At 56.4% G+C, this 56147-nt stretch carries 52 protein-coding genes, 2 pseudogenes and 1 riboswitch (1 of these 55 running past the window's edge); of the genes and pseudogenes, 32 read left to right on the top strand and 22 right to left on the bottom strand.

What is annotated here, in order from left to right; translation table 11 throughout:
• The 7 genes from trmD to tsaB all read right to left on the bottom strand — a co-directional run.
• Positions 1 to 60, bottom strand: the start of a protein-coding gene (gene trmD / locus NQ012_RS04575) for a tRNA (guanosine(37)-N1)-methyltransferase TrmD (protein ID WP_257066448.1). Its footprint begins 690 nt before the window's first position; only the first 60 of its 750 coding nucleotides appear in the window; it begins with the start codon at positions 58 to 60; its stop codon lies off the left edge, out of view.
• Entirely contained in the window at positions 60 to 569 is a 510-nt protein-coding gene (gene rimM / locus NQ012_RS04570; RefSeq protein WP_257066446.1) for a ribosome maturation factor RimM, read from the bottom strand. Before rimM ends, trmD begins: the two co-directional genes overlap by 1 nt.
• A 17-nt stretch (positions 570 to 586) precedes the next feature.
• Positions 587 to 835 carry a 30S ribosomal protein S16 gene (gene rpsP / locus NQ012_RS04565; protein ID WP_085366840.1) on the bottom strand — a complete coding sequence of 83 codons (249 nt, stop codon included), beginning with the start codon at positions 833 to 835 and terminating at the stop codon, positions 587 to 589.
• 57 nt (positions 836 to 892) lie between these two features.
• Entirely contained in the window at positions 893 to 3154 is a 2262-nt protein-coding gene (locus NQ012_RS04560) for a bifunctional acetate--CoA ligase family protein/GNAT family N-acetyltransferase (protein ID WP_257066441.1), read from the bottom strand.
• 359 nt (positions 3155 to 3513) lie between these two features.
• Complete coding sequence (locus tag NQ012_RS04555; RefSeq protein WP_257066438.1) at positions 3514 to 4323, bottom strand: uracil-DNA glycosylase family protein; 810 nt, start codon at positions 4321 to 4323, stop codon at positions 3514 to 3516.
• Positions 4317 to 4763: a ribosomal protein S18-alanine N-acetyltransferase gene (rimI, locus tag NQ012_RS04550; RefSeq protein WP_257066436.1), complete on the bottom strand. Its 447-nt coding sequence runs from the start codon at positions 4761 to 4763 to the stop codon at positions 4317 to 4319. The genes NQ012_RS04555 and rimI overlap by 7 nt, the downstream gene beginning before the upstream one ends.
• On the bottom strand, positions 4760 to 5434 hold the full coding sequence (gene tsaB / locus NQ012_RS04545) for a tRNA (adenosine(37)-N6)-threonylcarbamoyltransferase complex dimerization subunit type 1 TsaB (RefSeq protein ID WP_257066434.1): 675 nt from the start codon (positions 5432 to 5434) through the stop codon (positions 4760 to 4762). Before tsaB ends, rimI begins: the two co-directional genes overlap by 4 nt.
• 290 nt (positions 5435 to 5724) lie before the next feature.
• Here tsaB and NQ012_RS04540 point away from each other — a divergent pair, with 290 nt between their 5' ends.
• From NQ012_RS04540 to NQ012_RS04530, 3 genes are all read left to right on the top strand, one after another.
• The gene (locus NQ012_RS04540; RefSeq protein WP_257066432.1) at positions 5725 to 6636 is read left to right on the top strand and encodes an AAA family ATPase; all 912 of its coding nucleotides are present in this window, start codon (positions 5725 to 5727) and stop codon (positions 6634 to 6636) included.
• Positions 6620 to 7567 carry a DUF58 domain-containing protein gene (locus NQ012_RS04535; RefSeq protein ID WP_257066430.1) on the top strand — a complete coding sequence of 316 codons (948 nt, stop codon included), beginning with the start codon at positions 6620 to 6622 and terminating at the stop codon, positions 7565 to 7567. The genes NQ012_RS04540 and NQ012_RS04535 overlap by 17 nt, the downstream gene beginning before the upstream one ends.
• 228 nt (positions 7568 to 7795) lie before the next feature.
• A complete protein-coding gene (locus NQ012_RS04530) occupies positions 7796 to 9823 on the top strand; it encodes a transglutaminase family protein (protein ID WP_257066428.1) in 2028 nt (675 codons plus the stop codon).
• A 79-nt stretch (positions 9824 to 9902) separates the two neighbouring features.
• Here the strand turns inward: NQ012_RS04530 and acuI are convergent, their stop codons facing one another.
• Positions 9903 to 10886 carry an acrylyl-CoA reductase (NADPH) gene (acuI, locus tag NQ012_RS04525; RefSeq protein ID WP_257066427.1) on the bottom strand — a complete coding sequence of 328 codons (984 nt, stop codon included), beginning with the start codon at positions 10884 to 10886 and terminating at the stop codon, positions 9903 to 9905.
• 188 nt (positions 10887 to 11074) lie between these two features.
• The gene (locus NQ012_RS04520) at positions 11075 to 12868 is read right to left on the bottom strand and encodes a bifunctional chorismate-binding protein/class IV aminotransferase (protein WP_257066426.1); all 1794 of its coding nucleotides are present in this window, start codon (positions 12866 to 12868) and stop codon (positions 11075 to 11077) included.
• Between the two features lie 151 nt (positions 12869 to 13019).
• Here NQ012_RS04520 and ppk2 point away from each other — a divergent pair, with 151 nt between their 5' ends.
• Positions 13020 to 13949: a polyphosphate kinase 2 gene (ppk2, locus tag NQ012_RS04515; protein ID WP_257066425.1), complete on the top strand. Its 930-nt coding sequence runs from the start codon at positions 13020 to 13022 to the stop codon at positions 13947 to 13949.
• 138 nt (positions 13950 to 14087) lie between these two features.
• Positions 14088 to 14438, top strand: a complete 351-nt coding sequence (locus NQ012_RS04510; protein ID WP_257066424.1) for a hypothetical protein — start codon at positions 14088 to 14090, stop codon at positions 14436 to 14438.
• A gap of 160 nt (positions 14439 to 14598) precedes the next feature.
• On the opposite strand, the gene trhP is transcribed toward NQ012_RS04510, so the two are convergent.
• Positions 14599 to 15954: a prephenate-dependent tRNA uridine(34) hydroxylase TrhP gene (gene trhP, locus NQ012_RS04505; protein WP_257066422.1), complete on the bottom strand. Its 1356-nt coding sequence runs from the start codon at positions 15952 to 15954 to the stop codon at positions 14599 to 14601.
• Between the two features lie 363 nt (positions 15955 to 16317).
• Here trhP and NQ012_RS04500 point away from each other — a divergent pair, with 363 nt between their 5' ends.
• Together NQ012_RS04500 and dtd are read left to right on the top strand one after the other, a co-directional pair.
• Entirely contained in the window at positions 16318 to 17067 is a 750-nt protein-coding gene (locus NQ012_RS04500; RefSeq protein WP_085365618.1) for an amino acid ABC transporter permease, read from the top strand.
• A gap of 77 nt (positions 17068 to 17144) precedes the next feature.
• On the top strand, positions 17145 to 17606 hold the full coding sequence (dtd, locus tag NQ012_RS04495) for a D-aminoacyl-tRNA deacylase (protein WP_257066421.1): 462 nt from the start codon (positions 17145 to 17147) through the stop codon (positions 17604 to 17606).
• A 74-nt stretch (positions 17607 to 17680) separates the two neighbouring features.
• Here the strand turns inward: dtd and luxS are convergent, their stop codons facing one another.
• Entirely contained in the window at positions 17681 to 18187 is a 507-nt protein-coding gene (gene luxS / locus NQ012_RS04490; RefSeq protein WP_257066420.1) for an S-ribosylhomocysteine lyase, read from the bottom strand.
• Between the two features lie 481 nt (positions 18188 to 18668).
• On the opposite strand from luxS, the gene NQ012_RS04485 reads away from it, so the two are divergent.
• From NQ012_RS04485 to metE, 11 genes are all read left to right on the top strand, one after another.
• On the top strand, positions 18669 to 19145 hold the full coding sequence (locus NQ012_RS04485; RefSeq protein ID WP_373566633.1) for a TonB-dependent receptor plug domain-containing protein: 477 nt from the start codon (positions 18669 to 18671) through the stop codon (positions 19143 to 19145).
• Positions 19136 to 19471, top strand: a complete 336-nt coding sequence (locus NQ012_RS04480; protein WP_306440815.1) for a TonB-dependent receptor domain-containing protein — start codon at positions 19136 to 19138, stop codon at positions 19469 to 19471. The genes NQ012_RS04485 and NQ012_RS04480 overlap by 10 nt, the downstream gene beginning before the upstream one ends.
• A 78-nt stretch (positions 19472 to 19549) precedes the next feature.
• The gene (locus NQ012_RS04475; protein WP_257066419.1) at positions 19550 to 20470 is read left to right on the top strand and encodes an alpha/beta hydrolase; all 921 of its coding nucleotides are present in this window, start codon (positions 19550 to 19552) and stop codon (positions 20468 to 20470) included.
• Positions 20467 to 21321, top strand: a complete 855-nt coding sequence (locus NQ012_RS04470) for a siderophore-interacting protein (RefSeq protein WP_257066418.1) — start codon at positions 20467 to 20469, stop codon at positions 21319 to 21321. Before NQ012_RS04475 ends, NQ012_RS04470 begins: the two co-directional genes overlap by 4 nt.
• Positions 21322 to 21352: 31 nt before the next feature.
• The gene (locus NQ012_RS04465; protein ID WP_257066417.1) at positions 21353 to 22351 is read left to right on the top strand and encodes a siderophore ABC transporter substrate-binding protein; all 999 of its coding nucleotides are present in this window, start codon (positions 21353 to 21355) and stop codon (positions 22349 to 22351) included.
• Between the two features lie 289 nt (positions 22352 to 22640).
• Positions 22641 to 23435 (top strand): cation transporter, encoded by a 795-nt coding sequence (locus tag NQ012_RS04460; protein WP_257066416.1) that lies wholly within the window; start codon positions 22641 to 22643, stop codon positions 23433 to 23435.
• 188 nt (positions 23436 to 23623) lie between these two features.
• Positions 23624 to 24592, top strand: coding sequence for an ABC transporter permease (locus NQ012_RS04455; protein WP_257066414.1), 969 nt, complete (start codon positions 23624 to 23626; stop codon positions 24590 to 24592).
• On the top strand, positions 24582 to 25535 hold the full coding sequence (locus NQ012_RS04450; RefSeq protein ID WP_257066411.1) for an iron chelate uptake ABC transporter family permease subunit: 954 nt from the start codon (positions 24582 to 24584) through the stop codon (positions 25533 to 25535). Before NQ012_RS04455 ends, NQ012_RS04450 begins: the two co-directional genes overlap by 11 nt.
• Positions 25536 to 25689: 154 nt before the next feature.
• Positions 25690 to 26448 carry an iron ABC transporter ATP-binding protein gene (locus tag NQ012_RS04445; protein WP_257066410.1) on the top strand — a complete coding sequence of 253 codons (759 nt, stop codon included), beginning with the start codon at positions 25690 to 25692 and terminating at the stop codon, positions 26446 to 26448.
• Between the two features lie 159 nt (positions 26449 to 26607).
• Positions 26608 to 28005 (top strand): PepSY-associated TM helix domain-containing protein, encoded by a 1398-nt coding sequence (locus tag NQ012_RS04440; RefSeq protein ID WP_257066409.1) that lies wholly within the window; start codon positions 26608 to 26610, stop codon positions 28003 to 28005.
• A gap of 202 nt (positions 28006 to 28207) precedes the next feature.
• Positions 28208 to 30487, top strand: coding sequence for a 5-methyltetrahydropteroyltriglutamate--homocysteine S-methyltransferase (gene metE, locus NQ012_RS04435; RefSeq protein ID WP_257066408.1), 2280 nt, complete (start codon positions 28208 to 28210; stop codon positions 30485 to 30487).
• Positions 30488 to 30600: 113 nt separating this feature from the next.
• On the opposite strand, the gene aceK is transcribed toward metE, so the two are convergent.
• Entirely contained in the window at positions 30601 to 32379 is a 1779-nt protein-coding gene (gene aceK / locus NQ012_RS04430; protein ID WP_257066406.1) for a bifunctional isocitrate dehydrogenase kinase/phosphatase, read from the bottom strand.
• Between the two features lie 46 nt (positions 32380 to 32425).
• On the opposite strand from aceK, the pseudogene NQ012_RS04425 reads away from it, so the two are divergent.
• Positions 32426 to 32599: pseudogene (locus NQ012_RS04425) on the top strand (lipoprotein signal peptidase).
• Positions 32600 to 32693: 94 nt separating this feature from the next.
• On the opposite strand, the gene coaD reads toward NQ012_RS04425, so the two are convergent.
• Positions 32694 to 33203, bottom strand: a complete 510-nt coding sequence (gene coaD, locus NQ012_RS04420) for a pantetheine-phosphate adenylyltransferase (protein WP_257066405.1) — start codon at positions 33201 to 33203, stop codon at positions 32694 to 32696.
• 92 nt (positions 33204 to 33295) lie between these two features.
• On the opposite strand from coaD, the pseudogene NQ012_RS04415 reads away from it, so the two are divergent.
• A pseudogene (locus NQ012_RS04415) lies at positions 33296 to 33460 on the top strand (lipoprotein signal peptidase).
• A gap of 42 nt (positions 33461 to 33502) precedes the next feature.
• On the opposite strand, the gene NQ012_RS04410 reads toward NQ012_RS04415, so the two are convergent.
• The 3 genes from NQ012_RS04410 to NQ012_RS04400 form a co-directional block, all read right to left on the bottom strand.
• A complete protein-coding gene (locus NQ012_RS04410) occupies positions 33503 to 34192 on the bottom strand; it encodes a Bax inhibitor-1 family protein (RefSeq protein ID WP_257066403.1) in 690 nt (229 codons plus the stop codon).
• Positions 34193 to 34320: 128 nt separating this feature from the next.
• Positions 34321 to 35229 carry a 1,4-dihydroxy-2-naphthoate octaprenyltransferase gene (gene menA, locus NQ012_RS04405; RefSeq protein WP_257066402.1) on the bottom strand — a complete coding sequence of 303 codons (909 nt, stop codon included), beginning with the start codon at positions 35227 to 35229 and terminating at the stop codon, positions 34321 to 34323.
• A 270-nt stretch (positions 35230 to 35499) separates the two neighbouring features.
• Positions 35500 to 35769: an oxidative damage protection protein gene (locus NQ012_RS04400; RefSeq protein WP_085365597.1), complete on the bottom strand. Its 270-nt coding sequence runs from the start codon at positions 35767 to 35769 to the stop codon at positions 35500 to 35502.
• Positions 35770 to 35993: 224 nt separating this feature from the next.
• On the opposite strand from NQ012_RS04400, the gene NQ012_RS04395 reads away from it, so the two are divergent.
• The 6 genes from NQ012_RS04395 to dnaK all read left to right on the top strand — a co-directional run bounded on the left by NQ012_RS04395 (position 35994) and on the right by dnaK (position 42595).
• Entirely contained in the window at positions 35994 to 36743 is a 750-nt protein-coding gene (locus tag NQ012_RS04395; RefSeq protein WP_257066401.1) for a Nif3-like dinuclear metal center hexameric protein, read from the top strand.
• A 124-nt stretch (positions 36744 to 36867) separates the two neighbouring features.
• Positions 36868 to 37452 carry a ubiquinol-cytochrome c reductase iron-sulfur subunit gene (gene petA, locus NQ012_RS04390; protein WP_085365595.1) on the top strand — a complete coding sequence of 195 codons (585 nt, stop codon included), beginning with the start codon at positions 36868 to 36870 and terminating at the stop codon, positions 37450 to 37452.
• Positions 37453 to 37463: 11 nt separating this feature from the next.
• Positions 37464 to 38813 (top strand): cytochrome b, encoded by a 1350-nt coding sequence (locus NQ012_RS04385; protein ID WP_257066400.1) that lies wholly within the window; start codon positions 37464 to 37466, stop codon positions 38811 to 38813.
• A gap of 14 nt (positions 38814 to 38827) precedes the next feature.
• Complete coding sequence (locus NQ012_RS04380) at positions 38828 to 39613, top strand: cytochrome c1 (protein WP_174222531.1); 786 nt, start codon at positions 38828 to 38830, stop codon at positions 39611 to 39613.
• A gap of 230 nt (positions 39614 to 39843) precedes the next feature.
• The gene (gene grpE / locus NQ012_RS04375; RefSeq protein ID WP_257066399.1) at positions 39844 to 40407 is read left to right on the top strand and encodes a nucleotide exchange factor GrpE; all 564 of its coding nucleotides are present in this window, start codon (positions 39844 to 39846) and stop codon (positions 40405 to 40407) included.
• A gap of 256 nt (positions 40408 to 40663) precedes the next feature.
• A complete protein-coding gene (gene dnaK, locus NQ012_RS04370) occupies positions 40664 to 42595 on the top strand; it encodes a molecular chaperone DnaK (protein ID WP_257066398.1) in 1932 nt (643 codons plus the stop codon).
• 574 nt (positions 42596 to 43169) lie between these two features.
• Here the strand turns inward: dnaK and rsmG are convergent.
• Complete coding sequence (rsmG, locus tag NQ012_RS04365; protein WP_257066397.1) at positions 43170 to 43796, bottom strand: 16S rRNA (guanine(527)-N(7))-methyltransferase RsmG; 627 nt, start codon at positions 43794 to 43796, stop codon at positions 43170 to 43172.
• Positions 43797 to 44293: 497 nt separating this feature from the next.
• Here rsmG and NQ012_RS04360 point away from each other — a divergent pair, with 497 nt between their 5' ends.
• Both NQ012_RS04360 and NQ012_RS04355 read left to right on the top strand, forming a co-directional pair.
• Positions 44294 to 44512: a hypothetical protein gene (locus tag NQ012_RS04360; protein WP_257066396.1), complete on the top strand. Its 219-nt coding sequence runs from the start codon at positions 44294 to 44296 to the stop codon at positions 44510 to 44512.
• A 285-nt stretch (positions 44513 to 44797) separates the two neighbouring features.
• Positions 44798 to 45055, top strand: a complete 258-nt coding sequence (locus tag NQ012_RS04355) for a late embryogeneis abundant protein (protein WP_257066395.1) — start codon at positions 44798 to 44800, stop codon at positions 45053 to 45055.
• Positions 45056 to 45123: 68 nt separating this feature from the next.
• Here NQ012_RS04355 and NQ012_RS04350 read toward each other — a convergent pair whose 3' ends face one another.
• The 4 genes from NQ012_RS04350 to NQ012_RS04335 form a co-directional block, all read right to left on the bottom strand.
• Positions 45124 to 45495 carry a PH domain-containing protein gene (locus NQ012_RS04350; RefSeq protein WP_257066394.1) on the bottom strand — a complete coding sequence of 124 codons (372 nt, stop codon included), beginning with the start codon at positions 45493 to 45495 and terminating at the stop codon, positions 45124 to 45126.
• A 351-nt stretch (positions 45496 to 45846) separates the two neighbouring features.
• Complete coding sequence (locus NQ012_RS04345) at positions 45847 to 46209, bottom strand: YbaN family protein (protein ID WP_257066393.1); 363 nt, start codon at positions 46207 to 46209, stop codon at positions 45847 to 45849.
• Between the two features lie 140 nt (positions 46210 to 46349).
• On the bottom strand, positions 46350 to 46925 hold the full coding sequence (locus NQ012_RS04340; RefSeq protein ID WP_257066392.1) for a DUF1415 domain-containing protein: 576 nt from the start codon (positions 46923 to 46925) through the stop codon (positions 46350 to 46352).
• Between the two features lie 150 nt (positions 46926 to 47075).
• Positions 47076 to 47558 carry an Lrp/AsnC family transcriptional regulator gene (locus NQ012_RS04335; protein WP_085365584.1) on the bottom strand — a complete coding sequence of 161 codons (483 nt, stop codon included), beginning with the start codon at positions 47556 to 47558 and terminating at the stop codon, positions 47076 to 47078.
• Positions 47559 to 47913: 355 nt separating this feature from the next.
• A riboswitch (glycine riboswitch) is annotated at positions 47914 to 48010 on the top strand.
• Between the two features lie 220 nt (positions 48011 to 48230).
• Between NQ012_RS04335 and gcvT the strand changes: the two genes are divergently transcribed.
• The 4 genes from gcvT (at position 48231) to NQ012_RS04310 (ending at position 51935) form a co-directional block, all read left to right on the top strand.
• Positions 48231 to 49331 carry a glycine cleavage system aminomethyltransferase GcvT gene (gene gcvT / locus NQ012_RS04325; protein WP_257066390.1) on the top strand — a complete coding sequence of 367 codons (1101 nt, stop codon included), beginning with the start codon at positions 48231 to 48233 and terminating at the stop codon, positions 49329 to 49331.
• A 262-nt stretch (positions 49332 to 49593) separates the two neighbouring features.
• Positions 49594 to 49992 carry a glycine cleavage system protein GcvH gene (gene gcvH, locus NQ012_RS04320; RefSeq protein ID WP_257066389.1) on the top strand — a complete coding sequence of 133 codons (399 nt, stop codon included), beginning with the start codon at positions 49594 to 49596 and terminating at the stop codon, positions 49990 to 49992.
• Between the two features lie 152 nt (positions 49993 to 50144).
• On the top strand, positions 50145 to 50705 hold the full coding sequence (locus tag NQ012_RS04315) for a DNA-3-methyladenine glycosylase I (protein ID WP_257066388.1): 561 nt from the start codon (positions 50145 to 50147) through the stop codon (positions 50703 to 50705).
• 54 nt (positions 50706 to 50759) lie between these two features.
• Positions 50760 to 51935 (top strand): MFS transporter, encoded by a 1176-nt coding sequence (locus tag NQ012_RS04310; RefSeq protein WP_257066387.1) that lies wholly within the window; start codon positions 50760 to 50762, stop codon positions 51933 to 51935.
• A 304-nt stretch (positions 51936 to 52239) separates the two neighbouring features.
• On the opposite strand, the gene dnaE is transcribed toward NQ012_RS04310, so the two are convergent.
• Positions 52240 to 55674, bottom strand: a complete 3435-nt coding sequence (gene dnaE / locus NQ012_RS04305) for a DNA polymerase III subunit alpha (RefSeq protein WP_257066386.1) — start codon at positions 55672 to 55674, stop codon at positions 52240 to 52242.
• Between the last annotated feature and the right edge of the window lie 473 nt (positions 55675 to 56147).

Genomic DNA, 56147 nt, shown 5'->3' with positions numbered 1-56147 from the left:
GCCGTAGCCGGTAATGCTTTGGAACATTTCGGGAAACAGGGTGATGGCCTGAATCAGCATCAGTAGTCCAAGCCCCAGTCGGCGGTGATGGTTTTGTTTTCGGTGTTGACGGTCAGGATGTATTGGGAAACGAAGGGAATCAGTTTCTGGCCGTATCCGCCTTCCACCACCAATACGTCGTGCGCGCCGGTTTCCATCAGGTTTTTAACCGTGCCCAAGGTGATGCCTTCGGTGTTGGTTACGGTCATGCCCACCAAGTCTGCCCAGTAGTATTCGCCTTCTTCGGCGGGGGCAAAGGCTTCGCGGGGGATTTCTATGGTATAGCCGCGCAGGGCGAATGCTTCGTCGCGGTCGTCTATGCCTTCGAGTTTTACCAGCAGCTCGCCGTTGGCGGTTTTTCCTGCTTCGGGAATAACGCTGCGGTGTTGGCCGTTTTTGCTGAGCCGCCACTCGGGGTAGTCCAACAGGCTGTCGGCGTATTCGGTGCCGGCGGCGATTTTGAGCCAGCCTTTAACGCCGAATACGCCTTTGATGTAGCCCATGGCTACCCATTGCTGAGTGTCGGTCATGGCAGTCGGTGCGGGGGTTAGGCGGCGGCTTTTTGCTCTTTAACCAGCTTGGCTACGGCTTCGCTGACTTGTGCGCCTTGGGCGATCCAGTGGTTCAGGCGCTCGGCGTTCAGGCGCACGCGCTCTTGTTTTTCGTTGGCAACGGGGTTGTAGAAGCCTACGCGCTCGATGAAGCGGCCGTCGCGGCGGTTGCGCGAGTCGGTTACGATTACGTTGAAAAACGGGCGGTGTTTCGAGCCGCCGCGTGCTAAACGGATAACTACCATGAAGAAATTCCTTTTGTAAAAATCGGATGTATAGAAAACCGCTGATTTTAAGATAAATTAGGATTTTAGTGCAAGTATTTGTTGTTTTAAATTGCGCTTGATGTTGTTTACGGGGGTGTTTTTCGGTTCGGCCAGGTTTAAAACGGCTTCGGCGAGGGCGCTGTCGTGCGGCGAGGGGGTGAGGGCAAAGCCGAGTTTCCCGGCCAGTTTCTGCATGGCGGGGTTGCTTTGCAGGATTTCGGCGCTCATTTCGCGGTAGCCTTGCTGTTTGGCCGTCTGAATGATTTGTTCCATCAGATGCACGGCCAGCCCTTGGCCTTGTGCGGCGGGGGCGACGCTGATACCGAATTCGCAGCGCCCTGCCGTATCGGCGGGGCCGAAGCGGGCCACGCCCAGCCAGGTGCCGCTTTCGGCTTCGGCTACAACGGCGCCTTCGCAGGCGTAGTCGAGGTTGCAGGCGCGGGCGAGCATGGCGGGGCTGAGTTCGGCAAGGTGCATCATGTAGCGGGTGTAGCGTTGCTCTTCGGGCAGGCTGCGCACGAAATTCTGTTTGGCTTCGGCATCTTCGGGCAGCAGCGGCCTGATGCGGACGGTTTGGCCGTTTTTCAGGGTGAAGGTGTGTGCGGGTTTGGCGGGATAGGGGGCGAGCACGTTTTCGACGTTTTCGGCCTGCGGGTCGGTTTTGATGTCGGAAGCGGTGCCCGTGCTGCCGGCGGAAACGGTGATTTCGGTGATAAAAGGTACGGAGGCGGCGGTATTCAGGCTGTGCAGCAGTTGGTGTACGGTTTTTTGGTGGCGTTTCAAATCGGCTTGGCGGATCAGGTATTCGGCGTCAAGCGTGGTAAAGGGCGGCAGCACGGCCAGCGTGTGTGCGGGGGTGCGGGCGTAGAGTACGGCGCCGTAACGGGCGTGGCGTTTGAACGAGAGTACGAACTGCGGGTTGGCTTCGGGTGTTTTGTATTCGGGCAGGCAGAGGGCTTTGGCCAGCTGCGGCAGGTCGGCCGGGGTTTTCTGTATTTCGCGCACCGAAGGTGTTTTCAGATGGCCCGGCAGGGGTTTGGCGGTTTGGTTCTGCTGCTGCTTCAGGCCGGTGTAAACGTTTTGGCAGCGGAACGCCTGCAAGGCTTGCGCGGGGCGGGTAAATTGCAGCAGGCCGTCTGAAAACGGGCTGCTGATGAAGAGGGGTTTGTTGGTTTGGCGTTGCAGGTTGGCCATCAGCCGGGTGATGTTTTCGGCGGTGTTGTCGGCGGTAGGTGCGACGACGGCCAGCAGGGCTTCGGTTTGGCTGTGTTGCAGGCAGCTTTCCGCCAATGCGCGGTAGCGTGCGGGGGCGGGGTGGCAGCCGATGTGGCCGTAGGGGTTTTCAGACGGCCTGCCGTCGTCGGGTAGCGGGTGTAGTGTGATGCCGAGTTCGTCGGCCTGGGTTTGCAGGCTGCCGCAGGGTTCGTTGGCGATAATGTGCAGTTTGCGGGCGGATTTGTCGGCGGCGGAAAGGGCGTGGAGGGCGGCGGCGGTTTCGTCGGGCGTGAATGCCGGCACGCAGCCGCAGCGGCGCGAGAGTGCCTGCAACACGGCGCGTTCTTCTTCGTCGGCATAATGGCAGACCGACAACAGAACGGGTTTGCGGCGGGCGGCGCGGCGTATGGCGCTGAAGAGCCGGCGCTGGTTTTCGTGCGGGTTGTGTGACACGGCAATCAGCCGGGTGGCCGGGTCGGCGGCGAGCATATCGATAAAGTCGGCCGAAACGGTGGGGCTGAGCGGGTAATGCAGGCCGATATGGCAGGAAACGCCCAAAGCGGCCTGCGCCATTTGGGCCGACAGGCGCGCGCTTTCCGAGGGGTGGCCGCTGATGATGCCCACGCCGCCTGCGGGCAGGTCGGGATAGATGCCGGTGTTCAAGCCCGAAGCGGGCATCTGCAAGGCGGCGGGATGGCATACGGTGATGCGCACGTTGGATTTGCGCATTTTCCGCAACGCCTCCTGCGCCTGCTCCAACGCCTCGGGGGCGAGTCCGTCCCAATCCTGCACCAAAACGGCATGGGGGATATTCTGTTTGTGGCAGGCTTTCAGCACGGCTTCGTAACCGGCGGGCGGAACGAGCACCAGCGCCATGTCGGCTGCGTCGGGTACGCGGTTCAGGTTGGCGTAGGCTTTCATGCCGCCCACGGTTTTGTGGCGCAGGTTAACCGGCGTTATCTGCCCGCCGAAAGGGGTGCGCAACAGCGCGGTCAGCACGCGCTCGCCCAAGCTGTGCGGGCGTTCGCTGGCGCCGATAACAATCAGATGGCGGGGGGTTAAGGAAACGGGCTGGCTGTGCATGGCGTGGCCTCCTTGCGGGTGGGGTGGCGGCGGGGCGGCTGTGTGTTGTTTGGTTTGACTGAAGATATTATGCCGAAATTGTTTTTTTAAACAGCCTGCCGTAACAGGCCGTCTGAAAACGGTTGTATTTTTCAGACGGCCTGTAGGGAGTGTAGTCGACCGCGTTGCGGCGGTGTTTTTGGTCAAAATCCGCATCTGCGGCGTTAGGTAGCGTAGCGGACTTGCGAAGCTAAAATGCTCGCAAGATGTCCAATCTTGCTGCGCTTTTTGCCTGGCATCTGCGGATTTTTCCTCAAAAAACCGCTTCGCAAGCATTCTGACTACACTCCCTATGGCTTGTGTTGCAGAATTGTGGTTTTTTACGGCTGCGTGCTTGTGCCGGTGCGGGGCGGCAGGGTGTCGCGCAGTTTTTTCAGCTCTTCCCACGCCTGTTTTTTCAGTTGCGGCTGCCGCAGCAGGCGGGCGGGGTGGGGAACGGTGAACGCAGGTGTGCCGCCGCACAGCTGCGCGATGATTTCTGCGTAGTGCGGCTGCGCGAATACCTGCCCCAAAAACAGCACCACCTGCGCCTGCGACGCGGCCAGTTCGGCCTGCATCTGCGGCAGAGCGGCGGCCACTTGTTCGGGCGGCGGCTCGGGGGTAAACGCGGCGGAGGCTTTCACCCAGCTGGTTTTGTGGGCGTCGGCCGCTTGCAGGCTGATGGCGGCGAGCATATTGTCGAGCAGCACGCCCGCGCTGCCGCTAAACAGTTTGCCGGTTGCGCTGTCTTCGGGTGCGGGGCAGATGCTCACCACCATCACGGCGGCGGGCTGTATGGCGGCCAGCAAGGCGGGGTCGGCAGCCGTTTGGGCGTCGGCGTTTCCGTTTTCAGACGGCCTTTCGGCGGGTGCGGGCGGAATTTTTTCAGACGGCCTGTTGTGCACGGAGGGGCCGTCTGAAACTTTGGCGGCGGGTTGGACGGCAGCCATCGCCGCCAAGCGCGCGGCTGCGGCGGGCTGCGTGCGGGCTACGGTTTGCGGCGCGGCAGTAGTCTGCGGCGGTGCTTGGGGCGCGGGTTGCGGGGCGTATGCGGCGGCGGTTTCGGCGGGCAGCACTTTCGCGCCCCGGTTCAGCCACATCGGCCCCAAACCCAGCGCTTCGTGTAAATGCAGATAACGGCTGCTTAACATGATTTCTCCATTAAAACAGCATCTTCCCTGCTGCCGTCGGGCAGCGGATAATAGGCTTTGCGGCGGCCGCACTCGGTGAAACCGTGTTTGCGGTAGAGCGCCTGCGCGGCCAGGTTGGCAGCGCGTACTTCCAAAAACAGGCGTTCGGCGCGTTGTGCCGAGGCCGTCTGAAACCATGCCGCCATCAGTTGCGAAGCCAAACCGGCGCGGCGGCGGGCGGGGGCGGTGGCAATCAGGTGCAGCTCCGATTCGCCGCACAGGGTCTGCCACACGGCAAAGCCGCCGATGGTGCCGTCGGCTTCGGCCAGCACCGTTACGCTGTCGAAACGGTTGTTTAAGGCCGTCTGAAACTGTGCGGCCGACCACGGCGACGGGTTGCATTGCGCATCAAGCGCGGCCAGCGCGGGGCAGTCGGCGGGCAGGGCGGGGCGGATTATCACGGCGCGCCCTTCCGTTCGGCCTGCTCTTTGGCGGTGAGCGCGATTTTATTGCGCACATACAGCAAACCCGCATGGGCGGCATCGGTGGCGGGGTAACGCCCGCCGGCGGCCAAATCCAGATAGTTTGTTGCGGTGGGCATCTGCACCGTGCCGTTAAACGGCGGTTTGTCGCCGAGCGCAAACGCATTGCCTATGCCCTGCGGTTCGGCACAGCCTGCGGGCGGCACGATATCCGCTGCTTTGCCTACTTGGTAATCGCTCAGGCGGCGGTGGTTTTCGGTGTCGAACCAGGCGTAAAACACCTCGCCCATGCGCGCATCGGTGGCCGCCAGCACGCACGGCGCGCTGATCTGGTAAGCCACCGCGTCCAAACACGGCACGCCGACGAGCGGCAGGTCAAACGGTGCCGCCAAGCCCTGCGCCACGCCCGCACCGATGCGCAGGCCGGTAAACGCGCCGGGGCCTTGTGCGTACACAATCCCGCCCAAACCGGCTGCGGTAACGCCCGCTTCGGCCAAAAGCGCACCGATTTGCGGCAGAATCAGGGCGGATTGGCGGTTGCCCGCGTCTTCATGCCAAACAAACGTTTGCCCGCACGCACGCAGGGCCAGCGACAGAAACGACGTGCTGGTGTCGATGGCTAAAACGGGGCGGGAAAAATCGGCTTGCATGGCGGAAAAATCGGGGTTGGTCGGAAGGGCATTATACCTGAGGAGGGCGAAACTTATCGCGGCCTTTTAGCAGCCTTTGCAAAAGGTCTCAGGCCGTCTGAAACGCGTTGCGGCAGGAATATGTAATTTTGATACACAACAATATTCGAGTTGATTGTTTTTTGAGTGGTAATGTAAGAGTTTTGTTTAATTATGTTAAAATGCCGCAACATAAAACAAGCGCACAGGCCGTCTGAAAAACGCTTTCAGACGGCCTGAATTTACCCGCAACCCGTTTGGCAAACATCATAATGAATACCGACATACAACACGCATTGCAACAGCTCAACACGCTGATTTTGGGAAAAGAAAACGTTTTGCAGCAACTGTTTACCGCCGCGCTCGCCGGCGGCCACGTTTTGCTCGAAGACGTGCCGGGCGTGGGCAAAACCACGCTGGCGCACGGCGTGGCGGCGGTGTTGGGGCTGGATTACCGCCGCGTGCAGTTCACCAACGATATGCTGCCTTCCGATCTGTTGGGCATCAACGTTTACCGCCCCAACGAAGGCCGGTTCGAGTTCCACCCCGGCCCCGTGTTCCACGCCTTCTTATTGGCCGACGAAATCAATCGCGCCTCGCCCAAACTGCAATCCGCGCTGCTCGAAGCGATGGAGGAGCGGCAGGTGTCGGTGGACGGGCAAACCTACGCCCTGCCCGAGCCGTTTATCGTGATGGCCACCCAAAACCCCGCCGAGCAGCTCGGCACCTTCCCCCTTCCCGAATCGCAACTCGACCGCTTTATGATGCGCCTGAGTATGGGCTACCCCGCCGCCGATGCCGAAAAACGGCTGTATGCAGAAGGCGGCGGCCGCCGCAACCTGCCCGCTTTGCAGGCCGTTTGCGACGCCGCAACGCTCGCGCAATGGCAGCGGCAGGCTGCGCAGGTGAAATTTTCGCAGGCCGCCGCCGATTATGTTTACCGGCTCGTGCAGGCCACGCGCCAGCCCGGCCGTTTCGTGCTCGGCTTAAGCCCGCGCGCGGGTTTGGCGGTAGTGGCCGCGGCCAAAGCGCGGGCATTTATGCTGGGCAGGCCGCACGTGCTGCCCGAAGACGTGAAAGCCGTGTGGGTGCCGGTGGCCAACCACCGACTGCAACCCGTGCAGCAGGGCTTGACCAGCACGCAGATTCTGGCGGATATGCTCGACCATGTTGCCGTTGCGTAAACGCCGTCTGAATGCCGCACAGGGCGAAACCGCTTCTGTGGCCGCCCTGCATTGCCGCCCCACCCGTTTGGGCGTGGGGCTGGCGGTAACGGTGGTGCTGCTGTGGCTGGTGGGGCTGAACTATCAGGTGAATCTGGCTTATGCCGCCGCTTTCTGGCTGGCGGGCTTTTTGCTGGTGTCGGTGCTGCTCAACCTGCGCCAGCTCTCGGCTTTGCAGATAACGGCGGATATGCCAGCAGAAGTGTTTGCCGGCGGCCATGCCGTGCTGGAGCTGGCCGCCGCCGGCGACACCCGCCGCCGCTGGCTGTGGCTGTGCAGCGAAAACGATTTTGCCAACCCGCGCACGCCGCCGGCGAAATTGTGGCGGGCGTGGCACATCGGTTCGGACGGCCTGCCTGTTTTCCAATGGCACATCCCCGCCGTGATGCGCGGTTATCTGCGCATACCGCCGTTGCGCGTCGCTTCGGTGGCGCCGTTCGGCGTGAGCATGGTGCAGTGCGTGTGGCGCTGGCCGGGCGAAGCAGTGGTGTTTCCCGCGCCCCTTCCCCACGATTTGCCCGATATGCCCGCCCGCAGCGGCGAAACCGACCGGCAACGCCCGCCCGCGCAGGGCGGCGATGATTTGGCTTATTTGCAGGCGCACCGGCAGGGCGCGTCGTTGCAGCACGTTGCCTGGAAAACCTATGCCAAAACCGGCGAAATGCTCGACAAACGCTTTGAAGAGCCGCAGCAAGCCGCCCGCAACACCGTTATTTCTTATGCAGACTACCCCGCCGGCACCGATAAAGACCGTTTGGCGGGCTTGTTGTGTTTCCGCGTGCTCGAAGCCGAACGCCGCGGCCTGCCGTATTCGCTGGAGCTGCCGCAGCGGCTGATTGCACCGCAGCACGGCCAGCGGGAAATCTGTCTGACGGCGCTGGCATTGTGGTAGCGGCAAGCGGTATGAAGCCCTTGCAAAACTCATTGAGGCTGAGACCTTTGCAAAGCTGCCTTCAGGCCGTCTGAAATGTTTGATTTCGTCATTCCCGCGCAGGCGAAAATCCAGATAGAAAATTTTAAGTATTGATTAAACAAACACTTGGATGCCAAGTGTCTGGATTCCCGCCTGCGCGGGGTAGCGCAGCGGACTTGCGAAGCTAATGACGGCAAATAAACTTTTTTGGGTCTTGCAAAGGTTTCAGGCCGTCTGAAAAAACTATTCATCCATAACATTATGCTGATTCCCAATCCTTCTTTCCTGCAACAGCCGCCGCCGCGCACGGTGGCGTTTGCCGTGCTGCTGGCTTTGCTGTGGACGGCGCTGCCGTTGGCCGCATCGCTGCCCGCCTCGGTTATTGCGGTGTTCGGCGGCCTGTGGCTGCTGCGGCTGGCCCTGCTGAAAGCCGACATCGGCCGCGTGCCGAAAGCCGCGCTGCTGTTGCTGGCGGCGGTGGCGGGGCTGCTGGTGTGGCAGCAGCTCGGCACGGTGTTCGGGCGCGAGGGCGGGGTGGCGTTTCTGCTGTTGCTGGTAATGCTCAAAGCGTTCGAAGGCAACAGCCAGCGCGATTGGCAGGTGCTGCTGCTGGCCATGCTGTTTTTAATCGGGTCGTCGGTGCTGCTCAACCAGAGCCTGTTTATCGGCGTGTGGCTGCTGCTGGCGCTGGCGGCCGTCAGCATATGTTTCGCCGTATTGTGCGGATTGGGCGGCAGGGAAGCCTTCAAACGCAGCGCGCAGGCGCTGCTGCTCACCCTGCCGCTGACGGTGGTGCTGTTCGTGGCGGTGCCGCGCCTGAACGAACCCTTGTGGCGGATTCCGCAGCAGACGCAGCAGGCCAAGACAGGCTTGTCAGACACCATGGAGCCGGGCAGCATCAGCAATCTGGTGCAGAGCGACGAATGGGTGGCCAACATCACTTTTTCAGACGGCCTCAAGCCGCAGCGCAGCGATTTATACTGGCGCGCCATCATCATGGGCGAATTCGACGGCACGCGCTGGCAGGCGCTTAACGGCAACTATATCGACGAAGCCCGCACCGCCGCCGCCGAACGCACCGTTGCCTACCAGATGATTATCCGCGACCAAAACGGCGTTCTGCCCGCATTGGACTACCCCACGGCAGAGCTGCCGGCGGGCGTGGAAAAAAGATTGGGGCAGACCATACGCGCCAGCCGCAGCCGCGAAGGCTTGCGCCGCCTCAGCCTGCAAGCATCGCTGAGCGACACCCTGCCGCACGCCCTTGATGCCGGCGGGCAAAACTTCTACACCCGCCTGCCAAGCGGCAACCCGCAAACCCGCAGCCTGGCCGAAACGCTGGCGCAGCAGTCGGCCACCCCGCGCCAGTTTATCGGCAAAGTGCTCGAACACTACCGCCGCCAAAACTTCGCCTACACCCTGCAACCGCCGCGCACGGCCGGGCGCGACGGTATCGACGAATTTATGTTCCGCACCCGCCGCGGCTTCTGCGAACATTACGCCCAAAGTTTTGTGGTGATGATGCGCGCCGCCGGCCTGCCCGCGCGGGTGGTAACCGGCTATCTGGGCGCCGACTATAACGAACAGGCGGGCTTTTGGCAGATTCGCGCCAAAGACGCCCACGCATGGGCCGAAGTGTGGCTGCCGCAGGAGCAGGTTTGGCTGCGCGTCGATCCCACCGCCGCCGTGTCGGCCGTACGCGCAGCAAGCGGCATCAGCCAAGCCCTCGCCGCCGACGAGCGCGACATGGTGGCCGACAGCGGCAGCCTGTTTGCCCGCTGGCGCGATACGGGGCAGTTTTACTGGCAGCAATGGGTGGTGAACTACGACCAAACCAAGCAGAACAGCCTGTTTGCCCGAGTCGGCCTCGGCGGTTTCAACTGGCAAACCCTGCTGCTGGTGCTGCCCGCCGCCCTCGCCACCGCCCTGCTGCCGCTGGCGCGCTGGTGGTTCGGCGGCCGCAACCGCGAGCGCGATTTTCTCAACGAAGGTTTTGCGCTGGTTAAAAGCGCGGTTTTGGGTAAAGACGATGAAACCGCCGCCGCCGTCAGCGCGGGCGAACTCAACCGTATGCTGCACGAAAACGGCATCGCCGACCCGGCCTTGTCGCACCTGCTGCAACAATACGAACACTGGCTGTATGCCGCCGAAAGGCCGTCGTTGCGCACGCAGAAACGCTGGTTTGCCGCCGCACGCAAAACGGCGAAACGCTACGGCGCCGGCCGGCGGGGGTGATGCTGCGGGTTGAAGCAAAGGCCGTCTGAAAATATTTTTCAGACGGCCTTTGCTTTATCTGTTTTGCGTTTGCAACAGGTTAAACCGCCACCACCACGCGCCCGCGGATTTCGCCGTTAATCAGGCGTTCGGCGGTTTGGGGCACTTCTTCCAAACCGATTTCATGGCAGCCTATCGCTTGCAGCAGGCTCGAGCCGCCGAGCAGGGCAGCCAGTTCGCTCCAAGCGGCCAGGCGGTCGGCGGCGGGGCGCATCACGCTGTCGATACCGGCAAGCGTGATGCCGCGCAGGATAAACGGGGCGACAGTGCCGTCGAAATCCATGCCCTGCGCCAAGCCGCAGGCCGTCACGGTGCCGCCGTAGCGGGTGGCGGCGCAGATGTTGGCCAGGGTGTGGCTGCCCAGCGTATCGACGGCGCCTGCCCAGCGTTCTTTGGCCAGCGGTTTGCCTTTGGCGCGGTATTCGCTGCCGTCCATCACGGCGGCGGCGCCTAAAACATCGGTTAAATAGGCGGATTCGTGGGTGCGGCGGGTCAGCGCAGTAACGGTGTAGCCGAGTTTGGCGAGCAGGGCGGTGGCGAAACTGCCCACGCCGCCGTTGGCTCCGCTCACCACGATGTCGCCTTTATCGGGGGTAACGCCGTTTTTCGCCAGCGCCTGCACGCACAGCATGGCGGTGTAGCCCGCGGTGCCGAGAGCCATGCAGTCTTTCAGGCTGAGTCCGTCGGGCTTGGGGGTGAGGTATTGCGCGGGCACGCGGGCGAGTTCGGCCAGCCCGCCCCAGTGGTTTTCGCCTACGCCCCAACCGTTGAGGATCACTTCGTCGCCCGCCCGGTAGGCGCTGCTTTGGCTTTCGACCACTTCGCCGGCGAAGTCGATGCCGGGCACCATGGGGAAGTTGCGGATAATCAGCCCCTTGCCGGTGATGGCGAGGGCGTCTTTGTAGTTGAGGGTGGAATATTTCACGCGCACGGTTACATCGCCTGCGGGCAGATCGCCTTCGGAAATGTTGTCGCTGAACACGGTGCGGTAGTCGGGGTCTTTCAGAATCAGAATGCCTTTCATGGCTGGCTCCTTTCGAGGTAGGTTCCGGCACATTGTAGGCAGGTGGGTGAGGGCGGGCAATGGTTGGTTGGAGGGAAGTTGTGCAAAATCATGTTCAGGCCGTCTGAAACCGGTTGCGGTTTTCAGACGGCCTGAAATTTTTCCAAACGTTTAAACGGATACGGTTGCCGGACTGAAAACAAAGCGGCCTATTCCGCCCAATCCACGGCAAACACGCCGCGCAGGGCGTTGCTCAGGCGGATTTCTTCGGCACGGCGCAGCATGGCGCGGGTGATGCGGCTTTCGTGCACGGTTGCCGTGCCCAAATAGTGTTCGGGGTCGGCCAGCACGGCTTGGCGCATCACGCCGTTGAGTATGTCCAAACCGAGGGCGGGGGTGTGCCATTCGTTGCCGGTTTTCACAAACACGTTGCTGCGGCCGCCTTCGAGCAGGAAGCCGTCGCGGTTGAAAAACAGGCTGTCGAACGCGCCTTGCCGTTCGGCTTCCCGCCAACCCGTATCATAAATTTCGCGGCGGGTGGTTTTGAAACGGCGCAGATAGTCGTGCACGGGCAAAACCGTTTCGGCCGGGCACACCTTCGGCAACGGCGGTCCGCCGCCCAACGGCGCGTGGCTGAAGGTGAGGCCGCTTGAAGCGGTTAATTCGGCTTTCACGCGGAAAATGCCGTTGTCGGGCAGGGTGTTCAGGTAGGCGCGGATATGTGCTTCGGGGTTGTCGGGGCAGGGCAGGTTGAGGTCGGCGGCAGACTGTTTCAGACGGCCTGCATGAAGGTGCAGCAGGGCGCATTGTTTGTGTTGCGCGCGCAGGGTTTCAAAAATGCCGAACTCGGGTTGGAGGCGGGTGAGGAAACGGGCTTTCCATTGGCACTCGGTGTATTCGGCCTGCGCTTCGCTGTCGGCCACGATGCCTGAGCCTACGCCGTAAACGCCGCGGTAGAGGCCGTCTGAAAGAGGGGAGAGTTCCAGTGTGCGGATCACCACGTTGAGCGTGCCGCGAAAGCCCAGGCCGCCTTCGCAAGGTTCGAGAAAGCCGATGCTGCCGGTGTAAAGCCCGCGCGGCGCGGTTTCGGTTTGGCCGATAATCTGCATGCTCATGCGTTTGGGCGCACCGGTAATCGAGCCGCAGGGGAAGGCGGCGCGGAAAATATCGGCGGCGCGGGTTTGCGGCTTGGCTTCGGCTTCTATCAGGCTGGTCATCTGCCACACGCTGCCGAAGCGGCTCACTTTAAACGGCTCGGGCACACGCACACGGCCGGTTCGGGCGATTTTGCCCAAATCGTTGCGCAATAAATCCACAATCATCACGTTTTCGGCGCGGTTTTTCGGGTCGGCCTGCAAGGTACGGGCGCGTTGCTCGTCGAGGCCGTCGTTCAGAATCGGCGCCGTGCCCTTCATCGGCTCGGTGCGGATGAGGCCGTCTGAAGAAATATCGAGAAACAGCTCGGGCGAAAAACACAATATCCAGCGCGGCTTGCCGTGCACGTCGGGCAGGCAGGCGCAGGCGCCGTAGGGAACGGGCTGGCGCAGGCGGCGGTAGAGTTCGGCGGGGTGGCCGTAGGCCGTGAGGTGCAGGCGCGTGGTGTAGTTGATCTGATAGGTGTCGCCGCGTGCAATCGCCGCCTGTATGTCGTGCACGGCCTGTATATAGGCGGTTTGCGGGGTGTCGCTTTGCGGGGCGGAAATACCGGCCGGCGCGCTTTGCGGGCAATGTGCCGCCAGCCACGAGGCCGCATCGGTTTCGCGTTTGCGCGTAAACCAATGCAGGGCGAGGCGGGCATCGGCGCGGCCGGGCAGGTTGGCGAGCGGCAGGCCGAATTCGTAGTCGGCGCAGATGAAAACGTGTAGTCCGCGCTGCCAACCCTCGTGCAGGCATTGGTCGAGCGAGCCGAGTTCGGCGGCGGTGAGAAAACGGCTGTGGGCATAGCCTTCGTAACAAACGGCACGGCCGTTTACGGCATCATCGAGCAGCGCGGAATAAGGCATGGCGGGCAGGATTAAAAAACCGCCATTATAGCCGACTGCGGGGCGGAAATCTAGTCGCGTGTAGTTTTTTTGTTCGTTTATGTAAAAAGTAGTAGAATGCCCCTATAAATTTTACAGATTCCGATTAACCCTTTCTATATAAGGAGCATACATGTCCGACCACCAATTAAAACCGTTTGAACAAGTGAATCTCGGTGAAAAAAAAGAAGAGCTGCAAGTGTTCGAAAAAGCCGTTTTGGAACACAAAGGCCGCATAACCAAAGAAGATTCGGGCACCGCACCGCTGCCGGAAAGCTATCCCTACCGTACCCGCATGAGCCGCAGCGTTTACGAAAAAGAGAAGAAAAAGCTGCAAATCGAGCTTTTGAAAGTGCAAAGCTGGGTGAAAGATTCCGGCCAGCGCATCGTGTGCCTGTTTGAAGGCCGCGACGCAGCGGGCAAGGGCGGCACCATCAAGCGCTTTATGGAACACTTAAACCCGCGCGGCGCGCGCGTGGTGGCTTTGGAAAAACCCACCGAAACCGAAAAAGGCCAATGGTATTTCCAACGCTACATCCAAAACCTGCCCACATCCGGCGAAATGGTATTTTTCGACCGCTCTTGGTACAACCGCGCCGGCGTGGAGCGCGTGATGGGCTTTTGCGAACCGCACGAATACCTGCTGTTTATGCGCCAGACGCCCGAGTTCGAACGCATGTTGGTGGCCAGCGGCATCCATCTGTTTAAATTCTGGTTTTCGGTGAGCCGCGAAGAGCAGTTGCGCCGCTTTATTTCCCGCCGCGACGATCCCTTGAAACACTGGAAACTCTCGCCCGTCGATATCCAGTCGCTCGACCGCTGGGACGACTACACCGATGCCAAAAACGCCATGTTTTTCCACACCCACACGGGCGACGCACCGTGGACGATTATCAAATCCGACGATAAAAAACGCGCCCGTTTGAACTGTATCCGCGCGTTTCTGCATTCGCTCGACTACCCGGGCAAAGACGTGAAAGCCATCGGCGCAGCCGACCCGCTGCTGGTGAAAGTGCCCGACACCAAATTCTCCGACAACAACTTTGATGTAATTGCCGACTAATCGGGCAAAAGCCGTTGTGCAGGCCGTCTGAAAAGCTGTGAATGTTTTCAGACGGCCTGTTTTTCGGCAGTTTCAACTTTTCAAAATATGCAATTAAGATATAATAACCGTTCCGATAACATAAAAAGCCGAAACATCATGACACGATACGCCCTCTTACTTACCGCCGCCGCGATGGTGCTGACCGCCTGCGGCACGCAAAAAGCCGTCCGCCCCGATGCCCCCGCCCCTGCGGTGGCCGAATCGCAGGCGCAGACCGTTCACTACAAAACCAAAAAAGGCAAACGCTTAACCGCCGTTTACCACAACAACCACAGCCCGTTAACCGTCGAGTTAAAGCAGGGCAACAGCGTGGAAAAACTGAAACAGGTTCAGTCGTGGGCCAAAGGCGTGGAATACGCCAACGGCACAACCCGCTGGCACGTTCAGGAAGGCCGCGCCACGCTCAAGCGCAAAGGTGTGGTCAGTGTTTATTACGAAACGAACTGACGCCGCCTTTGGTGCGGGTTAAACATAACACAGGCCGTCTGAACACATATTCAGACGGCCTGTGTGCGTTTGGCAAAGGTATCGGCCTGTTTTGCCGGCCGGCTTGCCCGTTGTGCCGGGGCGCGGCAACGCCGTGGCGGAAGCCGGCCCCAGTTGCGGGTTAAGGATTCATAATCCGCGCAATCAGCGCGTTTTCTTTGCCCTGCATATGCGGGATTTTCACCTGGATGCCGTTGCCGGGCGCGGCCTCCACCGCTTCGCCTTTGCGCGTGATGGCTTCCAGCACCAGCGTTTGGTTGCCTGCGGGGTGGATGATTTCCAGCGTGTCGCCCACGGCGAAGCGGTTTTTCACTTCTACCGTAGCCCAGCCTTCGGCGTCGATTTCCAGCACTTGGCCGACAAACTGGCTTTGTTTGGCGAGCGAATGGCCGGCCAGATAGTTTTGGTAGTCCTGCGTTTGGTGGCGCTCCAAAAAGCCGGAGGTGTAGCCGCGGTTGGCCAAGCCTTCGAGTTCGGCCAGCAGGCCGTAGTCAAACGGTTTGCCGGCTACGGCATCGTCAATCGCTTTGCGGTAGGCCTGCGCCACGCGGGCGACGTAGTAAACCGATTTGGTGCGGCCTTCCACTTTGAGGCTGTCCACACCGATTTCGGCGAGCTTGGCCACCTGCTCGATAGCGCGCAGGTCTTTGGAATTCATGATATAGGTGCCGTGCTCGTCTTCCATAATCGGCATGTATTCGCCGGGGCGGTTGGCTTCTTCGATTAAAAACACTTTGTCGGCGGCGGGGTGGCGCTGCTGGCCGTTAATGCCTTCGAAGGCTGCATTCGCTTCTTCTTGCGCGCGGTTGAAATCGAAGCCTTGCAACAGCTTGGCATCGCCCGCTTCGTCTTCCGTGCTGCCGTGCACTTTGTAATCCCAGCGGCAGGCGTTGGTGCAGGTGCCTTGGTTGGGGTCGCGGTGGTTGAAATAGCCCGACAGCAGGCAGCGGCCGGAGTAGGCGATGCACAAGGCGCCGTGCACGAACACTTCCAATTCGATATCGGGGCATTGCTGGCGGATTTCGGCGATTTCTTCCAAACTCAATTCGCGCGAGAGAATAATGCGCTCCACGCCGATTTTCTGCCAAAACTGCACGCCCCAATAGTTGGTGGTGTTGGCCTGCACCGATAAATGAATCGGCATATGCGGCCATTTTTCGCGCACCTGCATAATCAGGCCGGGGTCGGCCATAATCAGCGCATCGGGCTTCATGGCGATTAAGGGTTCCATATCGGCCATAAAGGTTTTCAGCTTGGCATTGTGCGGCAGGGTGTTGACGGTTAAAAAGAACTTTTTGCCGCGCGCGTGCGCTTCGGCTATGCCTTGCTCGAGCACGGGCAGTTTGGCGAATTCGTTGTTGCGGGCGCGCAGGGAATAGCGCGGGCTGCCGGCATATACGGCGTCGGCGCCGTAGTCGAAAGCCGCGCGCATACGTTCGAGGCCGCCGGCGGGAAGAAGCAGTTCGGGTGATTTCATGATGTGTTTTGTTTTGAAAATAAATATATTTCAAACGTTTAGGCCGTCTGAAAAAGAAATGGGAAAGGGGTGGGATTATCCGCTTTTTCGCAGGAGCGGTCAATTTGGGCGGCGGCCGGGGTTTTCAGACGGCCTGAAGTGAGGGCGGTATTTACGCGGAAGGGTGCAGCATTTTTAGCGGAGTGTGCAACAGACAGCAAGCAATCAGCATGATGTGCTTCTTTTCGGGGCTGGCGGCATTTTTGCAAAGTCTCAGGCCGTCTGAAATAAATCATCTCAACGAATGTGTTTTCTTGTAAAATAGCCCGCTTCACGCTGCGGCCGCACGCCGTTTTCTTTGATTCTTTTTCTGAAAAACCAGGCATGAATTTCCGTTTCGACATTATCTACGAATATCGCGAGATGTTTTTCTACGGCGCGCTGACCACGCTGGGGCTGACGGTGGCGGCCACTTTGGGCGGCACGGTTTTGGGCTTGTTCGGCGCGCTGGCGCGTTTGACCCGTTTTGAAAAAGGCAACCCCCTGCTGCGCGCGTTGGCATGGCTGCTGCGCACCGTTTCGTTGGTGTATGTTACGCTGTTTCGCGGCACGCCGTTATATGTGCAGATTTTCATTTGGTATTTCGTGTGGGCGGTGGCCTTAATCCACCCCACAAACGGCTGGCTGATCAGCGGCGATCTGGCCGTGGAATTGCGCCGCAATTACGGCGCCCTGATTGCCGGCACGCTGGCGTTAACCGTGAATGCGGGTGCCTACATCACCGAAATTTTCCGCGCGGGCATCCAGTCTATCGACCGCGGCCAGATTGAAGCCGCGCGTTCGCTGGGTCTGACTTATCCGCAGGCCATGCGCTATGTGATTCTGCCGCAGGCGCTGCGCCGTATGCTGCCGCCCTTAGCCAACGAATTTATCACGCTGCTGAAAGACAGCTCGCTGCTTTCGGCGATTGCCGTTACCGAGCTGGCTTATGTGCAGGCCACCATTTCGGGGCGGTTTTCGATTTACGACACCCCGCTCTACACCGTGGCGCTGATTTATCTGGTGATGACCATGTGCTTGGGCTGGCTGTTTTCGTGGCTGGAAAAACGCTATAACACGGCAGGGCAGCGTTAGCATAAAGGCCGTCTGAAAGAAAATATTTTCAGACGGCCTTTCACTTGATTTGATTGATAGGGAAGGCTGTTTTAGATATGAGAGCCGTTATCCAAAAAGTTACCCGCGCCGCCGTGGAAGTGGTGGGCGGCAACGGGCGCGAAACCGCCGGATGCATCGGCCACGGTTTTGTGGTGCTGCTCGGTGTGGGCCGCGGCGACACCGAAGCCGACGCCCGCTACATCGCCGATAAAACCGCCAACCTGCGTATTTTTGAAGACGGCGCGGGCAAGCTGAATCTGTCGCTGCAAGACACCGGCGGTGCGGTATTGCTGGTGTCGCAGTTCACGCTTTATGCTGACGCCCGCAACGGCAGGCGGCCGTCATTTTCGGAAGCTGCACCGCCGGAAGAGGCCAACGCACTCTACGAACAGGTTGCCGCCATGCTGCGCGGGCACGGCATCACGGTGGAAACCGGCCGTTTCCAAACCCATATGCAGGTGAATCTGTGTAACGACGGGCCGGTTACGCTGCTGCTGGACTCCCGGAAACAGTTTTAAAGTTCTCTTGCCGATAACAAACTTGAAGGCCGTCTGAAAAGTTTTCAGATGGCCTGTTTTATCGCTTGCAGGCATCAGTTGCCCAACAGGCTTTCGTCTAATGTCAAATCTTCGCTTTTGTTCACGCCAACCTTGCGTTCGATGATGTTGCGGGCGATGCCTTGCGCCTCGGCCAGCGAGTGCATCTGATAAGTGCCGCACTGGTATTCGTTCAGCTCGGGGATTTCGTTTTGGTTTTGCACGTTTAACACATCCTGCATCGAAGCGAGCCACGCATCGGCCACGCGGGCTTCGTCGGGCGTGCCGATCAGGCTCATATAAAAACCGGTGCGGCAGCCCATCGGCGAAATATCGATGATTTCCACATCGGCGCCGTTCAGGTGGTCGCGCATAAAGCCCGCAAACAGATGCTCCAGCGTGTGTATGCCTTTTTCGGGCAGAATTTCCTGATTCGGTATGCAAAAACGCAAATCGTAAACGGTGATGTTGTCGCCTTTGGGCGTGCGCATGGTTTTGGCCACCCGCACCGCCGGCGCGTGCATACGGGTGTGGTCTACTTTGAAACTGTCGAGCAGCGGCATAATCGTTCCTTTGCAAAATTGTGGCAAAGCCGAATCATAGCATTTTCGGCCGCAGGCCGTCTGAAAACAAAGCTTCTGCCGGGTTATGGTCAGTCAAAAGTATGCGCGTCATACCCGGGTTTGCCGGGTATCTCAAAACTCGCTGAAACTCAAGATGCCCGGGTCAAGCCACGATTACGGGGATTGGTTATTAAGAAATTGTTTTAAAACATAAAATTACATAATGGTTTCTGCAAAACCAAAGCAGGGGCAGCTTCAGACGGCATGGCTGCCGTTTGTTACGGTATAAATGTAAAAATCTAAATCTAATAAAAACTATTATCTATATCCATGTTAAACTGGATAACGCTAATTTATTCCTAAGTGCGTAGGCAGAAGGTTTGAGAAGCGGATTTTAACCAAAAATACCGCCGCAACGCGGCCAGCTACACGCCCCGGTTCAAACATCTTGTTGGAAACATTCGGAAAAAGGAAGAAGCCTGTGCCCCACATCATAAGCAATCCCCTGTTTACCGTGGCCGTCCTGCCCTTGTCGCTGGCCGCCGCATTTGCCCACGCAGAAGAGTGGCAGAGCGCCCAAACGGCCGAACTCGACACCGTTTACGTTACCGCCGAGCGCAAAGTGCAGCAGCAGCTCGGCGTATCGAAAATTTCGGCGGGCGACATCGACAAGCGCCCCGTTGCCAGCGATATTTCCGAGCTGGTGCGCACCATGCCCGGCGTTAACCTTACCGGCAACACCGCCACCGGCCAGCGCGGCAACACCGCCACCGGCCAGCGCGGCAACACCGCCACCGGCCAGCGCGGCAACACCGCCACCGGCCAGCGCGGCAACAAGCGTCAAATCGACATCCGCGGCATGGGCCCCGAAAACACGCTGATTTTAATCGACGGCAAACCCGTTACCTCACGCAATGCCGAACGCAACACGCGCGGCGACTCCAACCGCTGTCGCTGATTCCCAAGCACACCATCAACAGCACGCTGGCCTGGACGCCCAATGAAAAATGGGACGCCAACCTTACCTTCACCCACTACGGCCGCCAAAAACCGCGTAGCGTGGCGATTAACCGCATCGAAAACAGCGACGGTTTGGGCAGCAGCGAAATCGGCAGCTACGGCATTTGGGGCGTGAACGCAGGCTACCGCTTCGGCAAAAAATCCGAAGCGCGCTTGGGCGTGAGCAATATCGGCGACAAAAAAATCTACCGCACCGGCAACGGCGCCTACACCTACAACGAACACGGCCGCGCGTTTTACGGCAGTTTGAAAGCCGGCTTTTAACCGGCAAAGGCCGTCTGAAAACCGTTTCCGCCGGTTTCAGACGGCCTGAACCTTTACTGCTTGCGATACGCTCTTGGAATGCCGATGCTCCGTTACCTGCTGTTGTGCCTGCTTGCCGCCGCGCCGATGGCCGCTGCCGCGCCTGATTTGACCCGCCCCGCCGATTTGTCGGCCTTGGCACGGGGCGACACGGCTTACCGTTTTGAAACGCTGCATTTCCGTTCGGCAGACGGCAAACGCGGTTACCGCGTGTTTCTCGGTATCCCCAAACAGCCCGCGCCGCCGCAAGGATTCGCCGCGCTGTATGCCTTGGACGGCAACGCCCTGCCCGAACATTTGCAGGCGGCGGATACAGGCCGTCTGAAACATCCGCCGGTGCTGGTGTTGATCGGTTATGACACGCCCTTGCGTTTTGCCACGGCCGAACGCGCTTGGGACTATACGCCGCCGGTTTCAGACGGCCTTCCGGCGGCGGATACCGCCGACCCCGCGCGGCTCAACGGCGGCGCGGCTGATTTTCTGCACTTGCTGAACCGAACCATACGCCCTGCCGTTGAGCAGCGCGTGCGCCTGAATCCGCAGCGGCAAACCCTGTGGGGGCATTCCTACGGTGGTTTGTTTGTGCTGTATGTATTGGGCGCGCAGCCGCAGGCGTTTACGCATTATGTGGCGGCCGATCCGTCGTTGTGGTGGCAAAACGGCCTGTTCCTCTCGCGCTACGCCCCGCAATGGCGCACGCAGAATATGGCCGGCAAGCAATTGTTATGGCTGCAAAGCGGCGCCGCCAAGCCCGAAAACGCGCAGGTGGCAGAAGAGCGCGTCCGCCGCCACCGTGCGGCAACGGCCGCCGTTTCAGCTGAAACGCTGGCCGCATGGCGGGATCAGTTGGCAAAGCGCGGCGACCTGCATTTCGAATACCGCCTGCTGCCGCAGCACAACCACGGCAGCCTGCTGCCCTTTTCGTTTTTATCGACATTAGATTCCGAAAGCCGACCATGACGAACCCTAGCGAAAACGACCCCCACCGCGTGCGCCTGATACAGGTGCAAAGCTGGCACGACGTCGGCAAACACCTGCGCCGCATCGTGTTCCACAGCCCCGAGCTGGCCGATTATCCGTTCCGCTGCAACGGCGCGCCGTTCAAGCTGCTGCTGCCGCGCGAAGGGCAAAGCGCGCCCGTGTTGCCCGAAAGCTTTGAAAAAGGCCGTCCGCGCTGGGCCAATCCCGCTGACAAGCCCTATTCGCGCACCTACACCGTGCGCGCGTTCGACCGCCAAGCCTGCACGTTTACCGTCGATTTCGTGCTGCACGGCGACAATGGCCCCGCTTCGGCGTTCGCCCATCATGTAGAAATCGGCCAAACCGTCGGCATCAATGCCCCGCGCAACACCCGCGACCCGATGCTGCTGCCTGCCGCCGAATATCTGCTGGTCGGCGATTTAACCGCCGTGCCGGCCATTCAGTCTATGCTGGAAGATATGGCACCCGACGCGCGCGGGCAGGTGATTCTGCTGCTGCCCGAAGCCGCCGACCTGCCCGCCGATTTCGCCTGCCCGCCGCAGGTGGCGCATAGCGTGTTCACCGGCGGCAGCGAGCAATACCCCGCCGTGATCGCCGCCGCCCGCCAAGCGCGTCCGCAAAGCGAAAACTGCTATGTGTGGATTGCCGCCGAAGCGGGTTTAACCGCACCTTTGCGCGAACTTGCCCGCAAGGAGTGGCAACTGCCGGTCAGCCGCTGCGTGGCCGTGCCTTATTGGCGCATGGGCGAGGCGGAAGAGGACTATCACGCCAAACGGCATGAATTTATGGACGCTGATGCCGATGAAGGCAGGCCGTCTGAAAACCATTAATTTTGATTACCCGCTTGAGGAGCATTAACCCATGAAAAACTTCCGTTTAACCCTGTCTGCTTTGGCCTGCATCACCGCGCTGGCCGCCTGTTCGCAACAAGAAAGCAAAAACGCAGCCGCTTCCGGCGCCGCTTCGCAAACGGCCGCCGCTGCTTCCGCGCCGGCAGCCGCCCATAAAATCGAGGGCGAAAGCGTAACCGTTGCCACCGCGCGCGGCGAAGCCGCCGTGCCGCTTAAGCCCGAGCGCATCGCCGTTTACGATTTGGGCATGATTGATACCTTGAGCAAACTGGGCGTGCCCATCGGCGCATCAATCGACGAATCGCGTTTGGACTATCTGAAAGACGCGATTAAAGATGCCAAAAAAGCCGGCACGCTGTTCGAGCCAAACTACGAAGCGCTCAACGAATACCAACCGCAGCTGATTATCACCGGTTCGCGCACCGCCAAAGTGTTTGACGAACTGAACAAACTGGCGCCCACCATCGAGATGACCGCCGACACCAAAAACATGAAAGAAAGCGCGAAACAGCGCATCGACGCGTTTGCCAAAATTTTCGACAAACAGGCCGAGGCCGACAAACTGAAAGCCGAAATCGATGCCGCGTTTGACGCCGCCAAACAGGCAGCCGCAGGCAAAGGCAAAGGCTTGGTGATTCTGGTGAACGGCGGCAAAATGTCGGCCTTCGGCCCCGATTCCCGCTTGGGCGGCTGGCTGCACCGCGACATCGGCATACCGGCGGCAGATGACAAAATCAAAGAAGGCAGCCACGGCCAGCCCATTTCGTTTGAATACATCAAACAGCAAAACCCGGATTGGCTGTTTGTGCTCGACCGCAGCGCCGCCATCGGCGAAGAAGGCCAGGCCGCTAAAGACGTGCTGAACAACCCGCTGGTGGCCGAAACCACCGCCTGGAAAAAAGGCCAGGTGGTGTATCTGGTGCCGGAAACCTATTTGGCGGCCGGCGGCGCGCAGGAATTGCTGAATTCGGCCAATCAGGTGAAAGAAGCATTTGCGGCCGCGAAGTAAGCCGCGTTTTCAGACGGCCTGAACAGCATGGCGGGTAGGCCGTCTGAAAACATTTATTCGGCGTTATATGGATTCACCGCCATACCCGGGCTTGGCCCGAGTATCTTTCCGTTTCATAAAAAATAACAGATACTCGGGCCAAGCCCGAGTATGACGCAGAGTGTTTCGTATGATGCAGAGATTTTCAGACAGGCATTGGGGAATCCCACCCTACGCAAACTGCTTGAGTGATGCCTGTCTGAAAATAAGCATCGCAGGGGTGTAACCAAACGAATAAACAGGATTTGCCATGTATCGAACCGTATTCCGCATTGCCAAAATGGATTGCCCTTCGGAAGAAGCGCTGATCCGCATGAAGCTGGACGGCCTGGACGGCATCCGCTCGCTGGATTTCGATATTGCCAACCGTCGTTTAACGGTGTGGCACCAAGGCGCTTACCAGCCGATTTTGCAACGGCTCGACAGCTTGGACTTTGATACTTCGCTGCTGGAGAGCGCTGAAACGGATGCGGATGCCGCCGTTTTGCAACCCGCCGCCGAGCGCAAACTGCTGTGGCAGGTTTTAGCCATCAATCTGTTTTTCTTCGTGCTGGAAGCGCTGAGCGGCCTTTTGGCCGGTTCGATGGGGCTGCTGGCCGACAGTTTGGATATGCTGGCCGACACCTTGGTTTATGCCCTCGCCCTGCTGGCGGTCGGCGGCACGGCGGTGCGCAAGAAACACACGGCCAAAGCGGCGGGCATCTTGCAATTGGTGCTGGCGTTGTGGGGCTTTTTCGAGGTGCTGCAACGTTTTTTCGGTTGGGTATCCCTGCCCGATTTCCGCCTGATGATAGGTATTTCCTTGCTGGCCTTGGCCGGTAACGCGTTGTGTTTGTATCTGCTGCAAAAAAGCAAAAGCCGCGAAGCGCATATGCAGGCCAGCATGATTTTTACCGCCAATGATGTTCTGGTGAATTTGGGCGTGATCGCCGCCGGCGTGCTGACTTGGCTGAGCCATTCGAAATATCCCGATTTGTTGGTCGGCACTTTGGTATTTTTGCTGGTCGGGCGCGGTGCGCTGAATATTTTGAAACTGTCGAGATGAGTATGACGCAGGGGATTCCACATAACGCAGAAGGTTTCAGACAGGCATTTGGGCATCCCACCCTACGCAAACTACTTGGGCTTGACGATGATGCCTGTCTGAAAAAATATCCGATCGCCTGATTAACCGTTCAGACGGCCTAGTAAACAGGCCGTCTGAAAACCGTTTTCCTTTTATTAAACCGTGTGATGCCGCAAAAAACCTTACCTTTTCTCGCGCTTAACCTGATTGTGCTGGCGCTGCTGTTCGCCGTCAGCCTTTCGGTGGGCGTGGCCGATTTCAGTTGGACGAAGCTGTTGGCGTTTTCCGACGATATGCAGCTGATGCTCACCAGCCGCCTGCCGCGCACCTTTGCCATTGTGCTCACTGGCGCGTCGCTGGCGGTGGCGGGCATGATTATGCAGATCCTGATGCGCAACCGTTTCGTCGAGCCTTCGATGGTGGGCGCAAGCCAGAGCGCGGCTTTGGGTTTGCTCTTGATGGCCTTGTTTTTTCCGGCCGCTGCGCTGATGACCAAAATGTCGGTGGCGGCGGCAGCGGCCATGGCGGGGATGCTGGTGTTTATGGCCTTAATCCGCCGCCTGCCGCCCACCGCGCAATTGATGGTGCCGCTGGTGGGGATTATTTTCGGCGGCGTGATCGAATCGGTGGCGGTGTTTATCGCTTATGAAACCGAGATGCTGCAATTGTTGGGCGTGTGGCAGCAGGGCGATTTTTCCGGCGTGTTGCTGGGGCGTTACGAATTATTGTGGATGACCGGCATTTTGGCGGTATGCGCCTATCTGATTGCCGACCAGCTCACCATTATCGGGCTGGGCGAAACGGTGGCGGTGAACCTCGGCTTGAACCGCAACACCATTCTGTGGGCAGGCTTAATCATTGTCGCGCTGATTACCTCGCTGGTGGTGGTAACGGTGGGCAATATTCCGTTTATCGGTTTGGTGGTGCCCAATATCGTGTCGCGCATGATGGGCGACAAGCTGCGCCAAAGCCTGCCGGCGGTGGCTTTGATGGGGGCGGCGATGGTGTTGCTGTGCGACATCATCGGCCGCTTAATCCGCTTTCCGTTTGAGATTCCCGTATCAACGGTGTTCGGTGTAACGGGCACGGTATTGTTTTTGTATCTGCTGTTGAGGAAGCCTGCCCATGCCGTCTGAAAGCAAACGATCTTTGTGGCTGGCCGCCGCTTTGCTGCTGGCTTCCTGCACGCTGTTTCTCACCTTAAACGCCCACGGCAATTGGGATTTCATCCTGCCCTTGCGCGCCGCCAAGCTCGCTTCTCTGCTGCTGGTGGCCTATGCGGTGGGCGTGTCGACGCTGCTGTTCCAAACCATTACCAACAACCCGATCCTCACCCCTTCGATACTCGGTTTCGATGCGCTGTATGTGTTTTTGCAAACGCTGCTGGTGGCGCTGTTGGGCGGCGTGGGCTATACCCATCTGCCGGTGCTGGGCAAATTCGGCTTCGAGCTGGCGGCGATGATCGGCGGCTCGCTGCTGCTGTTTCAAATGCTTTTGCGACAAGGCGGGCGCGATCTGGCGCGCATGATTTTAATCGGCGTGATTTTCGGCATTCTGTTCCGCAGCCTTTCCTCTTTGCTGCAACGCTTGATCGACCCGGAAGAATTCGCCGTGGCGCAGGCTTATACCTTCGCCTCGTTTAACAGCGTCAACCGCAATCTGCTCGCCATCGCCGCCGTGATTCTGTTTATTAGCGCGTTTTGGATTTGGCGCGAACGCCACCGCCTCGATGTTTACCTGCTCGGCCGCGATCAAGCGATTAATCTGGGCATACCCTATGCCCGCCATACTTTATGGTTGTTATCGTGGGTGGCGGTGTTGGTGGCCACTTCCACCGCACTGGTCGGCCCGGTCAGCTTCTTCGGGCTGCTGGTGGTGGCGTTGGCCAACCATTTCGCCCCCAATATGAAACACAGCGTGCGCCTGCCGATGGCGTTTCTCACCGCCGGCGTGTTGCTGGTGGCGGGGCAGACCGTGTTCGAACACGTTTTGGGCATGAAAGCCGTGTTGAGCGTGGTGGTGGAATTCGCCGGCGGGCTGGTGTTTTTATGGCTGGTGTTGAAGAAGCGGCGTAGTTAATCAGCTTAAGTACAGACGTCATACTCGGGCTTGACCCGAGTATCTTGAGTTTCATCAACATGAGATGCCCGGGCCAAGCCCGAGCATGACGGAACAGAGGCCGTCTGAAAGCCATTGAAACCCTATTCAATAAAAACACAACCATTGGATAACCATGATTGAAATACGCAACGTCAGCCACGCCATCGGCGGACAAACCATTTTAAACAACGTCAGCCTCGATATTCCGCAAGGCGGCATCACCGCATTAATCGGCCCCAACGGCGCGGGCAAATCGACGCTGCTGTCGCTGATGGCGCGGCTGCAACCGCTGCACGGCGGCCGCATCGCCTACAACGGCAAAGACGTTTCCCGCACCCCCACCGCCGAGCTGGCGCGGGTGTTGTCGATACTCACGCAGGAAAACAGCATCATCAGCCGCATTTCGGTGCGCGATTTGCTGATGTTCGGCCGCTATCCCTACCATCAGGGCAGGCCGTCTGAAAGCGACAAAGCCATCGTGGAAAACGCGCTGGCCGAATTCGACCTGTTGCCGCTCGCCCACCGCTACCTCACCGAATTGTCCGGCGGCCAGCGCCAGCGCTCGATGATTGCGATGGTGTTCTGCCAGAGCACCGAATATGTGCTGCTCGACGAACCGCTCAACAACCTCGATATGTATTACGCCCGCAGCCTGATGCAGCTTTTGCAGAAACTCACCCGCGAACACCAACGCACCACCGTGGTGGTGCTGCACGACATCAACCAGGCCGCGGCCTATGCCGATTTCGTGGTGGCGATGAAAAACGGCCAAGTGGCGCTGCAAGGCCACCCCAACGAGGTGTTTATGCCGGAAAATATTCAAGAACTGTTCGATATGGAAGTAAATGTTTTGGATTACGAAGGGCGCAAACTGATTGTGCATCATATTTGAGGCTCTTACGCCCGTATTGGGGTGTTGCCCTCGATATGCGGATTCGCGGCCATCTGAAACGAATAATATGGCCGCGAGTATTTTTTTGTCTTAGGGCAAGTTGAAGCATGGCGGAATATGGTATGTTGCCCCGCGATTGATGCACAAAGGAGACGAAAAATGCAGGTTGAATCCGAAAAAAAGCGGGCGGCCGGGCATTATGCCGCAATATGGCGTTGGCACTTTTATATGGGAATAGCGGTTGCTCCCTTCCTTATGCTGCTGGCAGCCACCGGTTTGGCTATGATGTTATTTGCGCACACTGCCGGCAAAGAAGGCGAGCGCACCAAGGTTGCGGTATCGGGGCATACCCGGCCTTTGTCGCAGCAGGCGCAGGCTGCGCTGGATGCGGTCGATAAAGACTACGGAATGGTGGTTCAATATATTGCGCCGCGTGCTGCCGATACGGTGGCCGTGTTCCGCGTCGACAAAGGTTCGGGTGAGGCATTGATGGTGGCGGTTGATCCTTACAGTGCCAATGTGGTGGGCATCTATCCGCGCAACAAAAGCCTGTATCACCTGATGGATGAAATCCATAGCGATATGCTGATCGGCAGCTTTGGCGACTATGTGCTGGAAACTGCTGCCTCACTGACGGTGCTGCTGGTGATCAGCGGTTGGTGGCTTTGGCACTGCAAACGGGGAGGCATCGGCAAAATGCTCGCGGCTCCGTTGGAGAAAAAGCGTTCGCTGTGGCGCAACCTCCATGCTCTGACGGGCACATGGATCAGCCTGATGCTGCTGCTGTTTTGCCTCTCGGGTATGGCTTGGGCCGGAATTTGGGGCGGGAAGGTGGTGCAGGCTTGGAGTCAGTTTCCTGCCGGCAAGTGGGGCGTGGAACCTGTTCCGGCTTCAACTTTGCCCCTGCATGGTGATTTGAACGACGGCAAAACCAAGGAAATACCGTGGGTGTTGGAGCTGACTCCGATGCCGCAGTCCGGTACAACATTGGGCAGCGGCGGCATAGACCCTGCGCTGCCGCTAACATTGGATACGGTTGACCGCTTTGCACGCGACAGCGGTTTTGAAGGCCGTTACCAGCTGTATTTTCCCAAAGGCGATACGGGGGTTTGGACGTTAAATCAGGATTCGATGAGTTACGACAGCCCCAGCCCGACAGCCGACCGCACCGTACACATCGACCGTTACAGCGGCAAAGTATTAGCCGATATCCGCTTTCAAGATTACAACCTGTTCGGCCAATTTATCGCAGCTTCCATCGCATTTCATATGGGAACGATGGGGTGGTGGAGCTTGGCATTAAACGTGGCTTTCTGTTTGGCTGTTATTTTTATGTGCGTCAGCGGCTGGGTGATGTGGTGGCAGCGCCGCCCCGAAAATGCCAAAGGCTTGCTACCGCCTCCGCACCGCCGTTCAGACGGCCTGCCTAAAGCTCCCGCAGTATTGTTGCTGCTTGCGGCCTTAGTGTTTCCGACGGCTGCCGTTGCCATTGCCGCAGTTTGGCTTTTAGACAAACTGCCGTTATCGCGGAGGCTGATGGCGAAATATCTGAAATAGCCGTTATGCCCGATGCGGTCAGGCCGTCTGAAACAGGAGTAATCATGCGCCCGAATAACTTTTCAGACGGCCTCAAACCGTTTTCTGCATTAATTTCATTCATCAACCCCATGCAAATTTAGCGTTTGCAATATGGCGTAAAAACATTCAATATGCCAGCCTGACAAATTGTTCCACCGAATATTCCCGTAAAGGATACCTTATGAATACTTTTCACCTGTCCGGCTATCCGCGCATCGGCGCGAAGCGCGAATTGAAATTTGCCGTAGAAGCCTTTTGGAAAGGCGCGAAAACCGAGGCCGAAGTCGAGGCCGTTGCCGCCGAAATCCGCCGCCTGAACTGGGCTACCCAAAAAGCCGCCGGCGCCGATTTGGTGCCTGTGGGCGATTTTTCTTTTTACGACCATGTGCTTGATTTGCTGTGCACTTTGGGTGCGATTCCGAAACGCTTCGGTTTCGACGCAGCCAAATTAACCCTGCCCGAATACTTCCAACTGGCGCGCGGCAACGCCACCCAGTTTGCGATGGAAATGACCAAGTGGTTCGACACCAACTACCACTACATCGTGCCCGAATGGCACGCCGACACCGAATTTTCGGTTAACGCCGGCCGCCTGATCGCCCAAATCAAAGAAGCCAAAGCGCAAGGTTACGACATCAAGCCCACTCTAGTCGGCCCGCTGACCCTGCTGTGGCTGGGCAAAAAGAAAGAAGAATTCGGCTGCCGCGTCGCCACTCTGCTGCCGAAACTGCTGCCTGCCTATACCCAGTTGTTGCGCGAGTTGGCCGCCGAAGGTGTGGATTGGATTCAAATCGACGAGCCTATTCTCGCAGTTGACGCGCCCAAGCCTTATTTAGATGCCTTCCCCAACACCTACAAAGAGCTGGCCAACACCGGCGTTCGCATCATCATCGGCACTTATTTCGCTTCCGTTGCCGAACACCTAAACCTGCTGAAAAACCTGCCGGTGCACGGCGTGCACATCGACGCGGTGCGCGCTCCCGAGCAGCTGGCCGTGTTCGCCGATGCCTGGCCGGAAAACAAAGTGCTGTCCGTCGGCCTGATCGACGGCCGCAACGTATGGCGCGCCAACTTGAGCAAAGTTATCGATACCCTGAAACCCGTTGCCGACAAACTGGGCAACAACCTGTGGATTGCGCCTTCCTGCTCGCTGCTGCACAGCCCGCAAGATTTGGCCGTCGAAGAAAAACTCGATGCCGAAATCAAATCCTGGATGGCGTTTGCCGCGCAAAAACTGGTTGAGCTGGGCGTGGTGAAACAAGCCCTGGCACACGGCAAAGACAGCGTGAAAGAAGCCATCGCCGCTTCCGATGCCGCTGCCGCCGATCGCGCCACCAACAAGAAAATCCACAACGAAGCCGTGCAAAAACGCGTGGCCGACCTGCCCAAAGGTGCCGACCAGCGCAAATCACCGTTTGCCGAGCGCATCAAGGCCCAACAGGCTTGGATGAACCTGCCCGTGCTGCCCACCACCACCATCGGTTCTTTCCCGCAAACCGCCGAAATCCGCCAAGCGCGCGCCGCCTTCAAAAAAGGCGAGTTGAGTGCCGCCGATTACGATGCCGCGATGAAAAAAGAAATCGCCTACTGCGTGGAAGTACAGGAAAAATTGGAGCTGGACGTGCCCGTACACGGCGAAGCCGAGCGTAACGACATGGTGGAATACTTCGGCGAGCAACTGGCCGGCTACTGCTTTACCCAATTCGGTTGGGTGCAAAGCTACGGCAGCCGCTGCGTGAAACCCCCGATCATTTTCGGCGACGTTTCCCGCCCCGAGCCGATGACTGTTTACTGGTCTTCTTATGCCCAAACCTTAACCAAACGCCCGATGAAAGGAATGCTCACCGGCCCCGTTACCATGTTCAAATGGTCGTTCGTGCGCGACGACGTGCCCTTGAGCGTGGTGGCCAAACAAATCGCGCTGGCCTTGAACGACGAAGTGCTGGATTTGGAAAAAGCCGGCATCAAAGTGATTCAGATCGACGAACCGGCCATCCGCGAAGCCATGCCGCTGAAAAAAGCGCAATGGGACGAATACCTGGCCTGGGCCTGCGAATCTTTCCGCCTGTCGTCCACCGGCGCCGAAGACAGCACCCAAATCCACACCCATATGTGCTACTCGGAATTTAACGACATCCTGCCCGCCATCGCCTCTATGGATGCCGACGTGATCACCATCGAAACCTCGCGTTCCGATATGGAATTGCTGACCGCCTTCGGCGACTTCAAATACCCGAACGACATCGGCCCGGGCGTGTACGACATCCACAGCCCGCGCGTACCGACTGCCGCTGAAGTGGAAAAATTGCTGCGCAAAGCGATGGAAGTGGTGCCGGTTGAACGTTTGTGGGTCAACCCCGACTGCGGCCTGAAAACCCGCGGCTGGAAAGAAACCGTCGAGCAGTTGGAAGTGATGATGGAAGTAACCAAAAAACTGCGCGCCGAGTTGGCCGCCAAATAATGCCGAGTCTTTGAAATAGAGAAACAAAGGCCGTCTGAAAGTTTTCAGACGGCCTTTTTTGTGCGTATTGCCTTTGTTTGATGTTGCAGACTGACGAGTCGGTAACACAGTTGCTAGGCATCGGCATCGCCCGCCAGCCCGGCGGCGGTTTGGTCGGGGGTGAAGCGGACGGATTGCGGGTAGGGGAAGAAGTCGTCATACAGCCCCTGTTGCAGCCGCTCTTTTTTGCCCTGCCAGAATTCGGTGGTGAGCAGGTCTTTGTGGTGTTGCAGGAACACCTGCCGCACGTCGGGTTCGCCGAGCAGGAACGGGCCGAATTCTTCGGGGAAAACGTCGCCTTTGTTGACGGGATACCAAACTTCGCCCGACATTTCGTATTCGGGGTTGGGTGCGGGCGGGATTTTGCGGAAGTTGCAGTCGGTCATGTATTCGATTTCGTCGTAGTCGTAGAAAATCACGCGGCCAAAACGGGTCATGCCGAAGTTTTTATAGAGCATGTCGCCGGGAAAGATGTTGGCCGAGGCCAGCTCTTTGAGCGCGTAGCCGTAGTCGATAACGGCGGCGGCTTTGTCGGCGGGTTTGGCGCGCTGCATAAAGAGGTTGAGCGGTTTGAGGCGGTATTCGACGTAAACGTGTTTAATAATCGCCCATTCCTCGTTTTCTTCAAACTGGCTCGGCGCGAGCGTGCGCATTTCGTTGAGAAACTCTTCGTCGCAGCGCGATTTGGGCAGGGCAACGTTGGAAAATTCGAGTGTGTCGGCCATGCGTCCGACGCGGTCGTGCTTTTTCACCAGCAGGTATTTTTGGCGCACGTATTCGCGGTCGAAGTCTTTGTTGGGGCCGAATTTGTCTTTAATCACTTTAAACACGTAGGGAAACGACGGCAGCGTAAACACGCTCATCACCAGCCCTTTCACGCCGGGGGCGAGAATGAATTTGTCGTGCGAGTATTCGAGGTGTTGGGCAAACTCGCGCCACCAGATGTTTTTGCCTTGTTTTTGCAGGCCGACCATGGTGTAGAGGTCGCCGGGCGCGCGCATCGGCAGCATATCGTGCAGAAAGCGGATGTAGCCGCTGGGCACGGGCATGTCCACCAGAAAATAGGCGCGGGCAAATGAAAACAGCACGGCAATCTGCTGGGCTTCAAACAGGGCGGCATCCACTTTCAGACGGCCCGAGGCTTCGTCGTGCAGCACGGCCAGCGCAAACGGGTGGCGCACGGCGCCGTTGACAATCTGCCCGAAAATGTAGGCGCCTTTGTTGCGGTAAAACGGTGAGTTGAGCACGCGCACGTGCAGGTTCATTTCCTGCGGCGGCCATTCGGCCTGAAAGTGCCGGCGGGCGGCGCGCAGGATATTGCCGATGTCGCGGTTGAGATCGGCAAACGGCACGTTCCAGCCGAAGTGGCGCAGTATGTTGCGCAGGCAGCCGCGCAGCCCTTGCGTTTCGGGATAAAACGAGCAGAACGTGGGCGGGTTTGAATCGATGTATTCGGTGCTGGTGGAGGGTTTGACGAAGATAAACTGGTTGTTGAAATATTCTTTGGCCAAGAGTTTGGTGGAAACCGAGTTGAAAAAGGTTTCCGCCAGCTCGGGCTGTTTGTGGTTGACGAGCAGGGCGATGTATTCGGTTTTGGCCGCCGCCCATACATCATCGCTTAAGGCGGTGGCGGCGTGTTCGCTGCGCAGGGCATCGACGGCTTCGCGCACACGCTGGTCATACATCTGGATGCGCTCGGCCACCAAATCTTGAATGCCGCGCCAGTTTTTCTGCTCGAAAAGCTCTTTGGCGCGCTCGGTAACTTCTCGGAATAGGCGGTAGTGTTTGTTGAAACCTTCGAGCATGGTTTCGGCCACTTCCCGCCCCAGTTGCTGGGTGAGTTGTCGGGGCATTTTTATTTTCTTCCTTTGCGGTTGCCGTTCAGACGGCCTGAGACCTTTGCAAAACCCCCATCTGCGGCGCATTTCTGCGTTGTGTGCTGCTCGCTCGCTTGCCTAACTCCATGTTATGTCTGCGCTCGCTGCGCTGCTACGCCTTGAACTGCATCCACATCTGGGGTTTTGCAAAGGTCTCATCTTGGTTGTAGTTTGGTGTAACCTTATGATGTTTTAGGCGGCTTGGCAAGTGCCCGGAAACGGTCGGGCAAAACGGCAGAGGCCGTCTGAATATGCTTTCAGACGGCCTCTGCCGTTTTGCAAAAGGCGGGTTAGGTGCTTTGGTTGTCTTGCAGGATTTTGTCGTACACCGCCACGGGCACATAGCGGCGTATCATGTCGCGCCAGCCGTCGGGGCCGACCATGCCTTTTACCATGGTGGAAGAAACTTCGGCGAATTCGCGCGGCGGCATCAGAAACACCGTGGCGATATTGGGATGCAGGTCGGAATTGATATAGCGTATGGTGCGCTCGTATTCGTAGTCGGAGGCTGTGCGTATGCCGCGCACGATGAATTTGGCGCCGACGCTGTGGGCATAGTTGACCAGGAACTGGTTTTCAAACGAGGTGATGCGCACGTTGGGAAATTCGCTGGAAATGGCTTCGAGCATGGCTTGCCGTTCCACCACGGTGTAGGTGCTTTTTTTGTCGGGGTTAACGCCGATGGACACGATTAACTCGTCGAACAGGGCTTGTGCTTCGCGTATCATCCACAAATGGCCGTTGGTCGGCGGATCGAAACTGCCGGCATAAACGGCGCGGCGCAGAACGTGGGTAGTCATATCAAAGAAATCAGGTGGGCGTGCAATGCAGGCAAGATGGTCGGCAGGATAAAGGCTGGCAGGGGGGATGTCAAAGAAAAAGACAGAGACCTTTGCAAAACCCCCATCTGCGGCGCATTTCTGCGTTGTGCGTTTATGCCCTTTAGGGTACTGCTCGCTCGCTTGCCTAACTTCATGTTATGTCTGCGCTCGCTGCGCTGCTGCGCCTTGAACTGCATCCGCATCCGGGGGTTTTGCAAAGGTCTCAGGCCGTCTGAAATGCATTTCAGACGGCCTTTTACGGCTGTTTGTGCGTTAAATCAATCTTCGCCGCCCAAAGAGAGCAGAATATTCAGCAGGCTGCTGAAGATATTATAGATAGAGATAAAGATGGTTAACGCGGCGCTGATGTGGCTGGTTTCGCCGCCGTCGATAACGGTGCGGATTTGCCACATAATCATCAGCGAGCTGAAAATCACGAAAGCGGCCGAAAGGGCGAGTGAAAACGCGGGTATTTGCAGGAACATATTGGCCACCACGCCCACCATCAGCACCACCGCGCCCACCAGCAGGAAGCGGCCGAGGCTGTTCATATCGGCTTTGGTGCGGCGCGCCATGGCGGCCATGGTGAAGAACACGGCTGCGGTCATGGCGGCGGCAAGGCCGACAATTTGCGCGCCGTTGCTGAAGCTGAGGCTGTATTGCAGCAGCGGGCTGATCAACACGCCCATGCCGAAAGTGAACACCATCAGCAGCGCCGCGCCGGTGTTGCTGTAGCGGTTTTTCTCGATTAAGAAACACATGCCGTAGAAAAAGGCCAATACCACGCCGAACGCAATCCAACGGTTGCCGAACATGGCATACAGGTTGATGCCGGCCTGGCTGCTGATAAACGCGCCGATGGCGCAGGGGATGAATGAAATGCCGAGCAGGCTGTAGGTTTTGCGCAATACGGTGCTTTTTTGCACCGCACCGGCGGTTTGGGTGTAGTCGTAAACGTCGTTTTGCATGGCGTTTGCTCCTGTTGCGGGTGTGAAAATAAAAGGAATCGGATTTTAACAGCAAATCAAAGGTTTTTGCCGAAAATTATTACGAACGGTTGGTAATCTGCCGGCATCGGTCAGAGCCGCAGGCACGGTTAGCGCGGCGCAGCCAGCCATAACAGCAATATCCACAGCAAAACCGTGATGCTCCATTGCGGCAGGAGCTTGTCCAACTCAGCACTAGATTGGGCTTTTTTCAGCAAATACAAGTGGATGGCCGAAGCCGCCAGCAATGCGGCGCATAAAAGAAACAGGCTGCCGCCAAAATGCAGCGGCAGCCACAGCGCCCACGCCGCCGCCGCCGCCAGCAGCAGCACGGTATGGTAGATTTTGGCGCGCGGCAGCCCCAAGCGCACGGCAACAGTGGTTTTGCCCGCCAGCCGGTCGGAGGCGATGTCGCGCATATTGTTGATATTCAACACCATCGCGCACCACAAACCCAATGCCGTAGCGGGCAGCCACGAGGCGGCGTTCAGCCGGCCTGTGTGCAGGTATTCCGTGCCCAGCACGCCCAGCCAGCCGAAAAACACCAACACCGCCAAGTCGCCCAGCCCGATATAGCCGTAGGGTTTTTTGCCGGCGGTGTAGGCAAAAGCGGCGGCCACGGAAGCCGCGCCGAGCAACAGCCACAACAGCCAGCTTTGCGGTTCGGCGGCCGAAATGGCAGGCAGGGCGGTGCAGAGCAGGGTGATGCCGAGCAGGCATGAAACCGCCGCCGTCAGCTTCACCCCGCGCGCCATGGCCGCCGGGCTGATGCGGCCGGAACTGACCATGCGTACGGGGCCTTTGCGTGCCAATGTGTCGGCCCCGTTGCAGGCGTCGCCGTAATCGTTGGCCAGATTGCTGAGAATTTGCAGCGACAGGGCGGTGAGCAGGCACAGGGCCGACACGGTTAAGTTGCCCCGGTGTTGCAGTGCGGCGGTGAGTATGCCGCACAATACCGAAGCGGCGGCCAGCGGCAGGGTGCGTAAACGGGCTGCGGCCAGCCAGTTGCATACAGACATAACGGAAAATCAATCAGAAGAAATGATGTGATTATAATTTAGGCCGTCTGAAAAAAGTTGACGTCGGTTCAATAACCTTGGATTACAGCCGGTTGGCGGCGGTGCGCCTGCGCCGCTTGATGCGGCAGCGGATAGGGCGGATTATGGTTGGTGGTTTGGTTAACTTTTTATATTCAAAAGAATAATTTGTTTTGGAAAGCAGGCGCCAAACGGCAGGCAGGCCGTCTGAAAACCTTTTCAGACGGCCTGCTCGGTTATTCGGGCAACCGTTTATTCCTGCGGCACATAACCCTGCACTTGGTCGGCACCGTCGCCGAAGAAATAGTTTTCCATCTGCTGCGCCAAATATTCGCGCGCGCGCGGGTCGGCAAGGCTGAGGCGGTTTTCGTTAATCAGCATGGTTTGGTGGCGCGTCCAAGCGTCCCACGCCTCTTGCGACACGTTTTCGAAAATACGTTTGCCCAAAGCATTGGGCAGCGGGGCGAATTTCATGCCGGGGGCTTCTTTGCCCAGCTTCACGCAGTGAACCATACGGGTCATGGCGGTTTCCTTATGATGGGGTTTTCAGACGGCTGCAATTCTAACGGAGCGGTGCGGGTTTGTATATAATGCGCCTTTTTTGCCGCCGCCCAGCGGCTTGTTAACCGGTGGCAAAATGTAGTACCGTGTAGTCAAAACCACAAAAATTTCGCACGCCTTTGCTTACCGTCAAAGCTCTGTTTGAAAAAATCCGCACAATAACGCCTTTCACGCAAGGAAAAAGCATGAGCGCACGCCAAACCATACTCGATTGGTGCAATCAGACCCTGCAAACCAGCTTATATAAAGATTACGCCCCCAACGGCTTGCAAATCGAAGGCAGGGAAGAAATCCGCAAAATCGTTACCGCCGTTACCGCCAGCCGGGCCGCCGCCGCCTACGCCGTAGAGCAGGGCGCCGATATGCTGCTGGTGCACCACGGCCTGTTTTGGAAAAGCGAGCCGGTTACCATCACCGGCTGGAAAAAAGACCGCATCGCCACCCTGCTGGCCCACGGCATCAACATGGCAGGCTACCACCTGCCACTGGACGCACATCCCGTTTTAGGCAACAACGCCCAATTGGCCGCCCGCATGGATTGGACAACCGAATATCGGTTCGGCGAACAAAACCTGCTTAACGCAGGCCGTCTGAAAACCCCGCAAACGTTGGCACAACTGTGCGCAGGCCTGCAAAACCGCCTCGGCCGCACACCGGTTGCCGTGGGTGGGGAAGGCCGGGTTATCGAACGCATCGTATGGTGCACCGGCGGAGCGCAGGGCTTTTTTCAGACGGCCATAGACGAAGGCGCCGATGCTTACATCACGGGCGAAATATCCGAAGCGCAGTACCACCTGGCCAACGAAACAGGTGTCGCGTTTATCGGCGCCGGCCACCATGCCACCGAGCGTTACGGCATACAGGCGCTGGGCGCTGCGCTAGCGCAGGAATTCAATATTGAAACGGTATTTTTTGACGAACAAAACCCCGCATAAAATCAAGAAACACCGTAAAACTTTTACCTTATTTTAAATAATACTTTAAGTATCCCCATAAAATCAGGTAGAATTAAAGAGTTTAATGGCTCGGTATTCCCATATCATTAGGATGACTGAAATAATGGAAAATCAAGAAATCAACCAAAGCCGCCGCCGCTTCTTAACGCTGGCGACAGCCGCTGCGGGCGGTGCCGCCGCCGCAGGCGTTGCCGTGCCGTTTCTGGCGAGCTTTTTCCCGTCGGAAAAGGCCAAAGCCGCAGGCGCGCCCATTGAAGTGGATGTCAGCAAAATCGAAGCAGGCCAGCTCGTTACCGCCGAATGGCAGGGCAAGCCGATTTGGGTGTTGAACCGCACCGAACAGCAGCAGAAAGACCTGCCCACGCTCAATAACGCCGTGGCCGATCCGAAATCGGAAGTCGATCAGCAGCCCGAATACGCCAAAAACGAGTTGCGTTCCATCAAACCCAATATTTTCGTGGCCATCGGCATCTGCACCCACTTGGGCTGCTCGCCGACTTTCCGTCCCGATGTCGCCCCCGCCGATTTGGGCGCCGATTGGAAGGGCGGCTTCTTCTGCCCGTGCCACGGTTCCAAATTCGACTTGGCGGGCCGCGTGTTCAAAGGCGTGCCGGCACCGACCAACCTGATTATTCCGCCCTACAAATACCTGAACGACACCACTATCCTGGTGGGCGACGATAAATAAAGGGACTTATCATGGCAAACCAAACCAATAACAAAGCAAAAGCATTGTTAGACTGGGTGGACGCACGGTTCCCTTTGTCTAAAATGATGAAAGAGCACGTAACCGAGTATTACGCGCCGAAAAACTTCAACTTCTGGTATTTCTTCGGTTCGCTGGCCATGCTGGTGCTGGTGATTCAAATCGTCAGCGGTATTTTCCTGACCATGAACTACAAGCCCGACGGCAACCTGAACCAATACAACCTGCCCGCCGCCTTTACCGCCGTGGAATACATCATGCGCGACGTTTCCGGCGGCTGGATTATCCGCTATATGCACTCTACCGGCGCTTCCATGTTTTTCGTGGTGGTGTATCTGCATATGTTCCGCGGCTTGATTTACGGCTCGTTTAAAAAACCGCGCGAGCTGGTGTGGGTGTTCGGTTCGCTGATTTTCCTGGCACTGATGGCCGAAGCCTTTATGGGCTACCTGCTGCCGTGGGGTCAGATGTCGTTTTGGGGTGCGCAGGTGATTATCAACCTGTTTGCCGCGATTCCCGTTATCGGCCCTGATTTGTCCACTTGGATCCGCGGCGACTTCAACGTATCGGATGTTACCCTCAACCGCTTTTTCGCCCTGCACGTGATTGCCGTGCCGCTGGTGTTGATCGGTTTGGTTGTGGCGCACTTGATTGCCCTGCACGAAGTGGGTTCCAACAACCCCGACGGCGTAGAAATCAAAAAACTGAAAGACGAAAACGGCATTCCGCTCGACGGCATTCCTTTCCACCCCTACTACACCGTGAAAGACATCTTAGGCGTGGTGGTATTCCTGATCGTGTTCTGCGCCATTATGTTCTTCGCCCCCGAAGGCGGTGGTTATTTCCTGGAAAAACCGAACTTCGATGCCGCCAACCCGCTGGTAACGCCCGCACACATTGCACCGGTATGGTATTTCACGCCGTTCTACGCCATTTTGCGCGCAATTCCCTCGTTCTTCGGCACGCAGGTTTGGGGTGTGATCGGCATGGGTGCGGCCGTGGTGCTGATTGCCCTCTTGCCGTGGCTTGACCGCTCTCCCGTGAAATCCATCCGCTACCGCGGCCCGATTTTCAAAACCATGTTGGTGCTGTTTATCATTTCCTTCATCGGTTTGGGTATTTTGGGTGCTTTGGTGGCTACCGACACCCGTACCATCGTGGCGCGTATTCTGTCTATCATTTACTTTGCATTCTTCCTGGGTATGCCGTTCTATACCAAAATGGATAAAGACCGCGAAGTGCCTGCCCGTGTAACCATGAGCACGACCAAACAGAAGGTGATGTTCTTCGTTTACACCATCATCACCGTGGTAGGCGCATACCTGTTTGCAATTCTGATTTAATGAGGGCAGCGAAAATGAAACAAACATTGAAAAACTGGTTTGCTGCCTTATTGCTGGCAGCTCCGATGAGTATGGCAGTCGCAGCAGGCGGCGGAAACTATGAGCCGGTTGAAATTGATTTGCGCAACCAAGAGAGCCTGCAACGCGGCGCGCAAATCTTCACCAACTACTGCTTGTCGTGCCACTCGGCTACCGCCATGCGTTTCAACCGTCTGCAAGACATCGGCCTGACCGAAGACGAAATCAAAAACAACCTGATGTTCACCACCGATAAAGTGGGTGACGTGATGCATGCCGCCATCAACCCTGCGGATGCGAAAAAATGGTTCGGCGCGGCTCCGCCCGACCTGTCGCTGATTGCCCGTTCGCGCGGTGCGGACTATCTCTACGCCTATATGCGCGGTTTCTATAAAGACCCGACCCGTCCGACCGGTTGGAACAATACCGTTCTGCCGAATGCCGCCATGCCGCACCCCTTATGGCAGCAACAAGGCGTACAGGCGGTTGAGCTGGATGCAAAAGGCCAACCCGTGATGGTGAAAGACGCACACGGCAATTTGGTGCCCAAACTCCATTGGGAATCTACCGGCCTGCAAACCCGCCAACTGCCCAACGGTAAAGTGATTACCAAAGAATACGACGATTACGCCCGTGATTTGGTTAACTTTATGGTGTATATGGGCGAGCCTGCACAGTTGCAACGCAAACGCACGGGTTATATCGTGCTGATTTTCCTGATGGCCGTGATGCTGCCGTTGGCGTATTTCCTGAAAAAAGAATACTGGAAAGACGTTCACTAAACACAGGAACGCCAAGCAATATAAAAGGCAAAGCCGGAAGGTTTTGCCTTTTTTGTTTGTTTTAAACAAACAGGCCGAGACCTTTGCAAAACTGCCTTCAGGCCGTCTGAAAATATTTTCAGACGGCCTGATACCCCGTGCGATTTCGTAAAGATTGCGGCTTGAATAAGTTGCCGACGGCCTTATATTAAGGCTCTATCAAAATAACCAACCGCAAAGGATTGCCCAAAATGACCGAACAAAACCCAACCGTAGACAACGAAACCGTAGACAATGAAACCGCAGAAGCAGCTGAAGCAGCTGAAAGCGAAGCGCAGGAAAAGCCCTCTTATGAGGATTTGGAAGCCAAAATCGCCGAACTCGAAGGTATGTTGAAAGACGAACAACTGCGCGGTTTGGCCAACGAGCAAAACCTGCGCCGCCGCCACGCCGAAGAAATCCAGGCCACGCACAAATACGCCGGCCAGAAATTCGCCGCCGAAATGCTGCCGGTGAAAGATTATCTGGAAATGGCGCTGCTCGACCAAAGCGGTAATTTCGACGCCTTGAAAATGGGCGTGCAGATGACGCTGAACGAATTGAACAAGGCTTTCGAACATACCCAAATTACCGAAATCAACCCGCAGCCGGGCGACAAACTCGACCCCCACCATCACCAAGCCATGCAGGCGGTGGAAAGCGATCAGGAACCCAATACCGTGGTGAGCGTGCTGAAAAAGGGCTACCAACTGGCCGACCGCGTGTTGCGTCCCGCCATGGTAACCGTGGCTCAAGGCGGCGAGGGCGGCAACTGAAAGCACCGCTGCGGCCGTTTCTTTAGAAACAAAATTTTCAGACGGCCTTAGTGCGGTAGCGAAAAGGCCGTCTGAAAGCAAAAAACAAAAGCACGGCTTGTGGATAAGTAAATCAAGCGCTTGAATTAAAAACGATTATTTTATCAAAAAATTTAAGCGCACATACTTGAAAAGTTAAAAACACACCTTATTTACGAATCCGACAGGGCAGATGCCCGGATAGAATTTCAGAAATCATTTAAGGAGCAATAACACAATGGCAAAAGTAATCGGTATCGACTTAGGTACAACCAACTCATGCTTGGCTATTTCAGAAAACGGCCAAACCAAAGTGATTGAAAACGCCGAAGGCGCGCGCACCACGCCTTCCATCATCGCCTATTTGGACGGCGGAGAAATCTTGGTCGGCGCACCGGCCAAACGCCAAGCCGTAACCAACGCGAAAAACACCATTTACGCGGTAAAACGCCTGATCGGCCACAAATTCGAAGACAAAGAAGTTCAGAAAGACATCGACCTGATGCCTTTCGACATCGTGAAAGCCGCCAACGGCGACGCTTGGGTGAAAGCGCAAGGCAAAGAGCTGTCGCCCCCGCAGGTTTCCGCCGAAGTGCTGCGCAAAATGAAACAGGCCGCCGAAGCTTATTTGGGCGAGCCGGTAACCGAAGCCGTGATTACCGTTCCGGCCTACTTCAACGACAGCCAGCGCCAAGCCACCAAAGACGCGGGCCGCATCGCCGGTTTGGACGTAAAACGCATCATCAACGAGCCGACCGCAGCCGCACTGGCTTTCGGTATGGATAAAAACACCAAAGGCGACCGCAAAATCGCTGTGTACGACTTGGGCGGCGGCACCTTCGATATTTCCATCATCGAAATCGCCGATATCGACGGAGAAAAACAGTTTGAAGTGCTGGCTACCAACGGCGACACCTTCTTGGGCGGCGAAGATTTCGACCAACGCTTGATCGACTACATCATCGCCGAGTTCAAAAAAGAACAAGGCATCGACCTGAAAAACGACGTGATGGCGCTGCAACGCCTGAAAGAAGCCGCCGAAAAAGCCAAAATCGAACTTTCCAGCGGCCAGCAAACCGAAATCAACCTGCCCTACATCACTATGGATGCCGCAGGCCCGAAACACTTGGCGATGAAAATCACCCGTGCCAAATTCGAAAGCCTGGTGGAAGACTTGATCGAGCGTTCCATCGAGCCGTGTAAAGTGGCCGTTAAAGACGCCGGCTTAAGCGTGGGCGATATCGACGACGTCATTCTGGTGGGCGGCCAAAGCCGTATGCCCAAAGTGCAGGATGCCGTTAAAGCCTTCTTTGGCAAAGAACCGCGCAAAGACGTCAACCCCGACGAAGCCGTGGCGCTCGGCGCCGCGATTCAGGGCGAAGTGTTGGGCGGCGGCCGCAGCGACGTATTGCTGCTCGACGTAACTCCCTTGTCGCTCGGTATCGAAACCATGGGCGGCGTGATGACCAAGCTGATTCAGAAGAACACCACCATTCCGACCAAAGCGTCGCAAGTGTTCTCAACCGCCGAAGACAACCAAAGCGCCGTTACCATCCATGTGCTGCAAGGCGAGCGCGAGCGTGCTTCCGCCAACAAATCGCTGGGTAACTTCAATTTGGGCGACATCGCACCGGCACCGCGCGGCATTCCGCAAATCGAAGTAACCTTTGATATCGACGCCAACGGTATCCTGCATGTGTCGGCCAAAGACAAAGGCACCGGCAAAGAGGCTAAAATCACCATCCAGGGTTCTTCAGGTTTGAGCGAAGAAGAAATCGAACGCATGGTGAAAGATGCCGAAGCCAATGCCGAAGAAGACAAAAAACTGACCGAACTGGTGGCTTCGCGCAACCAAGCCGAAGCGCTGATTCACTCCGTGAAAAAATCACTGGGCGAATACGGCGACAAGCTCGATGCCGATGAAAAGGCCAAAATCGAAGACGCTTTGAAAGCCGCCGAAGAAGCCGTGAAAGGCGAAGACAAAGCCGACATCGATGCCAAGGCCGAAGCTTTGGGCACGGCCAGCCAAAAACTGGGCGAGCTGGTTTATGCCCAAGCACAGGCAGAAGCCAACGGCGCGGGTGCGGAACAGGCAGCCGACAGTGGTGCGAAAGGCAGCGACGATGTGGTTGACGCCGAGTTTGAAGAAGTGAAAGACAAGAAAGACTAAATCTTGACGGCAGTAAAAAAGGGCGCTTGGGAAAGCGCCCTTTTCTTGTGTTTAAGCATTTCAGACGGCCTGAGACCTTTGCAAAATAACCAATTCAAACCTGAAAATGTTCGTATCCCGTCATTCCCGCGCAGGCGGGAATCCAGCCTTAAAACCATCAATTATTTTATTTCAATAACTTATGAAAAAACGACTGGGTTCCCGCCTGCGCGGGAATGACGGAATTCAGGTTTTTTTCAGATAGTAATTTGAATTTTGCAAAGGTCTCGGCCTTTAAGATGTTTTCGCAAAAGGTGTCAGGCCGAGACCTTTGCAAAATTTTTTTTAGGCACCTTAAAACACTTGCGTCATGCTCGGGCTTGACCTGAGCATCTTTTTGTTTTAGAAGAAAAAGAGATACTCGGGTTGAGCACGGGTATGACAAAATATCATACATTCCAGATTAAAACGGCTTTTTTGCAAAGGTCTCTGGCCGTCTGAATATTCGGGCCTGATCCGGGTGTCATCTATTTCTTACAAACAAAAAATACCCGGGTCAAGCCCGAGTATGACAAACAGTGTTAAACGGTAAAGCTCATTTTTTCGGTTTCATCACCACCATATGCCGCTCGGCGTTGAGCATAGGCACATGGAGTTTTTCCACTTTCACCACTTCTACCGAAGCAGGCACGTGTTCCAGCTCTTCATAAGGATAAACACCTTTCATGGCTGCCCAATAACCGTTTTCGTTCAAGAGGTGTTTGGTGAGCGAAATAAAGTCGGCCAGCTCGGCAAACGCGCGGCTGGTAACCACGTCCACTTTTTTATCGTGCATCGCTTCCACGCGGCCGGCGGCAACGGTTACGTTGTTCAAGTCCAGCTCGATAACGGCCTGTTGCAGGAACGAAGTTTTTTTAGTGTTGGAATCCAGCAGGGTAATCTGCAAATCGGGGCGGCAGATGGCGGTGGGAATACCCGGCATCCCGCCGCCGGAGCCGACGTCCATCAATGTTTTTGCGTCTTGCACAAACGGCAGCAGGGTCAGGCTGTCGAGAATGTGGTGGCTGATAATCGACGCTTCGTCGCGCAGGGCGGTTAAGTTGTAGGTGCTGTTCCATTTGGTGAGCAGGGCAACATATTCGAGCAGCAGCAGTTGTTGCGGTGTGGTGAGCGTGAGGCCGAGTGCCTGCAAGCCTTCTTGCAGTTGTTGTTTGTTATTCACTATGCGTGTTCCTTCGGGGTTGAATCTGCTCCGGTCAAACTGATGTACAGCCAGGTAGATACAGATTCCAAATTTTCGATTGGCCGTAATCTTATCTGAAAACGGGCGTTTGCGTAAATTGTTTGCACGATTCAAGGCCGTCTGAAAACAGATTTGCGGTGGTGCCGAACTGTGTTTTAGCTTCGCAGAAACTTGTTTCCTTTCGGAAACTGCGTTTTCAGACGGCCTTTGCCGCCCGAATGTTAAGCAGGCGGGTATGGGCGGCAGGATTATTAATATGCTTAAAAACCTTTTTGGTAACAGCGATTAGTTTTCCGGCATACGGTATAAATCATATCGAATGTATGCCTGTATGTTTATATCATTGAATAAATTTAAAATTTTTTTACCGCTTAAAATTACGGCTGTTGCGAACTTTTCTTTTTCTCTGCTTTCTTACCAACACATGTTTCGCAACATGATGTTTTTTTATTAACTTCAAAAAATAGGATATACAGATGAAAAAGTTTATCGTACTCGTATCAGCCACAATGATGTCTGCCGCCGTGATGGCCGCTCCTGCCGAGAAAGCCGCCAACAAAGTGGAAGACAAAGTGAGCACTAGCAAAACCACCAAATCTTCTAAAACCAAAGCCGCTGCCGGCACTGCCGCCACCGGCGCCGCCGCTACCACTTTGGACGCTTCAGGCGTGAAATCCGCCAGCGGTATCAAGTAAGTTTTAGGACGTTTCGGAATAACAGCCGTGGCATAATTTTGTGACGGTTATTCTGAAACTTCTTAATCAAGCCTTACGCAACACCCGCCTCTTACATGGGGCGGGTGTTGCTTTGATTACAAACGGGTGCGGATTAATCACCCAAGAAACCGATATTTTTACGCGCAGGCAACGCCTGTTTACATCAAAGCGGTTAAGATGGCGCCGGCAAACAGAGCAAACCGTAACAACGGTTGATTTGATATTTTGCTCCCGTAACGTCTTCTTTAAGAAAGAAAGCCAATCATGAAAAAACTTACCAAACTCGCTTCACTGTTGATGGTTTCCGCCGGTTTGATGGCAGCGCCGCTGGCTGCGCAGGCCGCCCCCGCCGGTGCGAACGTAACGCATCAGGCAGAAAAGCCGAAATATAAAAAACAAAGCGTGAAAAAACAAGCGCCTAAAGCGAAAGCACCCAAAAAAGCCAAGCCGAACAAAAATGTGAAAAAAGCCAAGAAAAAAACCGCCCGTGAAGCAGCACAAACCGGCTCCGCGCCCCGATGACCGCCGTTAAGGCAGGGGGTTGTGATAAAAGGCCGTCTGAATGTTCAGACGGCCTTTTTGACCATATCTTAATTTAATACACAATCAGCAATCAATTTATCCAATTTACGGACATCAATACCTTTTAACAGGCTGACTTTTATATGGCCAGCGCGTGTCCACAACTCCAGTTCCGCAGTAAAGTCTAAAAAGCCTGCGGCATTTTCACTTGACCACATATTGATGTTGGAATATGGCAGCGAATAGATTTCCACCTTCTTACCGCGTAAGCCTTGTGCATCACGCACAATCAGGCGTTTATTGGTAAAAATCGCGCTGTCACGCATGGTTTTATAGGCGGCGACAGGTGTTTCTCCTGCTACCAATAATTCATTGACATCGTTTGGAATCGGACATTCGGCGGTAAAAGTCCAAGCGAGTAAAGGCGTTAGTTCTGCCATGTGATATTTCCTTTCTTATTCGGGTTTATTTAGTTTTAACACAAAGTTCAAGCCCAGGATTGCATTGGTTACTTTTCATATATTCTTTGTTTAGATCACCTATTGTCTCGTATTTTAAAAACTCAAGGTAATATAAATTTTGAGAACTATATCATAAATTACCACGTACTCAGAACAAAAAAATACCCATTGGTAATATCGGGTATTTTGTTTTTCATCATTCATTAACCCGAGTATCTTGAGTTTCGGCGACATGAGATACTCGGGTCAAGCCCGAGTATGACAGGTGTGCTTTTTGAAGTTAATTGACTATATTATTGGCGGTTTGCGGCGGGCCGGAATCTTTGCAATTCAGGCATCGGGCAGCCGCCACATCCACACGACTACGGCCGAGCAGAACAGCGCCGAGGCGGCGCTCCACCACCATTGTTCGGGAAAGCGGTAAAGCAGCCAGCCGCAAGAGAGTGTCATCATTGTAAAGGCCAAGTATTTGGCACGGCGGGGAACGGCGCGGCGTTCTTCCCAATCGCGCACCATGGGGCCGAAAACGCGGTGTTGGTGCAGCCAGCGGTGAAAACGCGGCGAGGCGCGCGCCCAGCAGGCAGCGGCGAGGATAACGAACGGCGTGGTGGGCAGCACGGGCAGAAAGATGCCGATAATGCCCAGCAATAAGGCAACGGCGCCAAACAGCCAGAAAATAGAGCGTAATATCATGTTTTCCCTATTTTTATATATATATAGCAAAACCGCTTATTTAATAAAAGTTTCGTCATACCCGGGATTGACCCGAGTGCCTCAAAACTTTCTGAAACTCGAGATACCCGGGTTAAGCCTGAGTGTGGCGCGGGTGTTTGTTATTCATTTGATTCACTGTGATGCGGGCAGCGCGGAATCTGCAAAGCATCCCAACCCTGCTGCCCCATTTCTTCCAGCAGCGCCATATTGCGCCCGAAAATCGCTTCGGCATCGGGAAAGGCTTCGGCGGCTTTGCTGATGCTGCTTTCGCGTATCAGATGCAGGGTGGGGTAGGGCGAGCGGTTGGTGTAGTTGGTGATGTCGTCGGCTTCGGTGCCTTCGAACCGGAAATCGGGGTGGAACGGCGCGATTTGGATAATGCCTTCCAAACCGTTGTCGGCAACGGCTTGGTCGGCCAAATCGAGCATATCGTTAAACACCAGAAAATCGCCGAACAAATCGGGGTGAACCAGCAGCGTGGTTTCGATTTCTTCGGGCGGTGCGCTGCCGATGAGTTGCAGTTCGCGGTCTAAATCTTCCAAAAAGCCGTCGAGATGTTTGGCGCGGCTAACGCTTATCCGCACCAGCCCTTTCACATAAGGTGCTTTGGCGAAAGGGCACAAATTCAGGCCGATAACGGCTTTTTCGAGCCACAGGCGGGTGTGGGCGGTTACGGTTTCGTTGCTGGCAGGCATGGTTGCGGCGCTTTTTAATAATGGTTCGCAATCATAAGGTTTTTTGGCGGCGGTGTGAACAGGAGGGCAGGCAAAACAACCCGACCTTTTCAAATATCTCAGGCCGTCTGAATGCTTTCAGACGGCCTGTTTGCGGTTGGCGGTTACGGTTTAATCCTGCTGCAAATGCCCCAGCGGCAGCGCGGTGGTGTTTTTGATTTCTTTAAGCACAAAGCTCGATTTCGCATCCTGAACGCCGGGGTGGGAGAGCAGGGTGTCGAGCACGAAATGCGAAAACGCATTCATATCGGTGAAGAAGGCGTGCAGCAGATAGTCGGTTTCGCCCGTTAGCGCAAAGCAGCTTAACACTTCGGGCCATTTCTGCACGGCGGCCGAAAAATCGTCGCGGGCTTCCACCGCTTTATCAATCGACACGCGGATAAACGCCTGCAGGCCGAGCTTCACCGACACGGGCGAGAGCAGCGCGGCGTATTGGCGGATGATACCCGCGTCTTCAAGCTGTTTCAGGCGGCGCAAACAGGGGGAGGGCGACAGGGCTACGCGTTCGGAAAGTTCCACATTGGTTAAACGGCCGTTTTCCTGCAACACCTGTAGAATTTTGAGATCGGTTTTGTCTAAAGTGATTTGTGCCATGTCGTGCCCTTTCTTCTTATCGCGGTTGTTTATTTTATAGTGGCTTAAATTTAAAAGAGGACAAGGCGGCGAAGCCGCAGACAGTACAGGTAGTACGGCAAGGCGAGACAACGCTGTACTGTTTTAAATTGAAGCCACTATAGTGCTTTTGCTTGAAACACGGCCTTAATATAAGATAATTCAACTTAACGCACAATAGTTTAAAAAACATATTTTTTTAAAATAATCTGTGAAAATGCCTGTTGTTTTAGGCGGCATTATTGTTTCAGGCCGTCTGAATAAAATAGAAGGAGCCGTTTTATCCCGCCAACGTAAAGAATACCCTTGCCCCGGGGCGGGATTAACGCCATAATCCAAAAAGTGTGCAGGAGAGCGTTGCGGCCGATTGTGCCGCAGCCGCCGAAGGCGCAGACACCCTTAAATCGCTCAGGCAAAAGGACTGTACACACCATCACAAACATCTGGAGAGCGGCGCGGCTGCGTCCACCGAAGGGGAGAAGGCCGTCTGAAAACCCAAGCCCGAAGCGGCATCGAAACGGGTTCAGGCGCACAAGCCGGTTTCAGACGGCCTGTGTTTCCGTTGCAACCGGAAAAGCCGAAAATCTCAGGTTCAAGGACAGATAGGGTCGCGTGAAAAGCAAACGCCATCCTTAACCTATGGAGAACCGAGACATGACCGCCCTCAAAACCACACCTTTCAACCAAGCCCATAAAGACGCCAACGGCAAATTAATCGACTTCGCCGGTTGGGAACTGCCGATTCACTACGGCTCGCAAATCCAAGAACACGAAGCCGTGCGCACCGATGCCGGCATGTTCGACGTATCCCATATGCTGGTAACCGACGTTAGCGGCGACCAAGCCAAAGCCTTTTTCCGCAAACTGATTGCCAACGATGTGGCCAAGCTCGGTTTTGTCGGCAAAGCGCTGTATTCCGCCATGCTCAACGACAACGGCGGCGTGATCGACGACTTAATCGTTTACCGCACCAACGAAGCCGAAACGCAATACCGCATCGTATCCAACGGCGCCACCCGCGAGAAAGATTCCGCCCAGTTTGCCAAAATCGGCGCAGAATTCGGCATCAAACTGAACCCCCGCTACGATTTGGCCATGCTGGCCGTGCAAGGCCCCAAAGCCGTTGAAAAACTGTTGAAAGTGAAGCCCGAATGGGCACAAACCGTAAACAACCTTGCCGTATTCCAAGGCGCCGATTTGGGCAACGACTGGTTTGTCGCCCGCACCGGCTACACCGGCGAAGAAGGCGTGGAAGTGATCCTGCCCGGCAGCGAAGCCAACGCCTTTTTCGCCGCCCTGCGCGAAGCCGGCGTGCAGCCCTGCGGCCTCGGCGCGCGCGACACCCTGCGCATGGAAGCGGGCATGAACCTCTACGGCAACGATATGGACGACGACACCAGCCCGCTCGAAGCCGGCATGGGCTGGACGGTGGATTTGAAAGACGAAAACCGCGATTTCGTCGGCAAAGCCGCGCTGGTTGCCCTGAAAGAAAAAGGCGTTGCCTATAAACAGGTCGGCCTCTTGCTCGCCAAAGGCGGCGTGCTGCGCGACCATATGGAAGTGATTACCGATGCCGGTAAAGGCATCACCACCAGCGGCGTGTTCTCGCCCAGCCTCAAGCAGTCCATCGCCATCGCCCGCGTGCCGAAAGACTTTAACGGCGAAGCGGCCAAAGTTTTGATGCGCGGCAAAGAAGTGGACGTGCGCGTATTGAAGCTGCCGTTTGTGCGCAACGGCAAGCAGCAGTTTGAATAAGTAAATCAAATTTTTCAGACGGCCTGAGGCCTTTGCAAAAATACCCTTAAGGCCGTCTGAAAACATAAAATGCCGTAATGAGCCGTAATGAACAGTTGAAAGAATTTCATGTGTAGAATGTTATTACCGTTTGCCGTATCGATTGCATTCGCTTTAACAGCCTGCGGCGCCAAAGATGCCTGCCTCGACGAAGGCGGCAGGTATAATGAAACCACCAAGCAGTGCGAAAAATAACCGCTGCTTTTTTAAACCTTTCAAACCAATGGAGAATCAAACCATGAGCAATATCCCCGCCGAATTGAAATATGTGTCCAGCCACGAATGGCTGCGCTTGGAGGCCGACGGCACCGTAACCGTGGGCATCACCGAGCACGCGCAAGAGTTGCTGGGCGACATCGTGTTTGTAGAGCTGCCCGAAGTGGGCACCAATCTGGCCGCCGAAGAGCAGGCGGGCGTGGTGGAATCGGTGAAAGCCGCTTCTGATGTGTATGCGCCGATTGCGGGCGAAGTGGTGGCCGTGAACGATGCGCTGGTGGATGCACCCGAAACCGCCAACAGCGAGCCTTACGGCGCAGGCTGGTTCTTTAAAATCAAACCCGCCAACGCCGCCGATTTGGACGGCCTGCTGAGCGCCGAGCAATACGCCGCCGAAATCGGCTAAACCTGCCGCAACAAAAAAAGGCCGTCTGAAAAACGTGCAATACGGTTTTTCAGACGGCCTAAGTTTCAAATACTTGCGTTATCTTCTAGTTTGCACCGAGTATCTTTTGATTTTTTTATAAAAAAGCCTCTTTTTCAAAAGGCCGTCTGAAAATGAATTACTGCGAATTTTGCAATGCGCTGCCTGAAAACAGCGGCAATCCCAACAAGGCTTATCATGCCGAAGCCTACGGTTTTCCGATTGAGGGCGATAACGAGTTGTTTGGGCGGCTGGTGTTGGAAATCAATCAGGCGGGCTTGAGCTGGACGACCATTTTAAACAAGCAGGCGGGTTTTCAGACGGCCTATTCGGGTTTCGACATCGCTGCGGTGGCGGCTTACACCGAAGCCGACCGCGAACGCCTGCTCGCCGACGCGGGCATTATCCGCAACCGCTTGAAAATCAACGCGGCCATTCACAATGCGCAGCAGATTTTGCTGTTGCAGCAGGAATACGGTTCGTTTAAAAACTGGCTCGATGCGCACCATCCGCTGGCCTTGCCGCAATGGGTGAAGCTGTTCAAACGGCATTTTAAATTTGTCGGCGGCGAGATTGTGAATGAATTTCTGATGAGCACGGGCTATCTGAAGGGCGCGCATGTAGAGGATTGTCCGGTTTATGATAAGGTGCTGGCAAGCGGGCCGAAATGGGCGCAGCGTCCGAACGATGTTTAACCATTTCGCTTTATCCGCACCCGCGCCGTTTTTACCCGCAGCCAATCCGGTTTGATGATGAACACACACAGCCGCTCCCCCGATTTTTTATTGCGCCTCGCCGTTGCCTTAACCGGCGTGTTTGCTTTTTTGCAGGTGTATTCCGTGCAGGCGGTGCTGCCGCTGCTGGTGCGCGATTTGCAGGCCAGCGAAGTGCAGGCGGGGTTGGCGGTGGGGGCGACAGTGCTCGGTGTGGCGCTGATGTCGCCGTTTATGGGTATGCTGTCGGACGCCGTCGGGCGCAAGGTGTTTATCGTCGGCTCGCTGCTGTTTCTCGGCGTGCCGACCGCGTTGCTGGCGGTGGCCGCCTCCATTGAGCAGATGATGTTTTACCGTTTTCTGCAAGGTTTGGCGGTGCCGGGGATTACGGTGGTGCTGATTGCCTATATCGGCGAAGAGTTCGGCGGTAAGGCGATGACGCGGCTGATGTCGCTTTATGTGGCGGGCACGGTGCTGGGCGGTTTTATGGGCCGTTTCCTGCTTGGCCATTTGAGCGAGTGGATGGGTTGGCGTTCGGCGTTTTATGTGATGGCGGCGCTGAGTTTTGCGGGGGCGCTGTTTGTGTGGCGGCAGTTGCCCGCGTCGCAGCGGTTTGTGCCCAAACCGGATTTTCAGACGGCCTTGCGCACGTTGTCGGGCCATCTGAAAAACCGTTATGTGGCGGCGGCCTGCCTGCTCGGTGCGTGTGTTTTGTGTTCGCTGGTGGGCTGTTTTACCTATATCAACCTGCATTTGGCGCAAGCGCCTTACCGTTTGGACAGCGGCAGCTTGGCCAATCTGTTTGCGGTTTATTTAATCGGTATGGTGATTACGCCGCTCTCGGCGCGGCTGATTAACCGTTTCGGCAGCCGCCGCACGATTCTGCTGGCGGTGGGTTTGTCGGCCGCGGGCGTGTTGGGCACGCTGTTTGCGCCGCTGCCGGCGGTGGTGGCGGCGTTGGCACTGATGTCGTCGGGCGTGTTTATCACGCAGGCGGCCACCATCAGCTATATTGCGGCCAATGTAACGGAAGGCCGTTCGCTGGCCTCCGGGCTGTATTACATGGCTTATTACGGCGGCGGCACCGCCGGCTCGTGGCTGTGCGGGCTGGCTTATGCGCAAGGCGGTTGGACGGGCGTGGTGTGGGTGTTGCTGCTGGTGCAGGCGGCGGCGCTGCTGATTGCGGGCAGGGGAATGGCAAAGGCCGTCTGAAAAGCTTTTTCAGACGGCCTGAGTGAGTTTGGTAAAGGTTTCAGGCTGTTTGAAATACTCAACAGTCGTCATACTCGGGCTTGACCCGAGTATCTTTTCGTTTCGAAAGAAATAGCAGATACTCGGGTCAAGCCCGAGTATGACGCAAGGGGTAAAATGCCGGTATGGGTTTCGCAAACATGACAGGCAGAGACCTTTGCAAAAATACCTTAAGGCCGTCTGAAAAACCTTTTCAGACGGCCTGTAATGTTTTTAGAAAATATCCTGCCAATGCTTTTCTGTGCGGTTGCTGTTCCGAAAAGTTTTACCAGTTTACCCTAACCGCCCGTCCGCCCAGCAGGTTTTCCAGTTCGCCGAAAAGTTCCGCGCTCGGCGTTACCGCCCATTTCGGGGCGATGCGCAATTGGCCGGACGCGGCATCGTTGCCGTAGGCAAGGCGCAGCGGGATATGGGCGGTGTCGGGTTTGCGGTGGCCGGTGAGCAGCGCCGCCAATTGCGTGATGTCGTGTTCGGGGCGCAAATACAGGCTCAGGCTGCGGGCGTAGCGTTCGCGGGCGCTTTGCAGCGTCATCACTTGGTTGGCAACAATGCGCAGGGTGTCGCCACCGTTGTAGTCGTCGCGGCTGATTTTGCATTCCATAATCAGCACTTGGTCGGCTTTCAGACGGCCTGCGCTTTCTTCCAGCACTTGCCCGGTTACCATCACTTCCACTTGGGCGCTTTGGTCTTCGAGCGTAACAAAGGCGATTTTGCCGCGTTTGCCCATCATGGTGCGCACGGCGGTGGCGAAACCGGCCACGCGCACGTTGTCTTGCGGTTTCAGACGGCCTAAGCGGGTGGGCGCGATTTGGCGCACTTCTTCGGCATAAGGGCCGAACGGATGGCCGGAAAGGTAAAAGCCGATAACGGTTTTTTCTTCGGCGAGTTTTTCCGATTCGCTCCATGCGGGTGCATCGGCCAGCTCGATGGCGGCGATGGCGTCTTCCATCATGTCGAACAGCCCGCCTTGGTTGGCGTTAGCGGCTTTTTGGTCGGCGTTGTTCATGGCCAGGTCGATATTGGCCAGCAGCATGGCGCGGTTTGGCTCGATGCTGTCGAACGCGCCGCCGCGTATCAGCGCTTCGAGGGTGCGGCGGTTCATATGCTCTTTGCCGACGCGCTCGCAAAAATCGAGCAGGCCGCTGAATTTGCCGCCCTGCCTGCGGGCTTCGATAATCGAGGCCACCGCGCCTTCGCCCGTGCCTTTGATGGCGCCGAGGGCGTAGCGGATCTGTTTTTGGCTGTTCGGCGTAAACAGGTAGTCCGATTCGTTGATGTCGGGCGGCAGAAAGCTGATGCCGTTGGCGCGTGCGTCGTCGTAGAAATGCTTGAGCTGGTCGGTGTTGTCCAGCTCGCTCGACATGGTGGCGGCCATAAATTCGGCGGGGTAGTGCGCTTTGAGCCAGGCGGTTTGGTAGGAAATCAGCGCATAGGCGGCGGCGTGGGATTTGTTGAAGCCGTAGCCGGCGAATTTTTCCATATAGTCGAAAATTTCATCGGCTTTCTGGCGCGGAATGTTTTTTTCTTCTGCACCTTTGGCGAAAATTTCTCGGTGCTTCACCATTTCTTCGGGCTTTTTCTTGCCCATGGCGCGGCGCAGCAGGTCGGCGCCGCCGAGCGAATAGCCGCCGATAACCTGCGCAGCCTGCATCACCTGCTCCTGATACACCATGATGCCGTAGGTCGGCTCCAGCACGGGCTCCAACAGCGGGTGGATATATTCGAATGCCTGCCCTTTCATGCGGGCGACGAAATCGGGAATATTGTCCATCGGGCCGGGGCGGTAGAGCGACACAAACGCAATCAGCTCTTCAAACTTGGTGGTGTGTGCCGTTTTCAGCATTTTTTTCATGCCGGTCGATTCAAACTGGAATACGGCGGTGGTGTTGGCATCGCGGAAAATCTTGTAAGCGGCCTGGTCGTCGAGCGGAATGGTGTTGACGTCAACGGTTTCGCCAACGGTTTTTTTGATGTTTTCCTGCGCCATTTCGATAATGGTTAAGTTGCGCAGACCCAAAAAGTCGAACTTCACCAAGCCCACGTCTTCCACATCGCCTTTGTCGTACATCGACACCGGCGAAGCGGATTCATCGGCCTGATACACAGGGCTGAAATCAGAAATTTTGCCCGGCGCAATCAGCACGCCGCCCGCGTGCATGCCGAGGCCGCGGGTAAGGTCTTCCAGCTTTTTCGCCAACTCGATCAGCTCACCCGCATCTTCGTTTTCAATCAACTGTTTGATTTCCGGCTCCATTTCCATGGCCTTATCGAGGCTCACCGGGCGGTTGGTTTCGAGCGGAATCAGTTTCGAGAGGCGGTCGCACAGGCCGAACGGCAGTTCCAGCACACGCCCTACATCGCGGATAACCGCTTTTGACGACATGGTGCCGAAAGTAACAATCTGGCTGACTGCATTCGCACCGTATTTCTCGCGCACATATTCAATCACGCGGCCGCGGTTGCTTTGGCAGAAATCGATATCGAAGTCAGGCATAGACACGCGTTCGGGGTTCAAAAAACGCTCGAACAGCAGCGCGTATTTCAGCGGGTCGAGATCAGTAATTTTCAACGCATAAGCCACCAGCGAACCTGCGCCCGAACCACGCCCCGGCCCCACCGGACAGCCGTTGTTTTTCGCCCAGTTGATGAAGTCTTGTACGATGAGAAAATAGCCAGGAAAACCCATCTGGATGATGATTTTCAGCTCGAAATCCAAACGCGCCTGATATTCGGGCATTTTTTCGGCGCGCTCGGCCTCGTCGGGGTAAAGCTGAACCATGCGTTCCTGCAAACCTTCGTTGGAAAGCTGCACGAGATAATCGTCCAACGACATGCCGTCGGGCGTGGGAAACAGCGGCAGAAAGTTTTTGCCCAGCGTGAGCGTGAGATTGCACCTCTTGGCAATTTCCACCGTATTTTCAAGCGCTTCAGGCAGGTCGGCAAAACGCTCGGCCATCACCTCGGGTGCTACGAAAAATTGGCTGGGCGAAAAATCGTGCGGGCGTTTTTTATCTGCCAGCACCCAACCGCCCGCAATACACACCCGCGCCTCGTGTGCTTGGAAATCTTCGCTATTCAAAAACTGCACCGGATGAGTTGCAACGAGAGGCAAGTCAAGCTCCCCGGCAATTTCCACACTGCCGGCAACCGAAACTTCCCATTGCGGGCGCTCGGGCAGACGCTGCAATTCCAAATAAAACGCATTCGGAAACCACACCGCATATTTCCGCGCCGCCGCTCTGGCCGCCTCCGGATGGCCGTTCATCAGATGCGCGCCTACTTCGCCGTAATGTGCACCGGATAGGCAAATCAAACCGGTGTTATCACCCTCGGCCAACCATGCTTGGCGAAGCTCCGCATGATCCGGATTACGATCCTCCCCCACATAAGCCGCCGTGAGCAGTTCGCTTAAACGCCGGTATCCCTCATCGTTTTGCGCAATCAAAACCGCCCTGAAAGGCTTATCGGTTGCTTCGGGGTTTTCAACCCACACATCAGCCGACATCACGGGTTTAATGCCCGCACCGCGACAGGCTTTATAGAACTTAACCAAACCAAACGTGTTCATTAAGTCGCTGATTCCCAATGCAGGAATGCCCATGGCCGCTGCTTTTTTAACAACGTCTTTGATACGCACCGTGCCATCGGTGATAGAAAACTCGGTATGCAGGCGCAAGGGGATATAAATGGGTTTGGTCATAACGCGAAAAGGTAATTGGGAAGGAAAACTCAGAATATTGTAACAGGTTTGCTTGGGTAAGCAGGCCGGCGCTTATGCAAACCTTGTGTGAAGCATAATTTTTCAGGGTTCACTGTTAGACTTGATTAGAGAACTTGAGGCCGTCTGAAACATTTTCAGGCGGCTTAATGTTTGTGTTGAATTAAATATTGTTGTGAAACAGTCGGTTGTTGTTTTTGGTGTGGGATTTTTTGGTTTTTGTGTTGACTGTTTTGTTGGAGGTTGTGTATAGTTCGCTTTCTTCGCTGCTTCGGCAGCAGGAAACGCTCTTTAACAACACAGATTACCGATAAGTGTGAGTGCCTTAGTGCCTCACACTGCGACAAAAACAGACAAGATGTAGATATATCTATTCTTTGTCGGTTTCTTTGAAGCAGACCAGAAGTTAAAAAGTTAGAGATTGAACATAAGAGTTTGATCCTGGCTCAGATTGA

It is taken from the genome of Neisseria dentiae, from assembly GCF_024580525.1.
Lineage (GTDB): Bacteria > Pseudomonadota > Gammaproteobacteria > Burkholderiales > Neisseriaceae > Neisseria > Neisseria dentiae_A.
The sequence above is the reverse complement of the archived record's forward strand: the minus strand, read 5'-3'. Positions and strand labels throughout refer to the sequence as shown.

Bases quoted from the DNA above. Each gene is read 5' to 3' on its own strand.
- NQ012_RS04555 (WP_257066438.1), bottom strand. From the start codon at position 4,323: ATGTTAAGCAGCCGTTATCTGCATTTACACGAAGCGCTGGGTTTGGGG.
- NQ012_RS04470 (WP_257066418.1), top strand. From the start codon at position 20,467: ATGACGAACCCTAGCGAAAACGACCCCCACCGCGTGCGCCTGATACAG.
- NQ012_RS04440 (WP_257066409.1), top strand. From the start codon at position 26,608: ATGCAGGTTGAATCCGAAAAAAAGCGGGCGGCCGGGCATTATGCCGCA.
- petA (WP_085365595.1), top strand. From the start codon at position 36,868: ATGGAAAATCAAGAAATCAACCAAAGCCGCCGCCGCTTCTTAACGCTG.
- NQ012_RS04540 (WP_257066432.1), top strand. From the start codon at position 5,725: ATGAATACCGACATACAACACGCATTGCAACAGCTCAACACGCTGATT.
- gcvH (WP_257066389.1), top strand. From the start codon at position 49,594: ATGGAGAATCAAACCATGAGCAATATCCCCGCCGAATTGAAATATGTG.
- NQ012_RS04535 (WP_257066430.1), top strand. From the start codon at position 6,620: ATGTTGCCGTTGCGTAAACGCCGTCTGAATGCCGCACAGGGCGAAACC.
- luxS (WP_257066420.1), bottom strand. From the start codon at position 18,187: ATGCCGCTGCTCGACAGTTTCAAAGTAGACCACACCCGTATGCACGCG.
- coaD (WP_257066405.1), bottom strand. From the start codon at position 33,203: ATGACTACCCACGTTCTGCGCCGCGCCGTTTATGCCGGCAGTTTCGAT.
- NQ012_RS04455 (WP_257066414.1), top strand. From the start codon at position 23,624: ATGCCGCAAAAAACCTTACCTTTTCTCGCGCTTAACCTGATTGTGCTG.
- ppk2 (WP_257066425.1), top strand. From the start codon at position 13,020: ATGTCCGACCACCAATTAAAACCGTTTGAACAAGTGAATCTCGGTGAA.
- NQ012_RS04560 (WP_257066441.1), bottom strand. From the start codon at position 3,154: ATGCACAGCCAGCCCGTTTCCTTAACCCCCCGCCATCTGATTGTTATC.
- NQ012_RS04335 (WP_085365584.1), bottom strand. From the start codon at position 47,558: ATGGCACAAATCACTTTAGACAAAACCGATCTCAAAATTCTACAGGTG.
- rpsP (WP_085366840.1), bottom strand. From the start codon at position 835: ATGGTAGTTATCCGTTTAGCACGCGGCGGCTCGAAACACCGCCCGTTT.
- NQ012_RS04510 (WP_257066424.1), top strand. From the start codon at position 14,088: ATGACACGATACGCCCTCTTACTTACCGCCGCCGCGATGGTGCTGACC.
- metE (WP_257066408.1), top strand. From the start codon at position 28,208: ATGAATACTTTTCACCTGTCCGGCTATCCGCGCATCGGCGCGAAGCGC.
- rimM (WP_257066446.1), bottom strand. From the start codon at position 569: ATGACCGACACTCAGCAATGGGTAGCCATGGGCTACATCAAAGGCGTA.
- NQ012_RS04380 (WP_174222531.1), top strand. From the start codon at position 38,828: ATGAAACAAACATTGAAAAACTGGTTTGCTGCCTTATTGCTGGCAGCT.
- dnaK (WP_257066398.1), top strand. From the start codon at position 40,664: ATGGCAAAAGTAATCGGTATCGACTTAGGTACAACCAACTCATGCTTG.
- NQ012_RS04345 (WP_257066393.1), bottom strand. From the start codon at position 46,209: ATGATATTACGCTCTATTTTCTGGCTGTTTGGCGCCGTTGCCTTATTG.
- gcvT (WP_257066390.1), top strand. From the start codon at position 48,231: ATGACCGCCCTCAAAACCACACCTTTCAACCAAGCCCATAAAGACGCC.
- menA (WP_257066402.1), bottom strand. From the start codon at position 35,229: ATGTCTGTATGCAACTGGCTGGCCGCAGCCCGTTTACGCACCCTGCCG.
- NQ012_RS04475 (WP_257066419.1), top strand. From the start codon at position 19,550: ATGCCGATGCTCCGTTACCTGCTGTTGTGCCTGCTTGCCGCCGCGCCG.
- NQ012_RS04465 (WP_257066417.1), top strand. From the start codon at position 21,353: ATGAAAAACTTCCGTTTAACCCTGTCTGCTTTGGCCTGCATCACCGCG.
- NQ012_RS04340 (WP_257066392.1), bottom strand. From the start codon at position 46,925: ATGCCTGCCAGCAACGAAACCGTAACCGCCCACACCCGCCTGTGGCTC.
- NQ012_RS04310 (WP_257066387.1), top strand. From the start codon at position 50,760: ATGATGAACACACACAGCCGCTCCCCCGATTTTTTATTGCGCCTCGCC.
- dtd (WP_257066421.1), top strand. From the start codon at position 17,145: ATGAGAGCCGTTATCCAAAAAGTTACCCGCGCCGCCGTGGAAGTGGTG.
- tsaB (WP_257066434.1), bottom strand. From the start codon at position 5,434: ATGCAAGCCGATTTTTCCCGCCCCGTTTTAGCCATCGACACCAGCACG.
- dnaE (WP_257066386.1), bottom strand. From the start codon at position 55,674: ATGACCAAACCCATTTATATCCCCTTGCGCCTGCATACCGAGTTTTCT.
- NQ012_RS04350 (WP_257066394.1), bottom strand. From the start codon at position 45,495: ATGGCAGAACTAACGCCTTTACTCGCTTGGACTTTTACCGCCGAATGT.
- NQ012_RS04460 (WP_257066416.1), top strand. From the start codon at position 22,641: ATGTATCGAACCGTATTCCGCATTGCCAAAATGGATTGCCCTTCGGAA.
- acuI (WP_257066427.1), bottom strand. From the start codon at position 10,886: ATGAAAGGCATTCTGATTCTGAAAGACCCCGACTACCGCACCGTGTTC.
- NQ012_RS04395 (WP_257066401.1), top strand. From the start codon at position 35,994: ATGAGCGCACGCCAAACCATACTCGATTGGTGCAATCAGACCCTGCAA.
- NQ012_RS04385 (WP_257066400.1), top strand. From the start codon at position 37,464: ATGGCAAACCAAACCAATAACAAAGCAAAAGCATTGTTAGACTGGGTG.
- trhP (WP_257066422.1), bottom strand. From the start codon at position 15,954: ATGAAATCACCCGAACTGCTTCTTCCCGCCGGCGGCCTCGAACGTATG.
- NQ012_RS04410 (WP_257066403.1), bottom strand. From the start codon at position 34,192: ATGCAAAACGACGTTTACGACTACACCCAAACCGCCGGTGCGGTGCAA.
- NQ012_RS04355 (WP_257066395.1), top strand. From the start codon at position 44,798: ATGAAAAAACTTACCAAACTCGCTTCACTGTTGATGGTTTCCGCCGGT.
- NQ012_RS04445 (WP_257066410.1), top strand. From the start codon at position 25,690: ATGATTGAAATACGCAACGTCAGCCACGCCATCGGCGGACAAACCATT.
- NQ012_RS04450 (WP_257066411.1), top strand. From the start codon at position 24,582: ATGCCGTCTGAAAGCAAACGATCTTTGTGGCTGGCCGCCGCTTTGCTG.
- NQ012_RS04360 (WP_257066396.1), top strand. From the start codon at position 44,294: ATGAAAAAGTTTATCGTACTCGTATCAGCCACAATGATGTCTGCCGCC.
- aceK (WP_257066406.1), bottom strand. From the start codon at position 32,379: ATGCCCCGACAACTCACCCAGCAACTGGGGCGGGAAGTGGCCGAAACC.
- grpE (WP_257066399.1), top strand. From the start codon at position 39,844: ATGACCGAACAAAACCCAACCGTAGACAACGAAACCGTAGACAATGAA.
- NQ012_RS04400 (WP_085365597.1), bottom strand. From the start codon at position 35,769: ATGACCCGTATGGTTCACTGCGTGAAGCTGGGCAAAGAAGCCCCCGGC.
- NQ012_RS04520 (WP_257066426.1), bottom strand. From the start codon at position 12,868: ATGCCTTATTCCGCGCTGCTCGATGATGCCGTAAACGGCCGTGCCGTT.
- NQ012_RS04500 (WP_085365618.1), top strand. From the start codon at position 16,318: ATGAATTTCCGTTTCGACATTATCTACGAATATCGCGAGATGTTTTTC.
- NQ012_RS04315 (WP_257066388.1), top strand. From the start codon at position 50,145: ATGAATTACTGCGAATTTTGCAATGCGCTGCCTGAAAACAGCGGCAAT.